The organism is Mycobacterium sp. 360MFTsu5.1, from assembly GCF_000383495.1.
Classification (GTDB): domain Bacteria; phylum Actinomycetota; class Actinomycetes; order Mycobacteriales; family Mycobacteriaceae; genus Mycobacterium; species Mycobacterium mucogenicum_B.
On the sequence record NZ_KB911472.1, the window covers coordinates 1 to 57,671 of the forward strand.

The 57,671-nt window shown below is 67.5% G+C and carries 54 protein-coding genes (1 of these 54 running past the window's edge); 35 read left to right on the plus strand and 19 right to left on the minus strand.

Annotated elements, in window-relative coordinates:
• Together H289_RS32610 and H289_RS0123835 are read right to left on the minus strand one after the other, a co-directional pair.
• Positions 1–221, minus strand: a 221-nt coding sequence (locus H289_RS32610) for a leucine zipper domain-containing protein (RefSeq protein WP_155944247.1), incomplete at its 3' end; no start/stop codon positions are given.
• Between the two features lie 116 nt (positions 222–337).
• A complete protein-coding gene (locus H289_RS0123835; RefSeq protein ID WP_020103354.1) occupies positions 338–1,036 on the minus strand; it encodes a GntR family transcriptional regulator in 699 nt (232 codons plus the stop codon).
• 136 nt (positions 1,037–1,172) lie between these two features.
• Here H289_RS0123835 and fadD5 point away from each other — a divergent pair, with 136 nt between their 5' ends.
• The 14 genes from fadD5 (at position 1,173) to H289_RS31200 (ending at position 18,820) form a co-directional block, all read left to right on the plus strand.
• The gene (fadD5, locus tag H289_RS31195; RefSeq protein ID WP_051128581.1) at positions 1,173–2,795 is read left to right on the plus strand and encodes a fatty-acid--CoA ligase FadD5; all 1,623 of its coding nucleotides are present in this window, start codon (positions 1,173–1,175) and stop codon (positions 2,793–2,795) included.
• Between the two features lie 262 nt (positions 2,796–3,057).
• Positions 3,058–3,861, plus strand: a complete 804-nt coding sequence (locus H289_RS0123845) for an MlaE family ABC transporter permease (RefSeq protein ID WP_020103356.1) — start codon at positions 3,058–3,060, stop codon at positions 3,859–3,861.
• 4 nt (positions 3,862–3,865) lie between these two features.
• Positions 3,866–4,735, plus strand: coding sequence for an MlaE family ABC transporter permease (locus tag H289_RS0123850; protein ID WP_020103357.1), 870 nt, complete (start codon positions 3,866–3,868; stop codon positions 4,733–4,735).
• 4 nt (positions 4,736–4,739) lie between these two features.
• The gene (locus H289_RS0123855; RefSeq protein WP_020103358.1) at positions 4,740–6,020 is read left to right on the plus strand and encodes an MCE family protein; all 1,281 of its coding nucleotides are present in this window, start codon (positions 4,740–4,742) and stop codon (positions 6,018–6,020) included.
• Complete coding sequence (locus H289_RS0123860; RefSeq protein WP_020103359.1) at positions 6,017–7,048, plus strand: virulence factor Mce family protein; 1,032 nt, start codon at positions 6,017–6,019, stop codon at positions 7,046–7,048. Before H289_RS0123855 ends, H289_RS0123860 begins: the two co-directional genes overlap by 4 nt.
• Positions 7,045–8,622 carry an MCE family protein gene (locus H289_RS0123865; protein WP_029105659.1) on the plus strand — a complete coding sequence of 526 codons (1,578 nt, stop codon included), beginning with the start codon at positions 7,045–7,047 and terminating at the stop codon, positions 8,620–8,622. The genes H289_RS0123860 and H289_RS0123865 overlap by 4 nt, the downstream gene beginning before the upstream one ends.
• Positions 8,623–8,632: 10 nt before the next feature.
• Positions 8,633–10,252 (plus strand): virulence factor Mce family protein, encoded by a 1,620-nt coding sequence (locus H289_RS0123870; RefSeq protein ID WP_020103361.1) that lies wholly within the window; start codon positions 8,633–8,635, stop codon positions 10,250–10,252.
• The gene (locus H289_RS0123875) at positions 10,252–11,439 is read left to right on the plus strand and encodes a virulence factor Mce family protein (RefSeq protein ID WP_502685712.1); all 1,188 of its coding nucleotides are present in this window, start codon (positions 10,252–10,254) and stop codon (positions 11,437–11,439) included. Before H289_RS0123870 ends, H289_RS0123875 begins: the two co-directional genes overlap by 1 nt.
• A 3-nt stretch (positions 11,440–11,442) precedes the next feature.
• Positions 11,443–13,002: a virulence factor Mce family protein gene (locus H289_RS0123880; protein ID WP_020103363.1), complete on the plus strand. Its 1,560-nt coding sequence runs from the start codon at positions 11,443–11,445 to the stop codon at positions 13,000–13,002.
• Positions 12,972–13,607: a hypothetical protein gene (locus tag H289_RS0123885; protein ID WP_020103364.1), complete on the plus strand. Its 636-nt coding sequence runs from the start codon at positions 12,972–12,974 to the stop codon at positions 13,605–13,607. The genes H289_RS0123880 and H289_RS0123885 overlap by 31 nt, the downstream gene beginning before the upstream one ends.
• 32 nt (positions 13,608–13,639) lie before the next feature.
• A complete protein-coding gene (locus tag H289_RS0123890) occupies positions 13,640–14,575 on the plus strand; it encodes an RDD family protein (RefSeq protein WP_029105660.1) in 936 nt (311 codons plus the stop codon).
• Positions 14,575–15,138 (plus strand): Rv1363c family protein, encoded by a 564-nt coding sequence (locus H289_RS0123895; RefSeq protein ID WP_020103366.1) that lies wholly within the window; start codon positions 14,575–14,577, stop codon positions 15,136–15,138. Before H289_RS0123890 ends, H289_RS0123895 begins: the two co-directional genes overlap by 1 nt.
• A 14-nt stretch (positions 15,139–15,152) precedes the next feature.
• Complete coding sequence (locus tag H289_RS0123900) at positions 15,153–15,956, plus strand: hypothetical protein (RefSeq protein ID WP_020103367.1); 804 nt, start codon at positions 15,153–15,155, stop codon at positions 15,954–15,956.
• Between the two features lie 491 nt (positions 15,957–16,447).
• Entirely contained in the window at positions 16,448–18,820 is a 2,373-nt protein-coding gene (locus H289_RS31200) for a hypothetical protein (protein WP_020103368.1), read from the plus strand.
• Between the two features lie 80 nt (positions 18,821–18,900).
• On the opposite strand, the gene H289_RS33175 is transcribed toward H289_RS31200, so the two are convergent.
• From H289_RS33175 to H289_RS0123920, 3 genes are all read right to left on the minus strand, one after another.
• A complete protein-coding gene (locus H289_RS33175) occupies positions 18,901–19,491 on the minus strand; it encodes a hypothetical protein (RefSeq protein ID WP_141772281.1) in 591 nt (196 codons plus the stop codon).
• Positions 19,491–20,597: a phosphodiester glycosidase family protein gene (locus H289_RS0123915; RefSeq protein ID WP_081633528.1), complete on the minus strand. Its 1,107-nt coding sequence runs from the start codon at positions 20,595–20,597 to the stop codon at positions 19,491–19,493. Before H289_RS0123915 ends, H289_RS33175 begins: the two co-directional genes overlap by 1 nt.
• Before the next feature lie 170 nt (positions 20,598–20,767).
• Complete coding sequence (locus H289_RS0123920) at positions 20,768–21,526, minus strand: pirin family protein (RefSeq protein WP_020103371.1); 759 nt, start codon at positions 21,524–21,526, stop codon at positions 20,768–20,770.
• A gap of 76 nt (positions 21,527–21,602) precedes the next feature.
• Here H289_RS0123920 and H289_RS0123925 point away from each other — a divergent pair, with 76 nt between their 5' ends.
• A complete protein-coding gene (locus H289_RS0123925) occupies positions 21,603–22,037 on the plus strand; it encodes a MarR family winged helix-turn-helix transcriptional regulator (protein WP_020103372.1) in 435 nt (144 codons plus the stop codon).
• 68 nt (positions 22,038–22,105) lie between these two features.
• The gene (locus H289_RS0123930; protein WP_020103373.1) at positions 22,106–22,486 is read left to right on the plus strand and encodes a hypothetical protein; all 381 of its coding nucleotides are present in this window, start codon (positions 22,106–22,108) and stop codon (positions 22,484–22,486) included.
• A gap of 20 nt (positions 22,487–22,506) precedes the next feature.
• Here the strand turns inward: H289_RS0123930 and H289_RS31205 are convergent, their stop codons facing one another.
• A complete protein-coding gene (locus H289_RS31205; protein WP_177127415.1) occupies positions 22,507–23,328 on the minus strand; it encodes a maleylpyruvate isomerase N-terminal domain-containing protein in 822 nt (273 codons plus the stop codon).
• Between the two features lie 154 nt (positions 23,329–23,482).
• Here H289_RS31205 and H289_RS0123940 point away from each other — a divergent pair, with 154 nt between their 5' ends.
• Both H289_RS0123940 and H289_RS0123945 read left to right on the plus strand, forming a co-directional pair.
• A complete protein-coding gene (locus tag H289_RS0123940; protein WP_029105664.1) occupies positions 23,483–24,259 on the plus strand; it encodes an SDR family NAD(P)-dependent oxidoreductase in 777 nt (258 codons plus the stop codon).
• 194 nt (positions 24,260–24,453) lie between these two features.
• Positions 24,454–25,362, plus strand: a complete 909-nt coding sequence (locus H289_RS0123945; RefSeq protein WP_020103376.1) for a DUF4349 domain-containing protein — start codon at positions 24,454–24,456, stop codon at positions 25,360–25,362.
• Positions 25,363–25,427: 65 nt separating this feature from the next.
• Here the strand turns inward: H289_RS0123945 and H289_RS0123950 are convergent, their stop codons facing one another.
• Positions 25,428–26,738 (minus strand): hypothetical protein, encoded by a 1,311-nt coding sequence (locus tag H289_RS0123950; RefSeq protein ID WP_141772283.1) that lies wholly within the window; start codon positions 26,736–26,738, stop codon positions 25,428–25,430.
• A 191-nt stretch (positions 26,739–26,929) separates the two neighbouring features.
• Here H289_RS0123950 and H289_RS0123955 point away from each other — a divergent pair, with 191 nt between their 5' ends.
• A complete protein-coding gene (locus H289_RS0123955) occupies positions 26,930–27,817 on the plus strand; it encodes a helix-turn-helix transcriptional regulator (protein WP_231388117.1) in 888 nt (295 codons plus the stop codon).
• 71 nt (positions 27,818–27,888) lie between these two features.
• Here the strand turns inward: H289_RS0123955 and H289_RS0123960 are convergent, their stop codons facing one another.
• The gene (locus H289_RS0123960) at positions 27,889–29,016 is read right to left on the minus strand and encodes an NDMA-dependent alcohol dehydrogenase (protein ID WP_029105665.1); all 1,128 of its coding nucleotides are present in this window, start codon (positions 29,014–29,016) and stop codon (positions 27,889–27,891) included.
• Between the two features lie 190 nt (positions 29,017–29,206).
• On the minus strand, positions 29,207–30,238 hold the full coding sequence (locus tag H289_RS0123965) for a sigma-70 family RNA polymerase sigma factor (protein WP_029105666.1): 1,032 nt from the start codon (positions 30,236–30,238) through the stop codon (positions 29,207–29,209).
• 60 nt (positions 30,239–30,298) lie between these two features.
• On the opposite strand from H289_RS0123965, the gene H289_RS0123970 reads away from it, so the two are divergent.
• The 4 genes from H289_RS0123970 to H289_RS0123985 all read left to right on the plus strand — a co-directional run bounded on the left by H289_RS0123970 (position 30,299) and on the right by H289_RS0123985 (position 33,503).
• On the plus strand, positions 30,299–31,138 hold the full coding sequence (locus H289_RS0123970) for an alpha/beta hydrolase (protein ID WP_020103381.1): 840 nt from the start codon (positions 30,299–30,301) through the stop codon (positions 31,136–31,138).
• Positions 31,139–31,151: 13 nt separating this feature from the next.
• On the plus strand, positions 31,152–32,189 hold the full coding sequence (locus H289_RS0123975; protein ID WP_020103382.1) for an alpha/beta hydrolase family protein: 1,038 nt from the start codon (positions 31,152–31,154) through the stop codon (positions 32,187–32,189).
• Between the two features lie 76 nt (positions 32,190–32,265).
• Entirely contained in the window at positions 32,266–33,015 is a 750-nt protein-coding gene (locus H289_RS0123980) for a DUF2786 domain-containing protein (RefSeq protein WP_020103383.1), read from the plus strand.
• Complete coding sequence (locus H289_RS0123985) at positions 33,012–33,503, plus strand: TIGR04338 family metallohydrolase (protein ID WP_020103384.1); 492 nt, start codon at positions 33,012–33,014, stop codon at positions 33,501–33,503. Before H289_RS0123980 ends, H289_RS0123985 begins: the two co-directional genes overlap by 4 nt.
• 99 nt (positions 33,504–33,602) lie before the next feature.
• Here the strand turns inward: H289_RS0123985 and H289_RS0123990 are convergent, their stop codons facing one another.
• A complete protein-coding gene (locus H289_RS0123990) occupies positions 33,603–34,607 on the minus strand; it encodes a DUF4331 family protein (protein WP_029105667.1) in 1,005 nt (334 codons plus the stop codon).
• Positions 34,608–34,691: 84 nt separating this feature from the next.
• Here H289_RS0123990 and H289_RS0123995 point away from each other — a divergent pair, with 84 nt between their 5' ends.
• From H289_RS0123995 to H289_RS0124025, 7 genes are all read left to right on the plus strand, one after another.
• The gene (locus tag H289_RS0123995) at positions 34,692–35,357 is read left to right on the plus strand and encodes an O-methyltransferase (protein ID WP_020103386.1); all 666 of its coding nucleotides are present in this window, start codon (positions 34,692–34,694) and stop codon (positions 35,355–35,357) included.
• Entirely contained in the window at positions 35,357–35,752 is a 396-nt protein-coding gene (locus H289_RS0124000; protein WP_020103387.1) for a hypothetical protein, read from the plus strand. The genes H289_RS0123995 and H289_RS0124000 overlap by 1 nt, the downstream gene beginning before the upstream one ends.
• A 78-nt stretch (positions 35,753–35,830) precedes the next feature.
• Positions 35,831–37,171: an FAD-binding oxidoreductase gene (locus H289_RS0124005; protein ID WP_020103388.1), complete on the plus strand. Its 1,341-nt coding sequence runs from the start codon at positions 35,831–35,833 to the stop codon at positions 37,169–37,171.
• Positions 37,168–37,914, plus strand: a complete 747-nt coding sequence (locus H289_RS0124010; protein ID WP_020103389.1) for a DAPG hydrolase family protein — start codon at positions 37,168–37,170, stop codon at positions 37,912–37,914. The genes H289_RS0124005 and H289_RS0124010 overlap by 4 nt, the downstream gene beginning before the upstream one ends.
• 77 nt (positions 37,915–37,991) lie before the next feature.
• Positions 37,992–39,062, plus strand: a complete 1,071-nt coding sequence (locus tag H289_RS0124015; RefSeq protein WP_051128582.1) for an alpha/beta hydrolase family protein — start codon at positions 37,992–37,994, stop codon at positions 39,060–39,062.
• Positions 39,059–40,270: a saccharopine dehydrogenase family protein gene (locus H289_RS0124020; protein WP_029105669.1), complete on the plus strand. Its 1,212-nt coding sequence runs from the start codon at positions 39,059–39,061 to the stop codon at positions 40,268–40,270. The genes H289_RS0124015 and H289_RS0124020 overlap by 4 nt, the downstream gene beginning before the upstream one ends.
• Before the next feature lie 91 nt (positions 40,271–40,361).
• Complete coding sequence (locus tag H289_RS0124025) at positions 40,362–41,192, plus strand: PaaX family transcriptional regulator C-terminal domain-containing protein (protein ID WP_051128583.1); 831 nt, start codon at positions 40,362–40,364, stop codon at positions 41,190–41,192.
• Here the strand turns inward: H289_RS0124025 and H289_RS0124030 are convergent.
• The gene (locus tag H289_RS0124030) at positions 41,129–42,295 is read right to left on the minus strand and encodes an ankyrin repeat domain-containing protein (protein ID WP_020103393.1); all 1,167 of its coding nucleotides are present in this window, start codon (positions 42,293–42,295) and stop codon (positions 41,129–41,131) included. The two genes, H289_RS0124025 and H289_RS0124030, sit on opposite strands and share 64 nt — an antisense overlap.
• A gap of 209 nt (positions 42,296–42,504) precedes the next feature.
• Positions 42,505–44,205 (minus strand): dihydroxy-acid dehydratase, encoded by a 1,701-nt coding sequence (ilvD, locus tag H289_RS0124035; RefSeq protein ID WP_020103394.1) that lies wholly within the window; start codon positions 44,203–44,205, stop codon positions 42,505–42,507.
• A 75-nt stretch (positions 44,206–44,280) separates the two neighbouring features.
• On the opposite strand from ilvD, the gene ricR reads away from it, so the two are divergent.
• On the plus strand, positions 44,281–44,634 hold the full coding sequence (gene ricR, locus H289_RS0124040; RefSeq protein ID WP_020103395.1) for a copper-sensing transcriptional repressor RicR: 354 nt from the start codon (positions 44,281–44,283) through the stop codon (positions 44,632–44,634).
• Between the two features lie 89 nt (positions 44,635–44,723).
• Here the strand turns inward: ricR and H289_RS0124045 are convergent, their stop codons facing one another.
• From H289_RS0124045 to H289_RS0124060, 4 genes are all read right to left on the minus strand, one after another.
• On the minus strand, positions 44,724–46,316 hold the full coding sequence (locus tag H289_RS0124045) for a SulP family inorganic anion transporter (protein ID WP_020103396.1): 1,593 nt from the start codon (positions 46,314–46,316) through the stop codon (positions 44,724–44,726).
• A gap of 13 nt (positions 46,317–46,329) precedes the next feature.
• Entirely contained in the window at positions 46,330–47,028 is a 699-nt protein-coding gene (locus H289_RS0124050) for a cysteine hydrolase family protein (RefSeq protein ID WP_020103397.1), read from the minus strand.
• Positions 47,025–48,434, minus strand: coding sequence for an allophanate hydrolase (locus H289_RS0124055; RefSeq protein WP_020103398.1), 1,410 nt, complete (start codon positions 48,432–48,434; stop codon positions 47,025–47,027). The genes H289_RS0124050 and H289_RS0124055 overlap by 4 nt, the downstream gene beginning before the upstream one ends.
• 82 nt (positions 48,435–48,516) lie before the next feature.
• Positions 48,517–48,816: an MTH1187 family thiamine-binding protein gene (locus H289_RS0124060; RefSeq protein WP_029105672.1), complete on the minus strand. Its 300-nt coding sequence runs from the start codon at positions 48,814–48,816 to the stop codon at positions 48,517–48,519.
• Between the two features lie 222 nt (positions 48,817–49,038).
• Here H289_RS0124060 and H289_RS31210 point away from each other — a divergent pair, with 222 nt between their 5' ends.
• Positions 49,039–50,121 (plus strand): L,D-transpeptidase, encoded by a 1,083-nt coding sequence (locus H289_RS31210; protein WP_020103400.1) that lies wholly within the window; start codon positions 49,039–49,041, stop codon positions 50,119–50,121.
• 57 nt (positions 50,122–50,178) lie between these two features.
• Here H289_RS31210 and H289_RS0124070 read toward each other — a convergent pair whose 3' ends face one another.
• Positions 50,179–52,152, minus strand: coding sequence for a M13 family metallopeptidase (locus H289_RS0124070; protein ID WP_020103401.1), 1,974 nt, complete (start codon positions 52,150–52,152; stop codon positions 50,179–50,181).
• Between the two features lie 59 nt (positions 52,153–52,211).
• On the opposite strand from H289_RS0124070, the gene H289_RS0124075 reads away from it, so the two are divergent.
• Together H289_RS0124075 and H289_RS0124080 are read left to right on the plus strand one after the other, a co-directional pair.
• A complete protein-coding gene (locus H289_RS0124075) occupies positions 52,212–52,880 on the plus strand; it encodes a hypothetical protein (protein ID WP_020103402.1) in 669 nt (222 codons plus the stop codon).
• Positions 52,877–53,566, plus strand: coding sequence for a hypothetical protein (locus H289_RS0124080; RefSeq protein WP_020103403.1), 690 nt, complete (start codon positions 52,877–52,879; stop codon positions 53,564–53,566). Before H289_RS0124075 ends, H289_RS0124080 begins: the two co-directional genes overlap by 4 nt.
• 79 nt (positions 53,567–53,645) lie before the next feature.
• Here the strand turns inward: H289_RS0124080 and H289_RS0124085 are convergent, their stop codons facing one another.
• Both H289_RS0124085 and H289_RS0124090 read right to left on the minus strand, forming a co-directional pair.
• On the minus strand, positions 53,646–54,185 hold the full coding sequence (locus H289_RS0124085; protein WP_020103404.1) for a helix-turn-helix domain-containing protein: 540 nt from the start codon (positions 54,183–54,185) through the stop codon (positions 53,646–53,648).
• Entirely contained in the window at positions 54,182–57,100 is a 2,919-nt protein-coding gene (locus tag H289_RS0124090) for an MMPL family transporter (RefSeq protein ID WP_029105673.1), read from the minus strand. Before H289_RS0124090 ends, H289_RS0124085 begins: the two co-directional genes overlap by 4 nt.
• Positions 57,101–57,510: 410 nt before the next feature.
• Between H289_RS0124090 and H289_RS31215 the strand changes: the two genes are divergently transcribed.
• Positions 57,511–57,671 carry the 5' portion of a hemophore gene (locus H289_RS31215; RefSeq protein ID WP_020103406.1) on the plus strand. It continues 373 nt past the right edge of the window, so only the first 161 of its 534 coding nucleotides appear in the window; its start codon is at positions 57,511–57,513; its stop codon lies beyond the right edge, outside the window.

The following is a 57,671-nucleotide window of genomic DNA, read 5'->3' on the forward strand; positions in this document are numbered from 1 at the left end:
GTTCGTGTGGGTGTTCTGTTGGGGCTGTGGTGCGGTCGTGAGCTGCGATCGCTCATGCCGGCAGCGCCGAGTTCGCGGTAGCGGCCGGCCCAGCGAGCCGCCGTGCTCACCGCGACCTGGAATCGCTCGGCAGCTCGCCGCAGCGGCCAACCGTCCTCCACGACGCAGCGAGCCAGGCGCAGACGCCCGGTATCGGACAAAGGAGCATTACGGTGGGACATGAAGACCTCCGAGATGAGTTGGTGCGTTCCTCGACAGCTCGCACTTCACTCGGAGGTCTTCTTCATGTCACCACGCCACGCCGTACCTAACGTCCGTGGTCAGTACAGCTAGCCCTCTAGTCCGAAGGCCACAACCCGAGTTCGTCGAGGCGGCCGGTCAACCGTGCGGCGGCGTCGTCGAACTGACGGCGGGTCTGTCGGACGACTTCATCGAAGTCCCTGTCCCGCAACGCCGCAACCAATTCGCGGTGATTCGCGACCGTCGCCGCGCCCCACTGCGGGTCGGTGGCGTAGATGCGGACCGGCAGGTACCGGGCGGCGTGCAGCAGGAACCACGCCAGCTTGGTCCGGCCCGCGGCGCGGTTGAACTCCTTGTGGAACAGGAACTCCGCCAACGCGATCGCGTCCACGTCTCCTGTGGCGACGGCGTCGGCGAGTTCGTCGGTGAGCCGGTCGAGTTCGGCGATGGCCGGTTCGGTGATCCGCCGGGCCGCGTTCGCGGCGATCTCGGTGGCGATGGTCGCCTGCAGCCAGAAGATGTCGGCGATGTCGTCGCGGGTGAACGCGGACACCACATGGCCGCGGTTGGGTTCGAGTTCGACCATGCCCTCACCGCGCAGGGTGCGCAGCGCCTCGCGGACCGGCGTGATGCTGACGCCGAGCGCAGCCGCGGTCTCGTCGAGCCGGACGAAGGTGCCCGGCCGCAGGGTGCCCGACATGATCGCCGCCCGGAGATGGGCCGCTACCTCGTCGGACAGCTGTTCGCGCCGACGGGCCCGCTCGAGGCCGGGTCGTGGTTTCGCCGAGACGTTCACGGCAGTCCTTCTTGTCGGCGGGGTAGGGGCACCCGGCGGTTGTCCGGATGGTGTGCGCGCCCTATTGTGACGGCGGCAACACTATATTTGATCAAATATCAGCATCGTGTGTCGCGATCACTTCGACTTCACCGCGATGCCGATCGAGGCACAGGAGCAGACCGTGTCATCCGCACCACTCGAGCAGCCGTACCTGGCCCGCCGGCAGAACTGGACCACCCACCTCGCCCGGCACGCCCTCATGCAGCCGGAGGGGACCGCGCTGCGTTTCGTCGGCCAGACGGTCACCTGGGGTGAGCTGCAGCGACGCGTCACCAAGCTCGCGGGCGCACTGAGCCGTCGAGGGGTCGGCTTCGGCGACCGCGTGCTGATCCTGATGCTGAACCGCACCGAATACGTCGAGGCGTTCCTGGCCGCCAACGTGCTCGGTGCCATCGCGGTGCCGGTCAACTTCCGGATGACGCCGCCCGAAATCGCCTACCTGGTGCGCGACTGCGACCCGAAGGCCGTGATCACCGAGCAGGTGCTGGCCCCGGTCGCCACCGCGGTGCGGGAGCTGGAACCGTCGCTGGCCACCGTGATCGTCGCCGGCGGCGCCACCGAGGGGAACGTCCTGGGCTACGAGGACGTCCTCGCCGAAGACGGCGCACCACCCGCGCCCGTCGACATCCCCGAGGACTCTCCGGCGCTGATCATGTACACCTCGGGCACCACGGGGTATCCGAAGGGCGCCGTGCTGACGCACGTCAACATCATGGGCCAGGCGATGACGAACCTCTTCACGATCGCGCCGGACATCAACAACGACGTCGGCTTCATCGGCGTCCCGTTCTTCCACATCGCCGGCATCGGCAACATGATCGGTGGCCTGCTCCTGGGTCTGCCGACGGTCATCTATCCACTGGGCGCGTTCGATCCCGGCGCCCTGCTCGACGTGCTCGAGGCCGAGGGCGTCTCGTCGATCTTCCTGGTTCCGGCGCAGTGGCAGGCCGTGTGCGCGGCCCAGCAGGCGCAGCCGCGCAAGGTGGCGTTGCGCGTTCTTTCGTGGGGCGCGGCGCCCGCGTCGGACACTCTTCTGAGGGAGATGGCGTCGACGTTCCCGGGAACGCAGATCTTTGCTGCGTTCGGTCAGACCGAGATGTCACCCGTCACGTGCATGCTTCTGAGCCAGGACGCGCTGCGCAAGCTCGGGTCGGTCGGCCGGGTCATTCCGACGGTGGCCGCCCGTGTCGTCGACGACAACATGAATGACGTTCCGGTGGGCGAGGTCGGGGAGATCGTCTACCGTGCCCCGACTCTCATGGCCGGGTATTGGAACAACCCGAAGGCGACGGCCGAGGCTTTCGCGGGTGGTTGGTTCCATTCCGGTGACTTGGTTCGCCAGGACGAAGAGGGTTACATCTGGGTCGTCGATCGTAAAAAAGACATGATTATTTCCGGCGGCGAAAATATTTACTGTGCAGAAGTAGAGAACATTTTGGCCGCACATCCCGCGATAACCGAAGTCGCGGTGATCGGACGACCGCACGAAAAGTGGGGTGAGGTCCCGGTGGCCGTCATCGCCATGGCGCCGAATGGGAACGCCGGGAGCGAAAGTGCCCTGACCCTGGCGGATCTCGACGATTTTCTGACCGAACGGCTGGCGCGATACAAGCACCCGAAAGCACTGGAAATCGTCGATGCGCTGCCGCGAAATCCTTCTGGCAAGGTCCTTAAAACGGAACTCCGCGAGCGGTTCGGTGATACAAGTGTGTCGTGAGCGCGGCAAGTGACGGAGCGCTGACGAATTCGACCACCTGAGTGGAGGGCGGATGGGCCTATGTCGCGTTTGCTGAAACCGAACGCAATTATCCCTCAGTTGGGTCACGGGGTACGCGCTGTATCGGGTACTCTCCTGTGGTCCGTCTTACTACTCGGGAGTAGCGAGACGGAAATCACTCAGTTTGTGCTAGTGGCTAAGGAGGGGACGTGCCACGCGTGACGCCGCGGAACGGCCGTTTTCCGGAAGGGATGGCTGATCTGTGACAGCCTCGGACAACTCCCTGGTCGGGTATCTCAAGGACCAGCTCGACAAGCCATTCACCAAGGTGGGCGGCTTCGTCAAGATGTGCATCCTCACCTTCAAGGCGCTGGTCTCGCGGCCGTTCCAGTGGAAGGAGTTCATCCTTCAGTGCTGGTTCCTGATCCGGGTGGCGTTCCTGCCCACCTTGGCCGTCTCCATTCCTCTGACGGTGCTGATCATCTTCACACTGAACATCCTGCTCGGTGAATTCGGCGCGGCCGACGTGTCCGGCGCCGGTGCCGCCCTCGGTGCCGTCACCCAGCTGGGACCGCTGGTGACGGTGCTCGTGGTGGCCGGTGCCGGTTCGACGGCCATCTGCGCCGACCTCGGCGCCCGCACGGTGCGTGAAGAGATCGACGCCATGGAGGTGCTCGGCATCGACCCGATCGAGCGCCTGGTCGTCCCGCGTGTGGTCGCCTCCACCTTCGTGGCCTTCATGCTCAACGGCGCGGTGATCATCATCGGTCTGGTCGGTGGCTACTTCTTCGGTGTGTACATCCAGAACGTCAACGCCGGCGCCTACGTGTCGACGCTGACGCTGCTGACGGGCTTCCCCGAAGTCGTGATCTCGGTCCTCAAGGCCACGGTCTTCGGCCTGATCGCCGGCTTGGTCGGCTGCTACCGCGGACTCACCGTGGCGGGCGGCTCGAAGGGTGTGGGTACCGCGGTGAACGAAACGCTGGTGCTCTGCGTCATCGCCCTGTTCGCGGTCAACGTCGTGCTCACCACCATCGGTATCAAGTTCGGAACGCAGGCCGGGTAGCGACATGAGCACATCGACAGTTCTGCAGGGCCGGTTCCCCCGGGTCTTCTCGCGCGTCAAGGAATTCGGTGGCGCGCCGGGCCGCCTGCTCGCCAGCCTCGGCCACGTCGGGGTCTTCGTCGTGACGGCCGTCGGGCACATCCCGCACGCTCTGCGCTTCTACCGCAAAGAGGTCTTGCGCCTGATCGCCGAGGTCGGCATGGGCACCGGCGCCATGGCCGTCATCGGCGGCACCGTCGCCATCATCGGCTTCGTCACCCTGGCGGCGGGCTCGCTGATCGCCATTCAGGGTTTCGCCTCCCTGGGCAACATCGGTGTCGCCGCGTTCACCGGCTTCTTCGCCGCACTGGCGAACATCCGCGTCGTCGCACCCGTCGTCACCGGTACGGCGCTGGCCGCGACCGTCGGCGCCGGCGCCACCGCCGAGCTCGGCGCCATGCGCATCAGTGAAGAGGTCGACGCCCTCGAGGTCATGGGCGTCAAGTCCCTGTCCTTCCTGGTGTCGACCCGCCTGATCGCCGGCATGGTCGTCATCATCCCGCTGTACGCGCTCGCGATCCTGCTGTCGTTCCTGTCGGCCCAGCTGGTCACGACGCTCTTCTACGGTCAGTCGGTCGGTACGTACGAGCACTACTTCCACACATTCCTGCGCGTCGACGACGTGATGTGGTCGTTCCTCGAGGTCATCATCATGTCGATGGTGGTGCTGCTCAACCACGCGTACTTCGGCTACTACGCCAGCGGCGGTGCCGTCGGCGTGGGCGAGGCCGTGGGCCGCTCGATGCGTACGTCGCTGATCTCCAATGTCGTTGTCGTCCTGCTCTTCTCGTTGGCGCTGTACGGCACCGACCCGAACTTCAACCTGACGGTGTGACGCGATGACGAATCCACAGCCGAAGCCGCCGGTCGCCGAGGGGCAGGTCCACGCCCCGCTCAACACCGACCGCACCCCGCCGTACAAGGTCGTCGGTGTCGTCCTTGCCGTGATCTCCGCCCTCGTCCTGGTCGTGGTCTGGTTCCAGTTCCGTGGCTACTTCGACACCAAGGCCAAGCTGTACGTGGTGTCGCCCCGGTCCGGGCTGTCCATGGACCCGGGCTCGAAGGTCACCTACAACGGCGTGCCCATCGGCCGTGTGAAGGTCATCGACGTCATCGGCAAGGAAGACGACACGAAGGCACGTCTGCAGCTCGACGTCGACCCGAAGTACCTCGCGCTGCTGCCCAAGAACGTCAACACCAAGCTGCTGGCCACCACGGTCTTCGGCAGCAAGTACGTCTCGTTCACCTCGCCGACGGATCCGGAGGCCGCCCGGCTCAAGACCGGCGACACCATCGACGTCTCCAAGTGCTCGCCGCCGACGCCGGCCACGGCCTGCGTCACCACCGAGCTCAACACCCTGTTCGAGACGATCACGGCGATCTCCGAGCAGGTCGACCCGATCAAGCTCAACGCCACCCTGACCGCCGCGGCGCAGGCGCTGGACGGCCTCGGTGACAAGTTCGGGCAGTCGCTGGTCAACGGCAACGTCATCCTGGCCGATCTGAACCAGCGGATGCCGACCATCCGGCACGACACCAAGGCCCTCGCCGATCTGTCCGAGGTGTACTCGAAGGCCTCGCCGGATCTGTGGGACGGTCTGAAGAACGCGGTGACCACCGAGCGCACCCTGAACGACCAGCGCGGCACCATCGACCAGGCCCTCATGTCGGCCGTCGGCCTCGGCAACACCGGTGGTGACATCCTCGAGCGGGGCGGCCCCTACCTGGTCCGCGGCGCCGAGGACCTGCTGCCGACGTCCCGGGTGCTCGACAAGTACGCCCCTGAGCTCGACTGCCTGTTCCGCGGATTCGCCGCCGGTGCGCCGGCCGCGGCCAAGGGCCTCGGCGGCAACGGCTACTCGCTGGTGACCCACACCGAGCTCGTCGGTGCGGCCAACCAGTACGTGTACCCGGACAACCTCCCACGGATCAACGCCTCCGGCGGTCCGATGGGACGCCCGGGCTGCTGGACGGTCACCAAGGACATCCTCCCGATGCCCTACATGGTGATGGACACCGGCGCGTCGATCGCGCCGTACAACCACTTCGGTCTCGGATCGCCGTTCGCATCGGAGTACGTCTGGGGTCGTCAAGACGGGGAGAACACGATCAACCCATGAGCATCAAGGGCACGGCGTTCAAACTCGCCATCTTCTCCGCGGTCCTGCTGGCCTTCACAGCAGGCATCTTCATCGTCTTCGGGCAGTTCCGGTTCAGCCGGACCAACGAGTTCTCGGCGATCTTCACCAACAGCAGCGGTTTGAAGGCCGACCAGTTCGTGCGCGCCAACGGCGTCGAGGTCGGCAAGGTCACCGGGGTCGAGCTCATCGACGGTGGCAGCAAATCGAAGGTGCACTTCACCGTCGACAAGTCCCTGTCGCTGTACCAGGGGACCACGGCACACATCCGCTACCTGGATCTGATCGGTAACCGGTTCCTGGACCTGCGCCGCGGTGACAGCAACCAGGTGCTGCCCCCGGGCGGCACCATCCCGGTCGACCGCACCGAGCCGGCCCTGGACCTGGATGCCCTGGTGGGCGGTTTCCGGCCCCTGTTCCGGTCGCTGGATCCGCAGAAGGTCAACACCATCGCCTCGTCGCTCATCACGATCTTCCAGGGCGAGGGCGGCACCATCAACAACATCCTCGATCAGACCGCGTCGTTCTCGTCGACCATCGGCGAGCAGGACCAGGCGATCGGTGAGGTGATCAAGAACCTCAACACGGTGCTCGACACCACGGTCAAGCACCAGCAGCAGTTCGACGACACCATCAAGAACTTCGAGTCCCTGGTCACCGGGCTGAAGAAGCGCTCCGATCCGATCGCGGACTCGGTGGCGAACATCAGCAACGCGGCCGGCTCGCTCGCCGACCTGCTGGGCGACAACCGCGAACTGCTGCACAGCACGCTCGGCTACCTCGAGACCACGCAGCAGTCGCTGGTCGATCAGAAGGAACAGCTCAACGACACGTTGCAGAAGGTGCCTCAGGCGCTGAAAATCCTGGGTCGTTCCGGTGGTGTCTATGGCGACTTCTTCAACTTCTACGTCTGCGACATCGAGTTGAAGATGAACGGTCTGCAGCCGGGTGGCCCCGTGCGCACAGTCAAGCTCACCAACCAGCCGTCGGGAAGGTGCACGCCGAAGTGAGGTCCATAGAAGGGTCCGATCGGGTCCGCAGAGGCATGATGGGTCTGGCGGCCGTCGTGCTCGTCACGGCCGTGGGTGCGTCCGTGACCCAGGTGCCCATGCTGTTTGCTTCGCCGACGTACTACGGCCAGTTCAGCGATTCCGGCGGCCTGGTGGTCGGCGACTACGTCCGCATCGACGGTGTCAACGTCGGCACGGTCAAGAGCATGGACATCGATCGCGACAAGGTGATCATCGGCTTCGACATCGGTACCAACACGATCGGTACCGACAGCCGCGCGCTGATCAAGACCGAGACCATCCTGGGTCGCAAGGCCATCGAGATCGAGGCCAAGGGCACCCACAAGCTGGCGCCGCGCGGCACCCTGCCGTTGGGCCAGACCTCGACGCCGTACCAGATCTACGACGCGATCTTCGACGTCACCCGGGCCTCGCAGGGCTGGGACACCAAGGTCGTCAAGGAATCGCTGAACGTCCTGTCCGAGACCGTCGATCAGACGTCGCCGCACCTCACTGCCGCGCTGGAGGGCGTGCAGAAGCTGTCCGAGACCATCGGCAAGCGTGACGAGCAGGTCCGCTCGCTGCTCGGCAACGCCAACAAGATCGCCACGATCCTCGGCGACCGCAGCGGCCAGGTGAACGCGCTGCTGGTCAACGCCCAGGCGCTGCTGCACTCGTTGAACCAGCGCGGTGAGGCCATCAGCCTGCTGCTGGAGCGCGTCTCCCGGGTGTCGCACCAGCTGAAGGCGACCATCGACGAGAACCCGAACATCAACCACGTCCTGGAACAGCTCAGGACCATCGGTGACATCCTGGTCGCCCGCAAGCAGGACCTGGCGGACACCCTGGTGTCGGCGGGCAAGTTCGTGGCCTCGCTGTCGGAGGCCATCGCCTCCGGCCCGTACTTCAAGGTCATGGTCGAGAACATCCTGCCGCCGCAGCTGATGCAGCCCTTCGTGGACGCCGCGTTCAAGAAGCGTGGACTGAACCCCGAGGACTTCTGGCGCAGCGCCGGTCTGCCGGAAGCGCAGTGGCCGGACCCCAACGGCAAGCGCTTCGCCAACGGTGCGCCGCCGCCGGCTCCGCCGAAGCTCGAAGGCACACCGGAGCATCCGGGGCCTGCGGTGCCTCCCGGCTCGCCGTGCTCGTACACACCCGGACCGGGTGCCGATCCGTCGCCGGCCGATCCGCTGCCGTGCTCGCACCTCACTGTCGGTCCGTTCGGGAACAACCCGTTCGGTGGCAATTACGGGCCGCCGGACGTCGTCCCGTCGGCGCCGAACCCGGCCGGGGTTCCCACCGGACCCGGTGTGCCGTCGGCCGCCTTCCCGGGACAACCGGCTGAGAACGTGCCCGGTACGCCGGTGCCGTTGCCGCCGGCACCCGTCGGTGCCCGGACGGTTCCGCTGACGCCGCAGCCCGGTGACAGCGACATCGCGCCTGGATTCGCTCCGATTCCCGGGCCGCTGATCGCGCCGCCGGCGCCGCCGGGACCTGGTCCCAACGCCGGTCCGGCCGGTACCGCGCCGTTGCCGGGTAACCCGCCGTTCCTCCCGCCAGGGTCGCAAGGATAGGGCCGCCACGATGTCGACTGTTTTCAGCATCCGGAACATCAAGAAGCCGAACCTGTCCAAGGGGACGGTCATCGGTGGTGCCATCGCGCTCGTGGCGATCGTGCTGCTCGGTTTCTTCGGTCTGCAGCTGTACCGCAAGATCACCACCACGACGATCACGGCGTACTTCCCCGAGGTCCTCGCGCTGTATCCGGGCGACAAGGTCCTGATCATGGGCGTCGAGGTCGGGGCCATCGACACCATCGAGGCGCACGGCGACCAGATGAAGGTCGTCATGCACTACTCGAATCACTTCAAGGTGCCGCAGAACGCGTCGGCGTCGGTGCTGAACCCCAGCCTCGTCGCATCGCGCGTGATCCAGCTGTCGCCGCCGTACACCGGCGGACCGACGATGGCCGAGGGCGCCGTGATCCCGAAGGAACGCACCCAGATCCCGATCGAGTACGACGAGCTGCGCAACCAGCTGACGCGCATCCTCGCCGAGCTGGGTCCGACCAAGGAGCAACCGAAGGGCCCGTTCGGCGACATCATCGAATCGTTCGCCGACGGCTTCGAGGGCAAGGGCGCTCAGTTCAACAAGACCCTGAAGGGTCTGTCGGATGCGGTGACCACCCTGAACACCGGCCGCGGTGACTTCTTCCAGGTGATCAAGAGCCTGGCGGTGTTCGTCGACGCGCTGCACAAGAGTGACCAGCAGTTCGTCTCGCTGAACAACGACCTGGCCTCGTTCACGAACAAGTTCACCAACACCGACCAGGAGCTGGCGTCGGCGCTCAAGGACCTCAACCAGGTCATGACGACGACCAGGAGCTTCCTGGACAAGAACGGCAGCGTGCTGGCCCACGACATCAACGATGTCTCGGAGGCGACGACGGCCATCCTGCAGCCGGAGCCGCGGGACGGTCTGGAACGGGCGTTGCACGCCTACCCGAACTTCCTGGCCAACCTCGAGAACATCTACTCGCCGGCCACCGGCGGTCTGATCGCCTCCGGTGTGCTGCCGGGCGTGACCAACTTCTCGAACCCGCTGCAGTTCATCTGCAGCTCGATCCAGGCCGGCAGCCGGTTGGGCTACCAGGACTCCGCCGAACTGTGCGCGCAGTACCTGGCGCCGGTCATGGACGCGATCAAGTTCAACTACCTGCCGTTCGGTATCAACATGGCGACCACCGCCATGACGCTGCCGAAGCTGGTCACCTACTCGGAGCCGCGCCTGCAGCCCCCGGGCGGGTACAAGGACACCACCGTGCCGGGCGTGTTCTCGCCCGATACCCCGTGGTCGCACGGCCAGCACGAGCCGGGCTGGATCACCGCGCCGGGCATGCAGGGACTCAAGGTCGGACAGTCGACGCAGGACCTGCTGACGCCGGAGTCGCTGGACGAGCTCATGGGTGGCCCGGACATCATTCCGCCGACCGGTGGCGTGAACATGTCGGGTCCGCCGAACGCCTACAACGAGAGCAGCCCGCTGCCCCCGCCGTGGTACCCGCAGCCGGGACCGGTCTCGCCGCCGCGACCGGGTAACGATCCGAGCCCGATGAGTGCCATGGCACCTGGGCCCGCACCAGGACCGGCTCCGGCGCCCGCGCCGGCCGGACCCGCACTTCCTGCCGAAGTTGGAGGCCAATGATGACCGGGTCCATGGGGCCGAAGTCACCCTCGGCATCGCCGCGCCGCAGCGGATGGGCGCGTAACGCCCGGCGGGCCGGCATGTTGTCGGCAGCGGCGCTGATCCTCAGCTCCTGCGGCTGGCGCGGTATCGCGAACGTGCCGCTGCCCGGTGGTCCGGGCACGGAGGCGGGCCACTCGACGATCTACATCCAGATGCCGGAAACGTTGGGCCTCAACGCCAACAGCCGGGTCCGGGTGGCCGACGTGTTCGTCGGCCGCGTGCGTGCGATCGAGCTGAAGAACTGGGTTCCCACGCTCACCGTGGATTTGAACCCCGGCATCAACCTGCCGCGCAACGTGCAGGCCAAGATCGGCCAGACCAGCTTGCTGGGTGCCCAGCACCTCGAGTTGGACCCGCCGGCCGACCCGTCGTCGCAGCCGCTGCGCAACGGCGACACCATCGAGCTGAAGAACTCGTCGGCGTACCCGACCATCGAGCGGACGCTGGCCGGTATCTCCGGAATCCTCAACGGCGGCGGTGTGCCGAACGTCGAGAAGATCCAGTCCGAGGTCTACAACATCCTCAACGGGCGCGCGGATCAGATCAAAGAGTTCCTGCACCGGCTGGACACCTTCACCGACGAGATCAATCAGCAGCGCGACGACATCACGCGGGCCATCCGCTCCAGCGACACGTTGCTGAAGGTGGTCGCGGATCGCAACGACACCCTGGACCGGGTGCTGACCGAGACGCCGCCGCTGATCGAGCACTTCAACAAGACCCAGGATCTGTTCTCGAACGCCCTGCTGGCGCTGGGCCGGTTGTCGAAGGCCTCGGACACCACGCTGTCGAAGAGCAACGCGAACCTCCACACCAACCTGGCGACGTTGCAGCGGGCGCTCAAGCAGATCGCCAAGACGTCACCGAACCTGGTGCCGGCCATGAAGCTGCTGTTCACGCTGCCCTTCCCGATCGACAACATCCCGAAGGTCATCCGCGGCGACTACATGAACATCTCGCTGCACCTCGACCTGACGCTGAGCGCCATCGACAACGGCATCCTGACCGGCACGGGACTCTCGGGCATGGCTCGGGCTCTGGAACAGTCGTGGGGCCGTGACCCGGCGACGATGATCCCGGATGTCCGGTTCACCCCGAACCCGGCCAATGCGCCTGGCGGTCCGCGAATTGAAAGGGGGGAGTGACCGATGCTCACCCGGTTTCTGAAGATTCAGCTGATCATCTTCAGCATCGTGACCGTCGCGGCGCTGGTCGGGCTGTCCCTGGTGTACCTGAAGTTGCCGACGTACCTCGGGGTGGGCATGTACCGCCTGTACGCCGAACTGCCCAACTCGGCCGGTCTGTACAAGACCGCCAACGTCACCTACCTCGGCAACACCGTCGGCAAGGTGCTGGCCGTCGAGCCGACCGCCAAGGGCGCCCGGGTGACCATGGACGTCGACAACGGGCTGAAGATCCCCGACAACGTCGTGGCGAACGTGCACTCGGTGTCGGCGGTCGGTGAGCAGTTCATCGACCTCGTACCGCCGGAGAACCCGTCCACGAAGTACCTCTCTTCGGGCCAGACGATCACGAAGGGGTCGGTGCCCAAGGAGGTCGGCCCGGCGCTCGACGCGACGCAGAACGCGCTCCAAGCTCTGCCGAAGGAGAAGATCGGGGCGCTGCTCGACTACACCGCCGAGGCGGTCGGCGGGCTCGGCCCGTCACTGCAGCACCTCGTCGACGGCACGCAGGCGCTGGCGGGGGACTTCAAGGACAACCTCGGTTCGGTCGACAACATCATCCAGAACTCGGCGCCGATCATCGACAGCCAGGTCAAGTCCGGTGACGCCATCTCGCGGTGGGCCCGGAACCTGAATGTGCTGGCCGGCCAGTCGGCCCAGCAGGACGCGGCGCTGCGGAGCGCCATCCAGCAGGGCGCGCCGACGGCTGATCAGCTCAACGCGGTGTTCGGCGAGGTCCGGGACGCGTTGCCGCAGTCGCTGGCCAACGTCGAGATCGTGCTCGACATGTTGAAGCGCTACAACAAGGGCCTCGAGCAGGTGCTGGTGGTGCTGCCGATGGCCGGCCCGATCGTCGACTCGCTGACCGCGGTCTACGAGAAGGAACTCCCGATCAACCTGGCACTGGGCATCAACCAGCCGCCGCCGTGCCTCACCGGCTTCCTGCCGGCGTCGCAGTGGCGGTCCCCGGCGGACACGTCGACCGCGCCGCTGGAGTCGGGCCTGTACTGCAAGATCCCGAAGGACGCCCAGAACACGGTCCGCGGTTCGCGCAACCTGCCCTGTGTGGATGCACCGGCGAAACGCGCGGCAAGCCCCATGGAGTGCCGCGACAACAAGCCGTACGAGCCGCTGGGCACCAACCCGTGGTACGGCACCCCGGACCAGATCGTGAACTGCCCGGCTCCCGCGGCGCGCTGTGATCAGCCGGTCGACCCGGGCAAGGTGATCCCGGCGCCGTCGATCAACAACGGGATGAACCCGCTGCCGGCCAACATGCTGCCGCCGCCGGAGCGGGCGTCGGCGCCGTCCAGTGACCCGATCAGCGCACCGGGGCAGGGCACGGTGGAGTGCAGCGGGCAGCAACCCAACAAGTGCCTCTACACTCCGGCAGCAGGACCAGAGGCCACCTACAACCCGCAAAGCGGTCAGGTGGTCGGACCGAATGGTGTGAAGTATTCGGTCAGTAACTCGAGCAACCCAGGAGACGACGGATGGAAGGAGATGCTGGCACCAGCCAGCTGAACCCCACCGATGAGCAGGACGTCACGTCCCAGGACGTGGTGACGACAGAGCCGTCTGCCGAGGAATCGATCGAGGCGCCGGGCGTAACCGGCGAATCAGAGCGCCCCGCCCGGATCGGGCGGGGCATCGCCCTGACGGTGTGTGTGGCGCTCGTGGTGCTGGCCGCCGCGGTCGGCGCGGGTGGCTGGTTCGCGCTCAAATCGCATCGGGAGAGCCAGGCACTCGCGGCGAACGAGACGGCCGCCATCGCGGCAGCCAAGGACTGCGTCACGGCCACCCAGGCACCCGACACGTCGGCCATGATCGCCGCGCAGACGAAGATCATCGAGTGCGCCACCGGCGCGTACCAGACGCAGGCGTCGTTCATGAGCGGCATCACGCTCGAGGCGTACAAGGCCGCCAACGTGCAGGTGCAGATCTCGCAGATGCGGGCGGCCGTCGAGAAACACAATGACGACGGTTCGATCGACGTCCTGGTGGCGGTGCGCGTGAAGATCAACAACAGCGCCGAGAAGGACAAGGAAGTCGGTTACCGGATGCGGGCGCAGATGGCACCGGTGGACGGCAAGTTCAAGGTGGCCAAGCTCGACCAGGTCACCTCGTGACGGTTGGTCAGGAGACGACGAGCGCCGAGTCAGTGAGCACGGGATCCGAGTTCGAAGCGGCACCGGTGCTGGCCTCGTGGCCGGCACGGGCCGGCGCCTTCGCACTGGACGTGCTGCTGGGCGTGGCGATCATCGCCGTCATGGCCCAGCTGGGCTACGCCGCCCGGGCCGACTGGACGCTGTGGGTGTACGCCGCCGTGGCGACACTGGCCGTGGCCGCGATCCTGGTGAACCGGTGGCTGCTGCCGTCGATCACCGGATGGAGCCTGGGCCGGTCGCTGTTCGCCATCCGGGTGGAGCGGGTGCCCGCCGGCGTTCCGGCCGGCATGGGCCGATTGGTCCTGCGTGACCTCGCGCATCTGTTGGACACCGTCGCGGTGCTGCTGGGCTGGCTGTGGCCGCTGTGGGATCCGCGGCACCGCACCTTCGCAGATCTGTTGCTGCACACCGAAGTTCGCGTCGTACCGGCTCCCGAGCGGGACCCGTCGCGGCGGGCCGGGCAGGTGCTGGCGGCCGGTGCCCTGGTCTGTATCGCGGCGGTGGGGCTGAGCTACGGCGTGCAGTTCCGGCACGACCGCGCGGTCGACGAGGCGCGGCAACAGATTTCCGAGCAGGGTCCCAAGATCGTCGAGCACGTCCTGAGCTACGGCATCGACACGTATCAGAACGACTTCAAGACCGCGCAGGCGTTGGTCACCGACGGCTACCGCGACCAGCTGATCAAGCAGCAGCAGGCGGTGAGCAAGAAGCCGACGACCAACCAGTACTACGCGGTGAGCAGCGCGATCCTCAGCGCGGGCACTGATCAGGCGACGATGCTGCTTGCGCTGCAGGGACAACGTGGCGTCGACGCCAACACGCTGCGCTTCATCACCGCCACCGTGCGGGTCGACTTCGTGAAGTCGTCTGACGGCAAGTGGCAGTTGTCGAATCTGACGGTGCTCAAGAGCCCGCGGGGAGGACGCTGATGAGCCCGCGTCGCAAGATCGATGCCGCCGAGCGCTTCGTCGCCGGTGACTACTTCAAAGCTATTGCGGCGGTGCCCCGGCGCGTCACGCTGATCGTGATCGCCTGCGTCACAACGGTTTTGGTGATGTCCGCCATCGCAGCCAGCACCTACCTGCTGGTCCAGCACGAGAAGGACGTGGCGAGTCAGGCCAAGTCCGCGGCGGTACTGGGCTACGTGAAAGAGTTCATGAGGGGCTTCACCGCGGTCGACCCGTTCCACGCCAATGCCTACGTCGAGAAGATCGCGGGCCAGTCCACCGGCGATTTCGCCAAACAGTTCAAGGACAAGCACGACCAGATCCTGATGCAGGTGGCGCGCGCGCAACCGGCGGAGGGGACCGTCGAAGACGCGGGCGTGCAACGGTGGAACGACGACGGCAGCGCGGACGTGCTGATCGCGATGAAGCTGACGACGACGACGCCGGACGGCAACGCGACCGTGGAAAGCGGCTCGCGTTGGGTGGTAACGGCTACGCAGGAAGGGCAGCAGTGGAAGATCAGCCGCATGAATCCGGTGATGTGACCCCCGGGGAGTCTGTGGCCGATGCTCCGGCCGACGCCCCGCAGGGCAAGGCCGCCCGGCGCAGGCACCGGCTGCCCCGGCAGAAGGCCGCCGACGCCGCGCCTGCTGCGGATGCCGCCGGCGCTGAGGACACCGCGCCGGCTGACGAGGCCGTTGACGACGCTGCTACCGCCCCGGCCGATGAGGCCGCAGCAGCCGATGAGCAGCCGGAAGAGGCTGCCGCGCAGGAAGATTCGGACGGCGACACGGTTGACGAGGTAGCCGCGGAAGAGGCGGCTCCGGTGACGCTGGTGCCGCATCGCCCCGCCGGACGCAAGCTGTTGATCGCCGGTGTCGTGGCGGCGGCGCTGTTCGTCGGTGCGTCGGCGTTCGCGGGTGCCGCGGCGCAGCCGTATCTGGCGGATCGCGCCCTGGTCCAGAACAAGTTCCAGGTCGCCAAGATCGCTGCCGCGGCGGTGACCACGCTGTGGTCGTACTCGCCCAACGACATGGACAAGTTGGCGGACCGGTCGCAGCAGTATCTGGCCGGTGGTTTCGCCGAGGAGTACCGCAAGTTCGTCGATTCGATCGTCGCCAGCAACAAGCAGGCTCAGGTCACCAACCAGACCAAGGTGATGGGCACAGCGGTGGAAAGTATCAGTGCAAATGAGGCCACCGCGATCGTCTACACCAACTCCGTCGCGACGAGTCCGTTGACCAAGGGCATCCCCTCGCTGCGGTACCTGTCGTACCGGCTGACCTTGAAGCGTTCCGGCGCTGATTGGAAGGTCAGTCAGATGAGCGCCCTGACCAAATTGGATCTGACTCCCCAGCTGTAACGGCAGCCCGCTTTGGGCGTGTTTGCCTGAATTGACGCGCGCTACCTGTCAGCACACTGTGAATCGCCTGTCGCGGGGCGGTTGCAAATGGCGGAGGGCGCGCGGCGTACAGGCCGGCTATGGCGTGAATCACGTCTGGACCTGCAGCGGTCGCACATCACAGTGACTGTCGGCGTCAATATTTGCCGGCGTCCGGCCCCGGGTGAGAACCGCCCCGCCTCTCGACCAGCAAACAATTTTCGCGACGCGAAAATTAGCTGACTTCGTGGCGTTCAACCGTTGGCGCGAGCTCCGTTCACCTGTTTGCCAAATCTGGGAAAGGGGCAGGTCAAAGTGCGTGTTGGAGCTGCGATGCATTAATGTTACCGTCCGGTTGATAACCGATTGTGGCGGCTGAGGGGACGGGGCAAATGGCTGTTACGCATCTCGCAGGGCGGGTTCAAGCAAAGCGGGCGGCATTGCTGGGGGTGACTGCTGCAACAGTTACCGCCATGACCGTGACGGCCTCGGTGCCGAACGCGCCGGCGCCGCGCGTGGTGCCGTCGTCGCACTCGGCCGTCAACCTGTCCGCATTCACCACGCCGTTCCCGAAACCGGGCGTGCTGCCCGACATCACCTTCGGCGTCGGCAACGCCGCCTACAACCTGGCCCAGGGCGGTGTCGAGGCGCTGCTTCCGCCGCTCGTCCAGGCGCTCAGCGGCATCGGCGGTCTCAGCGGGCTCAACCTCACCAACCTGATCAACCAGCTGCCGAAGAACCTGTTGAGCCAGATCCTCGATGCGCTGCCGATCAAGCTGACGCCGCTGCTGAACGCGGCGCTGGGCCCGCTCCTCACGGGTGCCCTGGTCCCGCTGCTGAAGGGGCTGGGCATCATGGACGCCCAGGGCAACGTGACGCTGAGCGGTCTGCTGGACATTCTGGGCATTCACCTTGACAACATCCTGGACCTGAGCGACCTGAACGTTCCCGGCGTCAACATCGTCACCGCCGGTCCGGTGTTCACGCTGCTGAAGATCGCGGGCCTGGACCTCGGCTGGACCCCGGGCACCGCCAACGCCATCGCCAACGCGATCAACAACACCGAGTACCTCGATGTCGGCGCCATGGGTCTGCTGGACACCGTGCTGAGCCGAGCTGGGCAACTTCCGGTGCTGGGGCCGCTGGTCACTGCCCTGCAGCTCGCGATCGACACCGTCGGCGGTGCCATCGGCCTGGACAAGCTGGACCTGATCGACGTGCGCGTACCGATCAGCGTCGGCTTCGGACTCGGGGCGTTCTCGATGGGACAGGCGTACTCGAAGGTGCTCGCGGACCTGGCGAACCAGCCGGGCGGTGCGAATCATGCGGGCCCGGTGCTCGGCAGCCTGACCGTCCTGCCCATGATCCTGCTGAACAACCTGGGCCGCGCCAACGGCGGCCTGCTGGCGCGCTTCTACCCGATCGGCGACCTCCTGGGCATCAACCTGATCACCCCGGACGTGCACGCCGCGAACAGCGGCGGCATCCCGCTGCTGAACACCGGACTGGGCATCGGCGGCGCCAACCTGCTGCCCATCAAGGTGGACGCCACCCTCGAATACCAGCCGTTCTCGGACCTGGCCGCCTGGCCCAACCCGTTCAGCCTGGCCAACAACCTGGTCGCCGGCACGCTGCCGACCTACCTGCTGCGCGGCATCTCGACCGCGACGCTGACGAGCCAGCTGACCACCCAGCTCGGCGCACTCACCGGTGGCCTGCTGACCGGAAACCCGTTGGCCGTCAACATCTATCTGACGATCCCGACCAACACGCTGCCGTTGATGGAACCGATGTACCTCACCGGCGACGTGCTGAACATGGTCAGCTTCGGCACGCTGGGCAGCCCCATCTACAAGTTGGCGAACGCCCTCGCGCCGGCCATGACGAGCCTGGTGAATCTGGGCTACACCGACGTGGTCCGCAACGCGGACGGCACCTACAGCCGTACGCTGAACGACCCCGGCACCCCGACGCCGTTCTTCTCGTTCCCGAATGTCAACTGGCAGAAGGTGCCGGCGGACATCATGAACTCGCTGGTGGCCGGATTCAAGAAGGAATTCTTCAGCGCCAACCCGACCGATGCGCCGGACAACGCTGTCGAAGCGCTGATCAAGCTGATCACCGGCGGCAAGCTTGGCGGCTTCAACCCGCTGGGTGGCCTGGCCGGCACGGTGCAGAACCTGCTCAAGAATGTGCTGGGCACGCTGGGCGGCCTCACACAGGGCGCGACGATCAACTCGCTGGCGGCCAAGGAGGGCGTCGTCAGCTCGGCGGCCGCGACGGACATCCCGTCGACCACGCCGAAGCTGGCGCCGCTGTCGGCCAACCTCACCGGCTTCACCGGCACGAGCAAGAAGGACGGCAAGCAGGCCACCGACCAGACGGCCGGCGAGAAGGACAAGACGGCCGAGGACAAGACCGGTACCACGCCGGCCGTCGAAGATCCCAAGACCGACCCGAAGGCCGAGCCCACGGCCGAGGACACCAAGACCGACCCGAAGACCGAGACCAAGACCGACCCGAAGTCCGACACCAAGACGGGCACCGAGGACTCCTCGGGCAAGCACGCCGCGCCCGAAGGCACCCCGTCCACGCCGGACAGCGGCCAGAAGCCCAAGCACGCCGCCGACGACGCGGACGGCACGTCGACCGTGAGCAAGGACAAGAAGGACAAGAAGGCCGACAAGCCCGCGAAGGCCGACAAGGACACCAAGGCCACCAAGGCCGGCACCGACAAGTCCGAGAAGGTCACCAAGGACGTCCCGAAGACCAAGAAGCAGAAGAAGGACGGCGCCGCGAAGTCCACCGCCGCGACCGGCGGGGGCTCAGCCGCCCACGCCGGCTGACACACGGCAACAGGAACGCCCGACGTGGATTCACGTCGGGCGTTCTTTTCGGTCGGGTCAGATGGGCTGGTCGCTCTCCGTCAGTGGTACGCGACGCGTCGTCGGGGCCGCGCTTCGCCACCAAACCGGTTGCTGCCCAATGACTTTCTGGGCACAGTGGTCGGTCTCGCGCAGGTCTGACGAGCAGCGTGCCGTCGCCGCACGCCGGCGCCGCCGGCCTGACGGCCGCCATCGTGCGTGCGTCTCTCAATTCCGCGCCGCTGTCGCGCAACCGGGCCGGTGTGACTGGCTCGCAGGTGAAGAACGCTGGCCAGTAGTCGGCGGGCGGCAACGACGATGCCGACGAGCAGCCGGCCCAACAGCCAGAGACACAGGCCGAGACAGACCCCGATGCCGAGCCCGAGGCAGAAGAGCCCGAGACCGATACGGAGGCCGATCTTCAGGCCGATCCGCAGGCACGCCGGGAAGCGTTCGATCTCGAGTCCGGTGACGGGAGGTCGGTGTCGGCGCGGGATGGCGAGAAGGGCGAGCCGCACCATGGCGCGGGCAGAAAACGGACGTCCCGGTCGGGCGGGTCCGAGGTCGAGAAGGAGCCGAAAAACGTTGGCGCCAAGGCTGATCCCGGTGCCGACAGCGGCACCGGTGGCGGAGCGGCCTGCCGCCTGACGCATCAGGCGAAGCCGAGCCAGCCGGGAAGGGCGCGTTCCCTGGAGTCGCACAGCACTGCCGGGGTGTCGCAGGAACCCCGCGGGGTACCGGAACCGGCCCAGCGGCCGCCGGTGTCGCGGCGCAGCACGATGGCGGACGAGCCGCCGCCGTCCAGCAGGATGGCGGTGTCGCTGCCGAGTCCCCGGAACAGGTCCTGAATCTGGTCGGGGGTGTGGCTGCCGCCCTGGAAGATGTACATCTCGTCGCGGCTTCGGACATACGCGAGCGCGGTGCGGGCGGCGCTGGGGCCGCCGTCGTTCAGCTGGCCGGTGTCGCCGGGCGCCAGCAGGCCGATGCCGCTGACGGCGACGAACCGGGCACCCTGGTTCACCAGGTTGTTGATCGGGCCCGTCGCAGCGTTGAAATCGCTTGTGCTGCTTGGGGTGATCATGTGGGGCGCGCCATCGGATGGGATGATCATGGTGCTCAGCGCCGTCCATACCTCGTTACCGCCGGACAGGCCCTGCTTGCCCGCGTAGGGGATGGTGCCGGTGACCGCGGCGTTGGCGCGGCCCTGGCCGCGGGTGTTGTCGACGTACGCGCCGAGCGGCGAGCTGCAGCCCGTCGACGTCCACGAGCCGCCCTGCTGGCCGCGGATGTCGAAGAAGTTGGCGTTCACCGCAATGGTGGGCCGGCCCAGTGCCTGCCAGGCCTCCAGTGGGGTGAAGACTTCGGAAGCCTGCAACAGACCTTCGGCGGTACGGGCCCGGGGATCGCGTTCGCAGCGGGATTGGATGCCACGGTGGGAGTCGACGAGCAGGCGGGGATTCATGCGCTGGGACGCTGCTTTGATGACGAGCAGGTGCCCGCCGTTGCCGGACTCGTACCAGTTGCCCGCGGCGTTGAGCATCGGCGCGGGGTGATCACCGCCGAAGTTGTAGACCAGGAAGCTGCCGCGGTAGTTGGTGATGGCGTTGACCAGTAGCGAGCGCCCGTCGGCGGCCTGGGCGGCCGGCACGCCAATGGTGCCGACCAGGCCGGCGCACAAGGCCAGAAGCGTTGTGCGCCTGACGATCTTTCGCGCGCGACGGATGGTGTCGCGTCGGGTAACCGGCCCGAGAAACGACATTGTGGCCCTTCCTCCGGTCCGATACAACGACCTTCAGCGTAGCCACAGCAAACACTCTGTCAACTTTGGTCACGTCCGCATCACGGCTCGGCGACGGATGAATCACCGTGGCGGACACGGTAATTGGCCCCGCCACCGACCGGAGTCGGGGCGGGGCCGTTGGTGCTGGGTTACGAGCCGAGCAGATCGGTGTGCATTTCCCACACCAGGATCTCGGCCGGTGTTGTGGCGGTGACGCGCTGCCCGCCCGACGCCGTCAGCCGGACGGCGTCACCTTCCTGCAGCGGCCCGGCACCCTCGAGCGCCACCTCGCCGCGGGCCACGAACAGGTGTAAGTACTTCGCCGACGGCAGTTGGACGCTGTCGCCGGGCTCCAGGCGGGCGCCGTGCAGTGCCGCGTTGCGCTGGCCGATGGTGATGGCGGTGTCATTGGAGTGGCCGGGCATGCCCGAGGCGATGGTGACCAGCTTGCCGCGCAGCAGTTCGTCGTCGATCTCGAGCTGCTGGTAGCCGGGCGTCTTGCCGGACTCGTCGGGCACGACCCACATCTGCACGAAATGCACCGGCTCGCTGTGTGATTCGGCCCCGGTCAGGCGCCAGGAGTCGTTCTTCTCCGAATGCAGGATGCCGCGTCCGGCCGACATCCGTTGCGCCAGTCCGGGATAGATGACGCCCGAGTTGCCGGTCGAGTCCTGGTGCACGAGCGACCCGCGCAGCACCCAGGTGACGATCTCCATGTCGCGGTGCGGATGCGTCTCGAATCCCGAACCCGGTGCGACGCGGTCGTCGTTGTTCACCAGCAGCAGGCCGTGGTGGGTGTTGGCCGGGTCGTAGTGACCGCCGAACGAGAACGAATGCTTGGAGTCCAGCCACGAGATGCGGGTGGCGTCGCGGTCGGCGGCGCGACGGATGTCGATGGTTTCGGTCATGGCGGCCCCTGTCGTTGTCGGTGAGCTTAGGTGTCCCTACTGGACGGCACAACATAAATGATGTGTCATATATTTCATGTGGCTGACCGACGACCAACAGGAACTCTGGCGCGCGTACCTGGCCATGAGCGGCCGCTTGCAGGCGGCACTCAACCGGCAGCTGCAGCGCGATCACGGCTTGTCGCTGGCGGACTACGACGTCCTGGTCGCACTCAGTGAGCTGCCCGACTGTCGGATGGGTGAACTCGGTGCCCATCTGGGGTGGGAGCAGAGTCGGGTGTCTCACCAGTTGGCGCGCATGCGGACGCGCGGTCTGATCGAGCGGTCCGGGGCCGCCGACGATCGGCGCGCCGCCGTCGTCACGGTCACCACGGGAGGGCGGGAGGCGCTCGAGGCCGCCGCCCCCGGGCATGCCGAGTTGGTGCGCGCGACGGTGTTCGAGGGCATGAGCCGGTCGCAGGCGGACGCGTTGCGGCGGTGGACCGCGACGGTGCTCGGGAGAGTGGACTGACGGAGCGGGGGAGCCGGAGCGAATTCGCGGCTACAGTAGGGACCGTCGGGTTTGCGGGGAGGATTCACGTGAAACATTCGGTCGCCACCGTTGCGACAGCGGGCGCGTTGATCGCCGGGCTGGCATGGCTGCCCGCCCCGCAAGCGCATGCCGAACGCTGTGTGCCGCTGGACGGCACCCCGATGGTGCTCAAGCGTGAGAAGAGCGTCGGCATCGGCAAGGACCTTCAGATCAACCGGACCTACACCTACGCCGATGGCATGGTCAATTGGACCATCGAGCAGTCCGGCGGCGTCAAATACAACACCGGCTTCGGTTTTGGCGCGCGGATCAACGCCGTCTACATCCCGGAACTGAATTCGAGCGGTTCGGTCCCCGGTGCGCCCGGTGAGTACGTGAACATCGACAGCTGGCATTTCCACGAGACCGTGCTGGTCTGCCCGCAGTAGTAGCCGTTCGCGGCGTCGCATCACACTTTCACGAACAGTTGGCCGAGTTTGGCGCCGAGCCAGGGCTTGCGGCCTGCCGACAGGATCTTGCCCTGCAGAATCGACGCCCACTGGCTGGTCCGGCCATAGCCCACCAACAGGTACGCGACGGGGTCGGCTGAAATCCAGCAGTCGACGGCCCCGCCGGCCGGGCCCACGGCGGCGGATCCGTCCTCGATCGTGACGCGATAGCGGGGACCATCCCGGAATCGCAGCTCATAAGCCAGGTGCAGTCCGGCGGCCTTCTGCCGGTCGACATAGTCGGGAATCATCGCCATTACACCGGCTATAACGTGCAACGCCTCGGCTCTCGAGATCGTCCAGTCGCCCCCGACAGCGCGGGCCATATCGAGGCCGTGGAGCAGCTGCTCGCCCAGCATGGCACTGGCCATGACCGGAACGGTCATGGCCAAACCGTTGAAGGCCGGTATCGGTTCGTCAGTTGGCCGCCGGTCGGATACCGCGATGAAGTTCTCCGCTGCGCTGATCAGCAGGTCGGCGAGCCGGCGCGGATCCCGTTCCGTGAACTCCTCGAGCATGCGAGCGTTTGCGATCACCCCTCGCTCGGTTGGCGTAGCACGCGGCGGCGCGAGCGCGAGGTACTCCTGAATGTCCGTCTCCCCTGTGACAAGCCCCGCGTAGTGCTGCAAGCCGGTGACCAGATGAGCAGCGGTCTCCGCCACGGTCCAGGAGAGATTCGGGACCGGAGCGGCGGGATCGCTCACGCTGCGTACGAGTGCGGATGTCCGGGACGCTGCGGCCCGCAAGGCCTCCCGGGTCCCTGCCAGATCGATGCCGGACACGCACAGATCCTCGCACCGGGCGGACCGACGACGAGGTGTTTCAGCCGACCTCCGATTCGGCCGATTCGCCGGGTTCGATCGGCATGATGTCGACGCCGGATGAGCTTTGCGAGGTCCGTCCCGGTGAGCGGACGGCCTCGCATACGCTGTCGGCGTGGATATCAATGGAGCTAGCGCGGTCGTCACCGGCGGCGCGTCAGGAATCGGTGCGGCTGTTGCCCGTCAGTTGGCCGCCAAGGGTGCCCGGGTCGTCATTGCCGACCTCCAGGCCGAGAAGGGCGAGGCCCTCGCCAAGGAGATCGGCGGCGTTTTCGTCACCGTCGACGTCACCAACACCGAGCAGATCATCGACGCGGTCAAGACCGCCGCTGACCTCGGCCCGCTGCGTGCGCTCGTGAACTCGGCCGGTGTCGGCTGGGCCCAGCGCACCATCGGCAAGGACGGCGAGTTCGAGTCGGCGCACAACCTGGACCTGTACAAGAAGGTCCTCGACATCAACCTGGTCGGCACCTTCGACTGCATCCGCATCGCCGCCACCCAGATGAGCAAGAACGACCTCGCCGAGTCCGGTGAGCGTGGCGCCATCGTCAACATGACCAGCGTCGCGGCGTTCGACGGCCAGATCGGCCAGGCCGCGTACTCGTCGTCCAAGGGCGGCGTCGTCGGCCTGACCCTGCCGGTCGCGCGCGACCTGTCGGCAGTCGGCATCCGCGTGAACACCGTGGCCCCCGGCCTGATCGACACCCCGATCTACGGAGAGGGCGAAGCCTCGGAGGCCTTCAAGGCCAAGCTCGGCGAGTCGGTGCTGTTCCCGCACCGCCTGGGCAAGCCCGAGGAGCTGGCCTCCATGGTCATCGAGCTGATCACCAACTCGTACATGAACGCCGAGGTCGTCCGCGTCGACGGCGGCATCCGGATGCCTCCGAAGTAGTTCTTTCGCGAACAGACACGAAACTGCCCCTCGTCTTCGGATGAGGGGCAGTTTTGTTGCGGGGTCGCCCCGCGGGACTGCGCGCGCCGACCCCGCACCGAATGTGCGCAGAGATTGCGGATCCAGCCGTCTTGGCGATCTGGCTGCACATTCGCCGCCGAATTCCTGTGAATCGCTCGGTACGCTCGGATGGCATGACGCGCACGCGGTTCCGGCCGGTCGTATTTCTCGCTCTGTTGATCGCATCGTTGTGGTTGGTGGCCGGGTGCAGCGGCGGCAACTCGACGCGGCATTCCGAGTCGGCCCCGGCGGCACCGGCGCCGCTCAAGAGTGGCGCGGATTTCAAAGGCGGTGCCCCCGAGGCGCCGGCGCCGCCCGTCGAACAACCGCGGGACATCGTCAAGACCGCGTCGCTGATCCTCGTCACCGCGGACCCGACGGCGGCCGCGGACAAGGCGACCACGATCGTCGACAAAGCGGGCGGCCGCGTCGACGAGCGCTCGGACGACGCGGGGTCGACGTCCGGCCGCGCGAGCGTCCACCTGGTGCTGAGAGTGCCGGCCAACGGGCTCGACCCTGCCCTGGCGGCGCTCAAGGGGCTCGGCACCGTCCAGACGCTCGAGGTCAAGACCGACGACGTCACCGCACGTCGTGTCGACCTCGATGCCCGGATCACCGCGCTGAAGACGTCGGTGGATCGGTTGCTCGGGATCATGCGTGACTCGAAGGACCCCGATGCGTTGATCAAGGCCGAGGAGGCGTTGTCGTCGCGGCAGGCCGAGCTACAGAGCCTGCAGGCGCAGCGCGACACCCTCCGCGACCAGATCACCTACAGCTCGGTCGACGTCCAGATCACCGCCGAGCGTCGCGGCGGCCCAGCCCCGGAGCGCTATCACGGCTTCTTCGGGCAGATCGAACATGGCTGGGACACGTTGTGGGCCTTCGGTTCTCACCTCGTACTGGCGTTCGGATTCCTGCTGCCGTGGCTGATTCCACTGGCGGTCCTCGGCGGGGCGCTTTACGTCTTCGTCAAGTGGTCGGGCTCGCGTCACAAGAGCGCACCAGCCGAGCCTGTGGCGCCCGCCTCCAAAACGGAGGAGTAGCTTCCGCACGTCGTGCGAAAGCCCCCGATCTCGAAAGGAATTGGGGGCGTTCGCGGGTGCGATCTCTACTTGGCTGCCCCCGAACTGGCCTTCTGGCCCGTGTTCGCGCCACTGCTGTCTGAGTCGGGCTTTGTCGGCTTGGTCGATGCATCCGTCTTGGCGGGCTTGCGGGGCTTCGTGAAAGTCTTCTTCAGATCCTCGCCGAACTTGTTGGTGGCAGATGTGATCTGCTTACCGGCAGTCGAGATCGCCTTCGCCGCAGCTTTTTCGACGTCCTTGACTGCTTGGGTCGGTGTGGGGCCGGCGACGGTCTTGGCGACTGGAACCGCAGCTTCCTGGCTGGTTGTTGTCGATGCGGCTGCGGTCGTGTCAATTGTTGTTGGCGTCGATTCGCTCTTCGTCGAATTCGCCGGCGCGGGAGCTGAACCGGGCTTCGTCGGGACCGCCGTCCCTGACGATGCGGTTGCAGGATTGGTGGACGGAGTGATCGCCGATGCGGCAGTCGAGTCTGAAATTGCCGAGTCAACATCTGATCGAGGTGCCACGGCTGCAGTTGATTTGGGCTTGAGAGCCTGTGCGACCCTTTCGCGCGTATATCTGATCAGTTGATTGATCACGCCGTCCTCGCCCAGGACCCCAGCGGTGTCGAAATAGGAATAGCCGTTCAGGACTGCGCCGGTTATCACTGCCGGTGCATTGATGAGAAAGCTCGCCGCGGTGACGAGATCGCGCGCCTTGAGCGCGTCGCCGAACCCTTGCAGGGTGTCACCAACTGCCATCTGGAATGTCTTGATGGCGGTGAAAGAGTACTGGAACGGCCCGATGGCGAGAGCGTACGGCAGTTCGGTGGCGATGGTGTACACGTCCTTTGCCACGCTCTGCCAGATGGCGAGCGTGCCCAGCAACGGCAGCCCTACTTTGAACTTGAACCCATTGACGATCCCGTTGTACAAGCTGTCGGTTGCTCCTCGAAGGTCGCCTGCGCGGGCTTGATCGGCCGCAACATGCGCGTAGTGGGCGATACCATCCGGGCTCCAGGGGCTGAGCCATCCCTGAAGCCCTGTCGCGACGGTCTGAAGAATTGTGCCCAACGTGTTGGCGTCCGTCATACGGTTTGCGATGAGTTGCTGGAGGACCGGCGCAGGGTGTGCCGCGAGGTAATGACCGATGTCCAGCAGATTGCCCACAGTCGCCTGCCCAACCGACGCCCAGGTCTCCAGCGGGTTGGTGAATGCCGTGAGTTCGACCGTTGCGGCAGAGCGCAGGGCCGGAACATGAACGGCCGCTGGGGAAGCCGTGACGGGGGTGAGGGCAATGACGCCGGCGCCGACGAGCGCGACGCCGGCGTTCATATACGGGCGTAGAGCGAGACTCAACTCGGTTTCCTTTGGTTCAGTCGAGGAGGTCAGCTGTCACTGACCGGCCCAAAAAGTACGGACTGAACGGCAGATGTGCATTCACATTCTGTAGGGCTTTTCAAATATTCAAACCAGGCGAAGTTACTAGAAGGTAGGTTTGCAAAACCAGCCACGGTTCATCTCGGAAGGCCTAGCATTCCGCCGACCGTGTGATCGAAAATGATGTGCCAGTGGGGTTTCCGATGGGGATGAAGCCGTGGGACGGCGACCGCCCGCTTACGCCGCGAATAGTGTTGGAGCGCGAGGATGTTGCGGCGCGCGGGTTGTCGTTCGCCTTCTCCACGGAGCGCATCTCGGCGCCAACGGATTGGTGCAGCTTCAGTGACACGCATCATCTGGTGTACGTATATCGCGGTGGCGCCATGCATTCCATCCAGACCGCGCTGGACTGGGGACCATCGGGCCAGGTGCCGCCGACGGCGGGAGACGTCTGGTGGAAGCCGGCGGGCGTTCAATGTGCGGCGCTGGTCCAAGGCGATGTCGCCGGCATTTGTGAGATTGCCGTCCCGCGCGGGGTGATCGACGACACGGCACTGTTGCCCCGAATCAAGTACCGGGACAGGCTCATTCACCATTTGGTCGAGGAAATTTACAGCGTTGCCGACCGTGACGACGCCATGGCGCGATTACTCACCCACTCGTTGGCTGAAACCACCCGCCTGCTGATCTGCGAGAAGTACACCGCGACGGCACCGAGGAAACCAGGGCATCGGCACCTCGACGCCCAGACTCGTTCCAGGCTCGTCGACTTCCTCAGCGACGGAATGGATTCCGAGATTCATCTGGATGCACTGGCGCAGTTGGCGGGAATGCCGGTGCACGCTTTCATCGGCGCGTTCCGCCGGGCCTTTCACACCACGCCGTACCAGTTCCTCCTGGACTTGAGGATCGACCGTGGCAAGATGCTGTTGATGTCCAGCGCGACGAGTATCGCCGAAATTGCATCATCAGTTGGCTTTTCGACGCCGAACCACTTCGCCACCGCGTTCCGGAAGCGCGTCGGCGTATCGCCCAGTGCGTATCGGAACGCCCGGTGATCGTGGCCAGGACACAAAACTGCCCCTTCTCCGCGGAAAAGGGGCAGCTTCGGCTGTTCGCGAAAGAACAGTTACCAGTCGGACTCGTCGAAGGTGACGACGCCACGAATGTTGTTGCCGTCCAACATGTCCTGGTAGCCCTGGTTGATGTCCTCGAGCTTGTAGGTCCGCGTGATCATGTCGTCGATGTTCAGCAGGCCGGACTTGTACAGCGCGGCCAGGCGCGGGGTCTCGATGTGCGAGCTGCCGCCACCGAAGATGTTGCCCTTCAACGTCTTCTGCAACATCGTGAACAGGAACAGGTTCAGCTTCACGTCGGCGTCCATCATCGAGCCCATGCCGGTCACGACGCAGGTGCCGGTCTTGGCCGTCAGGATCATGGCCTCTTCGATGTACTCGCCCTTCATCTCACCGACGGCGATGATGACCTTGTCGGCCATCAGGCCCCAGGTCAGGTCGATCATTGGCGCGATGGCTTCGGCCATCGAGGCGTAGACGTGCGTCGCGCCGAACTTCATCGCCTGCTCGCGCTTCCACGGGTTCGGGTCGATCGCGATGACGTGCTTGGCGCCCGAGATCACCGCGCCCTGCAGCGCGCTCATGCCGATGCCGCCGACGCCGACGATGGCGACCGTCTCACCGGGCTGGACCTGCGCGACGTTGGTGGCCGAGCCGAAGCCGGTCGGCACGGCGCAGCCCATGATGGCGGCCGACTCGAACGGGATGTCCTTGTCGATCTTGACGACGGAGTCCTTGTGGACCGTCATGTACGGCGCGAAGGTGCCCAGCAGGTTCATCGCCGCGACCTCTTTGCCGCCGGCGGTGTGAATGCGGTTGGTGCCGTCGGCGATCGACTTGCCACCCAGCAGGACGGCGCCGCGGTCGCACAGCGAGCGGAAGCCCTTCATGCACGGCGGGCAGGAGCCACAGGCCGGGATGAACGCGAGGATGACGTGGTCGCCCTCTTCGATGCCGGTGACGTTCTTGCCGACCTTGGTGACGACGCCCGCGCCCTCGTGCCCACCCAGACACGGCAGCGGCATCGGGGTCGCGCCGGTGGTCAGGTGGTAGTCGGAGTGGCACATGCCGGCGGCATGCATCTGGATCTGTACTTCGTCGGCGACGGGGTCACCGAGGTCGATCTCCTCGACCTGGAAGGGGGAGTTCACTTCCCACAGCAGAGCACCTTTGGTCTTCATGACGAAGATCATAGCCACAAAGTGAGAACACGTTCCAGAAAGATGCTATGGCAGGCCGTCTACCTGCATCAATATGGCGTCAGAACATGTTGTTGAGAATTATCAAAAACTAGCAGCAGTAGTGCGCAGGGTGCCGCAAACGGGCGCGTCGAGGCCGGCCGGGTTCGCGGCTGGAACGGTGGCGGAGGGCTCAGAGGTGGGCCGGCAGGTCGAACTTCTCGAACAGCGTCGGGTCCATGAACGCGACGACGTGCGAGATGCCGTCGGGCTTGATGTCCAGCACGTGCAGCTGGAACGCCTCGTGCCGGCCCGTCTCGGCATTGCGCATGTACATGCCCGCGGCGGACTGCCCGTTGGCGGTGGTGGCGACGAACCGCATGTCGCCCGGGTGCTCGGCGGGGCACTTGAAACGGGACAGTTCGACGATGTCCCGCGGGCCCGAGTACCAGGTGTCGAACGGGGGCATCTCCCACACCGAGTCGGCGGTGAACAGCTTCACGAGCGCGTCCATGTCGTAGGACTCGAAGGCGTTGACGTACTTGGCCAGCAGGTCCTTGGCTTCGTCGGACTCCGGGGCGACGAGGGCGTCGTCCTGGCTGGGGCCGACGGCATCGAGCTGGGCACGGGCCCGTTGCAACAGGCTGTTGACGGCGGCGGTGGAAGTGCCGACGGCCTCGCCGACCTCGGCGGCCTTCCACTGCAGCACGTCGCGCAGCACCAGCACCGCGCGCTGGCGGGGCGAAAGATGTTGCAGCGCAGCGATGAACGCCAGCCGCACCGACTCACGGGAGCCGACGATGGTCTGCGGATCACCCGGTGCGTCGTGCACGTCGGGCAGCGGCTCGAGCCAGGCGGTGTCGGTGCGCTCGGTGATCTCGGCCTGCGGGTCGGCCGCCGGCTGGCCCAGCCCCGACGGCAACGGCCGGCGCTGACGGCCTTCCAGTGAGGTCAGGCAGGTGTTGGTGGCGATGCGGTACAGCCAGGTCCGCACCGACGACTTGCCCTCGAAGTTGTCGTAGGCCTTCCAGGCGCGCAGGTAGGTCTCCTGCACCAGGTCCTCCGCGTCGTGCAGAGAACCGGTCATGCGGTAACAGTGGGCCAGCAGCTCACGCCGGTGCCGTTGGGCGTCGGCCAGGAACGCGTCCCTGGACTGTGCCGGTGTGGCTGCCGCGTCTTCTCTGAGGACACTCACGTGACCCAGGGTACGCAGGGGGTGTGACATCCGGCGGGCGTCACGGCGGCGACGGACGCGCTGGGGCCGGACCCCAGATATTGTCTCTCCATGGCCACGACCCGCAGCGAACGCAGCTTCGACGGCATCGGCGGCACCAAGATCGTCTACGACGTCTGGGTGCCCGATACCGACCCGACGGGCGTGGTGATCCTGTCGCACGGTTTCGGCGAGCATGCCCGTCGTTATGACCATGTCGCGCAACGGTTCGGTGAGGCCGGGCTGATCACCTTCGCGCTCGATCACCGGGGCCATGGCCGCTCGGGTGGCAAACGCGTGTTCGTCCGGGACATCTCCGAGTACACCGGGGACTTCCACCACCTGGTCGGCATTGCGACCGCCGAATACCCCGAGCTGAAGCGGGTCGTGCTCGGCCACAGCATGGGCGGCGGCATCGTGTTCGCGTACGGCGTCGAGCACCCTGACGACTATCACCTCATGGTGCTGTCCGGTCCTGCGGTCGACGCCCGGTCCCAGGTCGGCCTGCCGTTGGCGCTGGCGGCGAAGCTGCTGGGCTCCATCCTTCCCGGGCTGCCCGCGCAGAGCCTGCCGTTCGACGCGGTGTCGCGTGATCCCGAGGTGGTCGCGGCCTACAACGCCGACCCGCTCGTGTATCACGGCAAGGTGCCCGCCGGGGTGGGCAAGGTGCTGATCGGGGTCGGCGAGACCATGCCGCAGCGCGCCGCCGCCCTCACCGCGCCGCTGCTGGTGGTGCACGGCGAGGACGACAAGCTGGTCCCGGTGGCCGGCAGCCGCAAGCTGGTGGAGTGCGTCGGCTCGTCCGACGTGGCGCTGAAGGTCTACCCGAAGCTGTACCACGAGGTGTTCAACGAGCCCGAGAAGGCAGTGGTGCTCGACGACGTCGTGAGCTGGATCGAAGTGCGGCTGTGACTGGGGTGCTCGCGTGAAATGGGCTGTGCGCCTGTTGGTTTGGCTGGCGGTGCTGGCGGTGGCGGCGTGCGGTTCGGACAAGCCGGGCGGTGGCAGCGACTGGGTCGATGAGGACGTCAGCTTCGTCGCCGACGGCCTGACCATTCACGGCAGCTACCGCCATGTGCCCGGAGCCGCCGCGGCGCCGTCGGTGTTGCTGATCTCCGAGAGCGGCCAAACCGACCGCAACGGTGACAACGCCGTCGCCGGCAAGGTCGGCAACATGCGCCAGCTCGCCGAGTACCTGTCCGACAAGAAGGTCGACAGCCTGCGGTACGACAAGGTCGGCACCGGCAAGACCGGGCTCGGGCCGCACGCCCAGAACCTGCGTGACGTGGGCAGCGCGGTGTATACCGCCGGCGCCAAGGCGGCCGTGAAGTTCCTGGCTGCGCAGAAGGGCACCGACACCGCGCGCATCTCGGTCTACGGGTTGGGCGAGGGCACCGTCCACGCGCTGGCGCTCGCCACCGACACCGGCCCGGATGCCCCGAAGATCCATTCGCTCGCGCTGCTGCAGCCGCTGGCCGGCCGGTATCTCGATGTCATCACCAACCGCGTGCGGGCCTCGGTCGACGCCGACGTGAAAGCCGGCGCCAAGACCCGGCAACAGGCCGACCAGGTGCTGGCGGACTGGTCAGCGGCCGTCGCGTCGACGCGCGCCACCGGCACCCCGCCGGCCAAGCTGCCCGAAGGCCTGAGCGCGATCCTCAACCCCGCCAACGCCAAGGCGGTGCTGGAGGCGGACGCCATCGACCCGCTGGCGCTGGCCGCGAAGCTGCCGAACGGCATGCCGGTGCTGCTGACCTGCTCGGATTCGGACGTCCAGGCCTTCTGCGAGGCGGAGCAGCCGCTGATCGCCGCGCTGGCGCACACCGCGCTCACCGTGGTTCCGCTCAAGGGTGTCAGCCACGTGCTGCGCGACGATCCGACCGACAACGTCGCCAACTACGCCAACAAGGCGCCGCTGTCCCCGCAGCTGACGGGCGCGCTGGACGGATTTGTCGGAAGGTAGTCGTACACTGCCGCCATGGGGGATAGATCAAGCGCAATGTATCTGAAAGTTCTTGTCGGACAAGGTGGTTGGCGCCATGAGTGACGACAGGATGTTGGCTCGGATCGCGGCCTTGCTGCGGCAGGCCGAGAACACTGACAACCCGCACGAGGCCGAGGCGTTCATGGCGGCAGCGCAGCGGCTGGCCACCACGACGTCTATCGATCTGGCGGTGGCGCGGGCGCATTCGGCGACCCGGACCGCGGCCCAGGAGCCGGTGCAGCGCACGGTGACCATCGGGGAGGCGGGCACCCGGGGTCTGCGCACGTTCGTGCAGTTGTTCGTGCTGATCGCGCGGGCCAACGACGTGAAATGCGATATCGCGTCCAACTCGACGTTCGTCTACGCCTACGGGTTCGCCGAGGACATCGACGCCACCCACGCCCTGTACGCCAGCGTGGTGGTGCAGATGGTCAAGTCGTCGGATGCCTACATCTCCACGGGCGCGCACCGGCCGACGCCGACCATCACCGCCCGGCTCAACTTCCAGCTGGCGTTCGGCGCGCGCGTCGGGCAGCGGCTCGTCGACGCGCGCGAGGAGGCCCGGCAGGCGGCGACGGCCGAGCGCGCCGATCAGCCGGGGACCGCGCTTGCGTTGCGCAACAAGGACCTTGAGCTGGTGTCGTTCTACAAGAAGACGTCGCAGGCGCGGGGGAGCTGGCGGGCGACGAGTGCTTCGGCCGGCTACTCGTCGGCGGCGCGGCGGGCCGGCGACCGGGCCGGGCGCCGCGCGCGGCTCGGGCCGAGTCCTGAATTGTCCGGTGCGCGTACGGCTCTGGAGCGATGACCCGGGACGTTCAACGGTCCGCGGTGTACGCCGCTGAGCAGTTCGTGCGCACGTTGTTCGACCGCGCCGGGGAGCGCGGCAATCGGTCGGTCGAGTTCTTCGGGGCACAGTTGACGTTGCCGCCCGAGGCTCGCTTCGGGTCCGTCGACGCGGTGCGGCGCTATGTCGACCAGGTGTTGACGATGCCGGCGGTGGCGGCGCGGTGGCCCGACGCGGGTGCGGTGGCGGTACGGGCACGGCGGGGTGTGACGGCCGCCCACTACGAGGCGGGTGAGGGCGGCGCGGTCATCGCGGTACCTGAACGCCAATCAACCTGGGCGCTGAGGGAATTGGTGGTTCTGCACGAGCTGGCCCACCACCTGTCGGCCGCGGTGCCGCCGCACGGTCCGGCGTTCACCGCGGCGTTCTGCGAATTGGCGGAGCTGGTGATGGGCCCGGAGGTCGGGCACGTGCTGCGGGTGGTCTACGCGAAAGAGGGTGTCCGCTGACCCGTTTCCCGCGAGCGTGCGTGTTTGTACATGTACACGCCGCGTTCGGCGTGTACTCCGCGCACGCTCGCGGCCGGCGAGCGTCCCTCTGGTGATCGTCTAGTGCGGTGGCCCCAGATACGGGAAGACGTCCAAGGTGTCGGCGTGTGGGCTCAGACCTGACGGTGGGCAGTCGCCCTTGGTCAAAGACGCCAGTCGGTAGTCGATCACGTCGTCGGTGAACGTCCGCCCGTTCGGGTACTTGGCCGGTAGCGACGGGTTGAACGTCAGCATGTCGGGCAGGATGCCCTCGGCATCGACGGCGGCGACAGCCTCCTCGTCCGTGTAGCCGCCGGTGTGCCCCAGGAGGTGGACGAACATCGGCATCCACCGGTCCCGGTCGCGCTCCGGCTCGCTGGCGTTGTACTCCTCTTTGGTGTCGTCGGTGTTGAAGAAGCTGCTTACCGACGGATGCCCGGCCCGGTCGACATGCAACAGCGTGCCGTCGCGCCGGACGCTGCAGCGGCCCCAGATCCGGAAGTCGGGCGCGGTGCCCAGCAGTTGTGTGGTCGGCAGTTCCAGGACCATCGAGCACACGTTGGCCTTCGTATTGGAATCGACTCCGGTCCACGGGAACTCGCCGCTGAGGTGCAGGGCGGTGAAGTTGCGCCCGCCTCTGATGTCGAACAGGTTCTTGATGCCGTCGAAATCGAAGAAGAAGGCATCACTGCGGGCGCCGGCGAAGAATGTGTAGTCGCCGGACTGGGCGATCACGGGCTCCTTGCCGAACGATACCTCGACGCCCTCGAAGATCTTGGCGCCCATCGCCTCCGGTGATCTGGCGGCCTCGCCGGTTGCCAGGTACACGTCGACGGTCTGCCGGCCCGAATCCGGCTCGGAGAACACGTAACTGAACGCGATGTCGTTGCGCAGATCGCCGTCGTTGTCGATGGCCAACCGGTAGATGGCATCGGGGTGCAGGGCGTCGGCGTTGGGGTTGGCATTGAGGATGAGCACCGTCCGGGCCGGGTCGGCCGGCGATTGGAATGCGTACAGGTCGCAGAGGTCCAGGCGCTGGTCGCCCAGGGGTGGGCCGAGGCTGAGCCCCGTGAAGTGATTCGACATGAACGTCATCTAAGTGGTCGGCGGTTCGTGCCGAACCAGAATCGGTCAATCTCGGACCTGTGGCGCCCGCGCTAGCCTGGGGCCATGACGCAACCCGAGCCGCAGGCTGTCGACGAGATGTTCAACCGGGTGCTGCACACCGAGGACGAGGCGCTGGCCGCGGCGCGCCAGTCCGCCGTGACGGCGGGCATGCCGGCCATCGAGGTCTCGGCGCAGCACGGAAAGTTGTTGTCGCTGTTGGCGACCATCAGCGGCGCCACCCGGGTGCTGGAGATCGGCACCCTTGCGGGCTACAGCACCATCAACCTCGCCCGCGGCGTCGGCGCCGAGGGCCGCGTCACGACGCTGGAGTACTCCCCGGAACACGCCGCGGTCGCACAGACCAACTTCGAGCGGGCCGGCGTCGCGGACCGCGTCGAGGTGCTCGTCGGCGCAGCGCTCGACACGCTGCCGCAGCTGGCGGAGCGCGGCGCGCAGTTCGACTTCTTCTTCATCGACGCGGACAAGGAGAACAACAGCGCCTACGTCGACTGGGCGGTGCGACTGGCGGCGCCGGGCGCGGTGATCGTCGTCGACAACGTCACCCGCATGGGCCGCGTGCTCGAACCGGCGGCCGATGACCTGCAGGCGCACGGGGTACGCAACATGCTCGAGCTGGTGGGCAACCACCCGCGCCTGGAAGCCGCCGCCATCCAGACCGTCGGCGCCAAGGGCTGGGACGGTTTCGCCGTGGCACGGGTCGGGGCGTAGTGCTCAGGGTCGCCGCCGCGGGACTGGGGTTGGCCGTCGGCCTGGCGCCGACGGCCTCGGCGGACCCGGTGCCGCTTCCGGAGGCGCCGCTGTCGCCGGGAACGACGTTCGTCGACGATCCGGCGATCGTCGACCCCCATCCGCTGGCCGCGGAGTCATGGAGCCGGATGGACCCCGAACCTGCTGTGGCGCTGAATGTTTCGGTCGGATCGCCCGACTGCTACGGAGTGCACGCCACCGCGACGGAGACCGACCAGACCGTGGTGGTCACTCTGACGTCGGGCCGGCGGTCGGATCGCGAGCGGATGGTCTGCACCATGATGATCATGCCCGGCCAGATCATCGTGCCGCTGGCCAGTCCCGTCGGCGCTCGGGCGGTGCTGACGGCCGAGTAGGCCCGCAACTCAAATTTGACGCAGCCGCTGATTTCCGGTGTTACGTTTCGGTGGGGCGTCGAGGCGTGAGGAGTTGCGGTGACAGCTTTGGCCGAAGTCCGACATTTCCGCCGCGGTGACGCGGGCTATGAAGAGGCGCGCTGCGCGACCGTGTGGAATGCGCGTGTGCCGCAGCGTTTTCCGGACGTCATCGTGCAGGCGTCGTGTACTGCAGATGTGGTGGTGGCGGTCCGCTACGCCCGTGCGACCAGATTGGCGGTCGGCATCCGCTCCGGCGGGCACAGTTGGTCGGCCAATCACCTGCGCGACGGCGGCCTACTGCTCGACGTGAGCCGGCTCGACACGTGCCGGGTGGATCGCGACGCGATGACCGCCGTGGTCGGGCCCGGTAAGGGCGGCAGCGTGCTGACCGGCGAGCTGGAGCAGCAGGGCCTGTTCTTCCCGTCAGGTCATTGCCGGGGCGTGCGGCTCGGCGGCTACCTGCTGCAGGGTGGCTACGGGTGGAACAGCCGCGTGCTGGGGCCGGCGTGCGAAAGCGTGCTGGCGCTCGATGTGGTAACCGCCGACGGTGAGCAGATTCGGTGTGACGCCGAGCATCACCCCGACTTGTATTGGGCGGCAAGGGGATCCGGTCCGGGATTCTTCGGCGTCGTGACGGCGTTCCACCTGCGCCTCTATCCGAAGCCGCCGGTGTGCGGCAGCAGCCTGTACGTCTACCCTTTCGAAGCCGCCGACGACATCTATACGTGGGCCCGCGCGATCAGTGCCGACGTGGACCGCCGGGTGGAGCTGCAGATCGTCGCTTCCCGCGCCATGCCGAGCTCGGGGCTCGATACGCCGGGCATCGTGCTGGCTTCTCCGGTGTTCGCCGACAGCGACGATGACGCGAAAGCTGCAGTGGCACTGCTGGATACGTGCCCCGCACGTCCCCACGCCCTGATGGCCGTGCCGTTCGCGCCGACGAACCTGCCCACCTGGTACGACGCGGTGATGAGCAACTACCTGAACGATCACCGGTACGCCGCGGACAACATGTGGACGTCGGCGTCGACGGCCGAGCTGCTGCCGGGCGTGCGCAACATCCTCGAGACCATGCCGCCGCATCCGTCGCATTTCCTGTGGCTGAACTGGGGGCCGTCGCCCGCCCGTCAGGACATGGCCTACAGCCTGGAAGACGAGGTGTACCTGGCGCTCTACGCCGGCTGGCAGGACGCAGCCGATGACGAAAAATACGGCGACTGGGCCCGTTCCAACATGGCGGCGATGTCCCACCTGGCCACCGGGATACAGCTGGCCGACGAGAACCTCGGTGCCCGGCCGGCGCGGTTCGCCACCGACGCGGCCATGGCGCGACTGGATGCGGTGCGCGCACAATATGACCCGGAGGGTCGCTTCTACGCCTGGATGGGACGGACATGAGCTACCTGGGTTACCGCGGTGACGACGCGGACACACCGTTCGGCAGGTTCTTCAATCCGGAGATGGCGGCGCTCCCACGCCACGTGGTGGAGGCGCTCGAGCACGGGCCGCAGGCCGGTCCGGTGCTGCCCGATTTCGAGGAGCCGCTGGCCGCGGACGGTTATCAGCAGACCGAGAACGGCTACGGCACGCTGTCGGACGGCGGATACACCGTCGCCGTGCGCACCGACATGCCGGGCGTGACGCCGCAGATGTGGGACTGGTGGTTCGGCTGGCACGGCTGCGACGCGCGCCGCTACAAGCTGTGGCATCCGCGGGCGCACGTGTCGGCGCAGTGGCGCGACGGCCGCGACGACTTGGCCTATGTCGGCCGAACCTCACTGGTCGAGGAGTATCTCGGCTCGGCGCTCAGCTCGGTCGCGATCCAGTTCGTCGACCCGGAGTCGCAAGGGCACGCCGGGCTGGCGATCGTCGCCCGCCTCGGGTCGCCGGACATCCCGGTCGACATCGGCTGGCTGGTTCATCAGGTGCGGCCGACACCGGACGGTGCCGAGATGCGCTCCCGCTTCTGGATGGGTGGGCAGCACGTCAGCTTCCGTGCCGGTAAGTCCTTGGCGGACCATGCTTTTCGGGTGCTCGCTGCGCGTCAGCTGCCGCAGCCGCGGGATCTGCTGGTGCACTGCGCGCAGGAGATGAACCACCTCGCCGGCTTCCTGCCGGAGCTCCACGCGCAGTTCGGTTAGTCCGCGCGTGAGGTGGCCGGCGGCGGGTGTGGCTGACGCCACTCACCATGAACTATCAAACGCGTTACGATCGTTTCATGAGTGATAGTTCTACGACGGGTCGCCGCTTGCCTGCTTGGGTACGCCGCGCGCTGATCGCACTGGGCTGTGTTGTCGCGGTCGTGCTGTCGGCGGGCGGCTGGGTGCTGTACGCCAACGACTTCGCGATCCGCGAGCAGCGCGTCACCATCCCGGCGCCGGTGCAGCCCCTTGACGGTGTGCTGGCCCTGCCCAAGACGGGGAAGGGACCGTTCGGCCTGGTGGTGTTCGTCCACGGCGACGGCCCCGCCGACGCCACCCGCGACGCGTTCTACCGGCCCATCTGGGAGTCCTTCGCGAAAGCCGGCTACGCGTCGTTGTCGTGGAACAAGCCCGGTGTCGGCGGTGCACCCGGTAACTGGCTGAACCAGAGCATGGCCGACCGGGCCGCCGAGACGAGCGCCGCGATCGACTGGGCCCGCACCCGGCCGGACATCGATCCGCACCGCGTCGGCATCTGGGGTATCAGCCAGGGCGGCTGGGTGGCGCCCGAGGTAGCGGTGCGCAAACCCGACCTGCAGTTCGTGATTCTCGTTGGCCCAGCGATCAATTGGATGCGGCAGGGTGAGTACAACCTGCGGGCCGAGCTGAAGGCGCGCGCGGCGCCGCAGTCGGAACTGGCCGCTGCGCTGGCCCGGCGGGAGCGGACGAATCAGCTGCTGCGCACCGGCGCGACCTACCACGAGTACCGCACGGCCGGCATCGACGCGTCGCCGATGTCCGCAGACCGCTGGGGATTCGTCGCGCGAAACTACCGTGCGGACGTCAGTGCCACGCTGCCGCACCTCACAGTCCCGGTGCTGTTGGAGCTCGGCGAGGGCGACCGGAACGTCGACGTGGCCGAGACCGAGCGCGTATACCGAGAACTGGTGCGTCGCGATCTGCTGACGGTCCAGACCTACCCGCACGCCTCGCACAGCCTCGCCAAGGAGGATCTGGAGAACAATCCCAACAGCGTAAAGGCCTATGTGATGGGAACTTTCGCGCCGCGGCAGATCTATGCGCCCAGCTACCTCGACAATCTCCGGCGCTACGTCCAGGAACTGCCGGCCGCCAAGGAGGCCCGATGAGGATTCTCGCGTTGGGTGGCCCCGGGGCCATGGGCGCGGTCGCGGTCCGGCTCGCCGCGCGGCTGCCGGGGGTCGACGAGATCGTCGTTGCGGACCGGGACGGCGCCGCCGCGCACCGGTTGTGCGGACAACTCGCCGAGGCGCCGGTGCGGGTACGTGCGGCCCAGGTCGACGTCACGGATGAGGCGGCCCTGTGCCGGCTCCTGGACCAGGCGGACCTCGTCGTCAACACCGTCGGGCCGTACTACCGCTTCGGAGTTCCGGTGCTACGCGCCGCAATCGCAACGGGCACGCAGTACGTCGACATCTGCGACGACTGGGAACCGACGGTGCAGATGCTCGAACTCGACGAAACCGCCCGTGCCGCAGGCGTTTGCGCGGTCATCGGGATGGGCGCCAGCCCGGGTGTGAGCAACCTGCTCGCCGCAACGGCGGCCGCCGAACTCGACACGGTGCACGACGCCTACACCGCATGGCCGGTCGACGTGTCCGGGACGGGCGGTGATGGCGGCGAGGTGCTGTTGGGCCCAGACGGTCGGCCATCTGCGGCGGCCGTGCACTGGATGCTGCAGAGCAGCGGCAAAATCTGCACCGTCCGGGGTGGACAGCTGACGTTCGAGCGTCCGCTGCGCCCGGTCGGGCTGACCCTGCCGGGTGGCCGCCGCGGCACCGCGTACACGGTCGGTCACCCCGAGCCCATCACGTTGCGGCGCACGCTCGGGCTCACCGGCGAGGCCGTCAACCTCATGGTGATGCGGCCGCAGACGCTGGCGTATCTCGACGTGCTGCGCCGCGATACCGACCGGCGCCGACTGACACACGAGACGGCGGCCCTGCAGTTCGCGAAGCCGAACCTGTTGCGCTACTTGCGATCTCTCCCACTGTCGGTCCGCAGCGAGGGACCGGGTACGCTGCCGCCGTTCTTCGCCGCGGTATCCGGCACCCGCGCCGGACGCGACCGCACGGTGCTGACCCACCTCGACCTGTCCGGGACCGCGGCGGGACTGTTCGGGGACATGGCCCGGGCCACCGGCATCCCGCTGGCGTTGGGGCTGGCGCAGATCGTCGACGGCACCGCGCGGCGCCCGGGAGTGCACCCGCCCGACGCCGTCATCGACGCGCCGCGATTTTTCGCCGACCTGGCCCGCCAACTCGATCGGCCCGCCGGCCGGCCGCTCGTCATCGTCGAACAGGACGAGCGTGCCTAGACTTGGGAGCCCCGCCCGTCGTATCGCGGGCACAAGGAGCTGACCGTTGGACGCACCCATCGAAGTGCCGACCCGCACCCTGGTCGAGAGCATGTTGCGGGACGACGCGACCATCGACGCCGGTGCGCTGTACGACGTCGCGGGCGAACTCGGGATGACGGACCAGCAGGTGCGGTTGTGCATCAAGCGACTGGTCGCCGACGGGCAGTTCGTCCAGGACGGGCGCGGCCGGAAAGCGGTGCTGCGGGCGACCGACGAGCTGCGCAGCAGCATCACCCCGGACCTCGACTATCTGCGGCTCATGTACGCCCAGGACCGGGGCGACGCGCCGTGGGACGGCCGCTGGCACGTCGTGGCGTTCGCGGTTCCGGAGTCGGTGCGGTCGGCGCGTGACGCGATGCGTGACGCGATCGTGCGCCTCGGTGGCGCCGCGATTCAAGGTGGTCTGTACGTCTCCCCGAACGACTGGGACCGTGAGATCGCCGACGCGGCAGAACAATTGGCGATCACCGACCACGTCACCACGCTGACGACCACCGACTTGGCTGTCGGTGGCCGCGCCGAGCCGCGTGCCGTCGCCGCCCACCTCTGGCCGCTGGACGACATCGCCGAACGTCACCGGCGCCTGCTCGCTGTCGCCGAACGCGCACTGTCCGCCTTGCCGGACGCCACCCCGACCGCGCAGCTCACCACGGCCATCGAACTGGCCGCCGAATTCACCCGCGCGCTCGAGCCCGACCCGCTGCTGCCACCAGAGTTGTTGCCGCAGCCGTGGATCGGCGTCGCCGCCCGCGCGAAGGTCTCGGAATGCTGGGCGGAGTTACTCAAAAGCGAAGCCCCGCACCGCATCAGGCTGTTTCAGTGGTATTCGGAGGTGGTGGCCGAAGTCGCGGCGCGCAGCAGTTCCGCCGCCTCGGTCTGATAGGCGTGCTCGGCCCACTGCAACGGCGTCGACTCGAACCGTCCGTCGGTCAGGGACGGGTCCGCACCCGCCGCGAGCAGCCGCCGGATCAGCGGCAGGTCGCCCTCCCACGCGGCCTGGTGCAGTGGCGTTGCGCCCTCATCGTCACGGGCGTTGGGATCACCGGGAAAGGTCTGCGTGACGAGTTCGACGCCGGACACGTCGATGCCGTGCCGGGCGAGCAGGTCGAGTCGATCGCGGAACCCGTGCTGGGCGGCCCAGTGAATCTGGCGCTGCCACAGTTGTTCTCGGGTCTCCATCGCCTCGCCGAGCCGGCGTTCCCAAGGGCTGGGTCCGGCGTCGGCGAGACCATGGGCGAACAGCAGCTCCAGGTGCGAATCGTCCGCGCGGAACATGCGGTTGTAGAGCGTCTGCTGGTCAACCGGATGGGCCCCGCGGCGCAGGAGCAGCGTCGCGAGCTCGGTGGCATACGGGTGCCGGGGCTGCCGCCGCGGCCCTTGCTCGCCTTCTCCGAACACGCCGGTCAACAGTGTGAACGGCGTCGACATGCCGCACCACAGGTAACCGTCGTTCGGGTCGGCGCCGGCGTCGAGCAGGAGCGTCGCGACCGCCAGGACGTCATTTGCACTGCGGCCCAGGGGAACCCGCGAATAGCAGAGATACATCATGGGCACCCAGCCGAACGGCCCGCCGCCGGCACCGGCCAGCGTCGGGCGATGGGCGAGATGGTCTGCCAGCGCGACCGGGTCCGAGGCGGCGGCCGCGGCCCAGATGCTGCGGTCGACCAGCCCGGGATCAGCGGCCAGCAGCTCAGCGGCGGACTGCCACCGGGGCGGGGCGTCGGATTCGTTGTAGCGCAACGACGCCCACGAGCAGAACCGGTCGGCCGGGTCGAGGGCGTCCTCGTCGACCGCGCCCGGGTCGACGCTCAGATCAGCGGCCAGTCGCAGGTAGTGCACCAGCGCGGGCCAGCCGGTGAAGCCATAGCGACGGGCGACGGCGAACTGCGCGGCGTGCAGTGCGATGCCGTCCGCCCGCTGCAGTTGGCGGGCTTCGACGCGCAGTTTGTCCAGGGACGGATTGGTGGGCAGTGTGCTGGCCATGACGGCCTCCTCTCATGCGCCCGCGTCCGCGAATCGGGCCGAGAAGAGGTCGGTCACAAGGTAAAGCAATCAGCAGGGAGGCTGAGCCCCTTCGAGCGGACGTCGGGCGGTCCTGCGCGCCCGACATCACGCTATCACCGAGCCCACCCACCGGGTGTTTTGTGCACGATTTTCCGCGCCTACCGCGGAAAATCGTGCACAAATCCCGGCTAGGTGCAGACGGCGCCGACGGCGGCGGACTGGACCAGCTTGGTGTACTTGGCCAGCACGCCGGTCTTGTAGCGCGGCGGCAGCGGCTCGAAACCTTCACGGCGCGAAGCCAATTCGGCCTCGTCGACCAATAGGTCGAGCTTGCCGTTGGCGACGTCGAGGCGGATGCGGTCACCGTCGCGCACGAACGCGATGGGGCCGCCGTCGACGGCCTCCGGCGCGATGTGCCCGACGCACAGTCCCGTCGTTCCGCCCGAGAAGCGGCCGTCGGTCATCAGCAGCACGTCCTTGCCCAGGCCGGCGCCCTTGATGGCGCCGGTGATCGCGAGCATCTCGCGCATGCCCGGGCCGCCCTTGGGGCCCTCATAGCGGATGACGACGACGTCGCCGTGCGTGATGGTGCCGTCCTCCAGTGCGTCGAGGGCGGCTCGCTCGCGCTCGAAAACCCTTGCGGTGCCTTCGAACACGTCGGAGTCGAAGCCGGCCGACTTCACGACGGCGCCCTCGGGGGCCAGCGAGCCGTGCAGGATGGTGATGCCGCCTGTCGGGTGGATCGGGTTGTTCATGGCGCGCAGCACCTTGCCATCCGGGTCGGGCGGCGCGATGTGGGCGAGGTTCTCGGCCATGGTCTTGCCGGTGACGGTGAGGCAATCACCGTGCAGCAGACCGGCATCCAGCAGCGCGCGCATGACGACGGGCACGCCGCCGATCTCGTCGACGTCCTTCATCACGTGGCGGCCGAAGGGCTTCACGTCGGCCAGGTGCGGCACCTTGTTGCCGATGCGGGTGAAGTCGGCGAGCGTCAGCTCGACCTCGGCCTCGCGGGCGATGGCCAGCAGGTGCAGCACCGCGTTGGTGGAGCCACCGAAGGCCATGACGACGGCGATGGCGTTCTCGAACGCCTCCTTGGTCAGGATGTCGCGGGCGGTGATGCCGCGGCGCAGCATCTCGACGACGGCCTCGCCGGACTTGCGGGCGAACTCGTCGCGGCGCTTGTCGATGGCGACGGGAGAAGCGCTGCCCGGCAACGACATACCGAGGGCCTCGGCTGCCGACGCCATGGTGTTGGCGGTGTACATGCCGCCACAGGCGCCTTCGCCCGGACAGATGGCGCGCTCGATGATGTCGACGTCCTCGCGGGACATCAGCCCGCGGGCGCACGCACCGACGGCCTCGAAGGCGTCGATGATGGTGACTTCCTTCTCGGTGCCGTCGGTCAGCTTCGCGACGCCCGGCATGATCGAGCCGTTGTAGAAGAAGACGCTGGCCAGGTTCAGCCGGGCGGCCGCCATGAGCATGCCGGGGATCGACTTGTCGCAGCCGGCGAGCAGCACCGAGCCGTCCAGGCGCTCGGCCTGCATGACGGTCTCGACGCTGTCGGCGATGACCTCGCGCGACACCAGCGAGAAGTGCATGCCCTCGTGGCCCATCGAGATGCCGTCGGAGACGGAGATGGTGCCGAACTCCAGCGGGTAACCGCCGGCGGCGTGCACGCCCTCCTTGACCGACTGCGCCAGCCGCTGCAGCGACATGTTGCAGGGGGTGATCTCGTTCCACGACGACCCGACGCCGATCTGCGGCTTGACCCAGTCGTCGTCACCCATCCCTACCGCGCGCAGCATGCCGCGGGCTGCGGTTTTCTCGAGACCGTCGGTGACGTCGCGGCTGCGGGGCTTGATATCGGGCTGATCTGCAGACATGCAGGTAAGTATGCCGGTCGCTACCAAGCCGACTTGCATTGGATACCCCTAAGGGGTATGCGGTACGCTGGGCTTATGACGGCAGACGAGTCGGGGGCACCAGGGGGCCACCCTGAGGCCTCACGCGGCGATGCGCCGAAGGAAGCCCAACACGGCTATTCGCCGAACAAAGACAACTACGCCAAGCGGCTGCGGCGCGTCGAGGGACAGGTCCGCGGCATCGCCAAGATGATCGACGAGGACAAGTACTGCATCGACGTGTTGACGCAGATCAGCGCGGTCAACAGCGCCCTGCAGTCGGTCGCGCTGGCGCTGCTCGACGAGCACCTCGGGCACTGCGTGAGCCACGCGGTGGCCGTCGGCGGCGACGAGGCCGAGCAGAAGCTGGCCGAGGCCTCCGCGGCGATTGCGCGGCTCGTCCGGTCCTGACGCCGATCACAACGTTCGGCTGAGAGCGGCGATAACCGTATATACGTTCAACGACGCTCTCAGCCGGACGTTGTGATCGTGCCGCGACGCTAATGCCCGGCGACGACGTCCGACTCGTCGACCGTGACGGGTTCGTCGGCTCCCGGTAGCCGGGAGTACGCGGCGCACACCAGACCGAAGAACAGGTAGCCCAGGGCGACCTGCGGATTGGCCGCCCACGACACCTCGGGTGCGTGGATGAGGCCGATGAAGGACAACGCCGCACCGACGGCCGATGCGATCGCCGCGTAGAGGAACTTCTTCTCCAGGATGAAGGCCACCATGGTGCCCAGGATCAGGCCGACGAGTACCGCGCCCTCGCCGAGCGTCTGCAGCCCCTGGTAGACCACGCCGGCGCCGTTGAGCTTGTCCAGGCCCACAGCTGAGGCCGAGGTGCCCGCGGCGTTCAGCGCGTTGTCGACCAGGCCGCCGGCCCATTGCGCGAGGTTGGGCAGCAGCGCCGCGACGACGGCGACGGCATGCAGGCGCGGCACCGCCTGGAAGGCCTGCGCGCCGATCAGTAGACCGATGTAGAGCAGGATCGGCACGATCGCGGGCACCGGCAACAGCGCGTCGAGTACGCCGAACAGGCCCAGGAAGCAGAAGGCCCCGATCAGCACGCCGCTGGCCAGTGAATACCCGGCCCGGCCGCCGGCGTCCTTCCAGCCGGGGTGGCCGATGTAGACGGCCGGCGGGAACGGCGAGCCGAAGGCCGACCCGATCACCGCACCCGCGCCGTCGGCCAGCAGCACGCTGCGCAGGTTGTAGTTGTCGCCGGCGGCGGCCGCGCTCTCGACGTTGCTCATCGCCTCGGTGAAGTTGTAGACGCCGAGGGGTATCGCCGTCCCCAGCAGCGGGGCCAGATGCGACAGGCCCGACAGCAGCATGCCGACCCGCAGATCGGGGAGCCCGATCGCGATGTCGGACACCGCCTTGGCGACATCGGGCGCCGACATGAACCCGCCGATCCAGCCGATGGCGGTACCGACGAGCAGCGCGGCCAGTCCGGTCGGGATGCCGAATGGCAGCTTCACGTCGGTGAAGAAGCCGATCAGGATGATCGCCAGCACCGGCAGTCCGATCCAGGCCGCCTCCCACATCTGCGCTGCCGGCCGCATCGAGATGAAGGTGATGGAGATGCCGGCCAGCGTCCCGAGCATGGCCGCCCGCGGTGTCAGCTTGCGGATGTAGGGGCCGACGAACGCGCCGATCATGACGATGATGCCGATCATGAAGGCCCACGCCAGCCCCGCCTGCCAGGCCTGCATCGCATCCTTGGTGTGCAAGTAGACCGGCAGCATCACCACGAACACCACGATGAACATGTGCGGCACGCTCGGGCCGTAGGGCAAAGCTGTTACGTCCGTGCGGTTTTCGCGCCGGGCGAGGCGACGGGCCAGGAACGTGTAGTAGAGGTTGCCGAGGATCAGGGCCACGCCGAGCGCGGGCAGGATGGTGCCGAGCACGTCGCCGGCGGGGACCTTGACGACGCCGATCATGAGACCCGTCAGCGTCAGGACATTGACTAGGATGTTGAAGCCCAGCCCGAAGAACGCGTTGGTGTCGCCGCGCGTCCACCACGGAATGGACAGGGCCGGCTTGGGGGTTCCGGCGGCCGGGGGATCGGAGACGTCGGTGGACATGGGCAGGTCCTCTCTAAACCGCGGAAGGTGATGGGGCGGCGAGTTGTTGCAGTGCCGGAATGACGGCCGCGGTGTCCGCGACCCAGCCGAAGATGCCGCCCTGCGCGGCGATCATTTCCAGGCCCACGCGCTGGAACTCCGGGAAATATGAACCGACGCAATCGGATACGACGAGGCACTCGTAGCCGCGGTCGTTGGCTTCGCGGGTGGTGGTGTGCACGCACACCTCGGTGGTGACACCGGTGACGAGCAGCTGCGTGATGCCCGCGCCGGTCAGCGCGTCCTGCAGCCCGGTGGCGTAGAAGGCGCCTTTGCCGGGCTTGTCGATCACCAACTCGCCGTCGATAGGGGCCAGCTCGTCAACGATGTCGTGACCGTATTCGCCGCGGATCAGGATGCGCCCGTACTTGCCGGGGTCCCCGATGCGCTTCGACGGCGCACCGCGATTCAGCTTGGCGGGCGGGCAGTCCGACAGGTCGGGTTCGTGGCCCTCGCGGGTGTGGATGACCATGACCCCGGCCGCGCGGGCCGCGGCGAGCAGCGCCGCCAGCGGTGGCACCACCTTGAGCAGCTGGTCGACGTCGTTGCCGAGGCTCTCGCCGAAGCCGCCGGGCAGCAGGAAATCACGCTGCATGTCGATGACGATCAGCGCGGTCTGACCGGCGGTCAGCGTGAACGGTGTCGGTGCGGCCGGTACCGCGACGGACGTCATGCGAGCTCCGTGACCGCCGCCGCGGCGACCTCGGTCGTCGCGCGGGGCTCGTCGAGGATGCGCGCGGCCAGCGTCAGCGCGGTGTCGTCCGACAGGGCGTTGCCCAGCAGCATCGCGCTGTAGGGCCGGCCGTCACTGGTCGTGCCGAGCGGGACCGCGACGCCCAGCAGATCGAGCAGATTGCCGAAGTGCGTGTAGTGGCCCAGCATCGTGTTGCAGTTGATCGGGTTCTCCAACACCTGCTCGACGGTGAAGGTGGTTCCGATGGTCGGCACCACGAGGACGTCCATGGTCTGCCAGAGGCGGCCCACCTCGGCTTTGAGCTCCTGCAGTTTCTGCAGGGCGGCGAACGCGTCCACCGCGGTGTAGTTCAGCCCGCTGCGGAAGATGTCCCGCACCACGGGGTGGATCGAATCGGGTTGCGCAGCAAGGAAATCACCGAACTCGACGAGCCGCTCGGCGACCCACGGGCCCTGGTAGAGCAACGCGCCCGCGGCGAGAAACGGCGCCAGTGACACCTCGACGATGTCGGCCAGGCGCTCGAGGTGTTCACGGAAACTCAGATGCGCCGCGCGCATGGCCTCGTCGCCGAAGAACTCCAGCTCGGCGATCGGCGGCAGGCCGACCCGGATCGGACCGCCGTCGTGACGCGGTCCCCGGTCGCGCGACCAGGCGTCGGCGTCGTCGCGGGCCGCCAGCACGTCGAACACCCGGTCCACGTCGTCGATGCAGCCCGCCATCACGCTGAGGCAGTCCAGCGACTTGCACGCCGGTACCAGTCCGACGGTGCTGATCAGTCCGCGGGACGGTTTGAAACCCACCACGCCGTTGAGGGCGGCGGGGACCCGCCCGGACCCGGCGGTGTCGGTGGCCACCGCGAACGGCACCTGGCCCAGGGCGACGGCCAGCGCGGAGCCCGAACTGGACCCGCCCGAGATGAGGCCACCGCCGTAGACGCTGCGCGGCACCGTGTAGGGCGTCCGGGTGCCGTTGAGGCCGGTGGCGAACTGGTCGAGGTTCGTCTTGCCGACGTAGAGCCCGCCCGCGTCGAGCAGGCGTTGCACCGCCGGCGCGGTCCGCTCGGCGACGTACGCGTAGTCCGGGCAGGACAGCGTCGTGGGCACCCCGGCGACGTCGATGCTGTCTTTTACGCCGAACGGCACGCCGTACAGCGGCAGCGTACGTGCGCCGGGCCGGTTCTCGATCTCGGCTGCGGCCGCCAGCAGCTCCTCGCGCGGCACGACGGACAACCAGGTGCCGTCGTCCCCGCGGGCGGCTACCGCATCGGCCACGCGGGCCGCGGTCTTGACCGGGGAGCCGGTGCCGCCGGCGTGCGAAGCCAGGATTTCGGCCACCGACGGGCCGATCGTCGGACCGGTGGCGAACCCGTGCACATCAGAACCCATGCCTGACCATTGTCAGCAGCATGATGGCGCCGGCAGTACGGGCGTGTGTCGATCGTGTTAGGGGTCGTCGGCCGAGTGCCGGCTAGGCGCCGAGTTCGTCCTCGATGCGCTGGACCTTCGCGGTCAGCTGGCCGGTGTAGCCGGGCCGGATGTCGGCCTTGAGGACCAGGCTGACGCGTGGGGACACCGCCGCCACGGCCTCCACGGCTCGTTTGACCACGGCCATCACCTCGTCCCACTCACCTTCGATGTTCGTGAACATCGCGTTGGTCTCGTTGGGCAGGCCGGACTCGCGCACCACCCGCACGGCTGCGGCGACGGCCGCGGCGACACCGCCGGACTCGTCGCCACCCATCGGGCTGACGCTGAAGGCAACAATCACAGGTCCGATTGTGCGCGGATCCCCGGGCTTCGACAGCCGTCCGCGGCGTTTCGGGGGTGTCGAGCGCGGGCCGGGACAGTAACGCCCGACATATCTGAGGCGATCAACTGTGCAGTTCAGCGGCCTTCGATGGGGCCGGAAGCGGGGTATGACGGCCTTTCGCGGGAGGGGCCGGTCAGCGCGCTATGAGAGACTGGGGACGTTGTGAACTGGAGGTGGCGGATGCCGCAGTGGAACAAGAGCAAGCTACTGACCGCGGTCGTGGCGGCCGGACTGGTCGCCGGAATGACCGTCGCAACCCCGTCGGCGGTGGCCGACCCGGATGCGCCGGACCCCGGTGTGGCAGCAGCGCCGATCGACCCCGGCCTTCCCACTGAGGCCCCTTTGCCGCCGCCGATCCCGCCGGTCGGTGACCCGCTCGCCCCCGGCGCGCCCGTCGCGCCGGCTCCGGTCATCCCGGGCGCCCCGATCCCCGGCGAGCCGCAGCCGATCCCGGCAGGTACCCCGGCCGGCCAGAACCCGACGCCGTTCGTCGGCCAGCCGCCGTTCAACCCGCCGACCTTCAACCCGGTGAACGGGTCCATGGTGGGTGTCGCCAAGCCGATCTACATCAACTTCGCGCGACCCATCGCCAACAAGCAGATGGCGCAGGACGCCGTGCACATCTCGTCGAACCCGCCGGTGCCCGGCATGTTCTATTGGGTGACCGACACCCAGCTGCGCTGGCGGCCCATCGCCTTCTGGCCGGCGAACACCGTCGTCAACATCGACGCCGCGGGCACCAAGTCCAGCTTCCGCACCGGTGACTCACTGGTCGCCACCGCCGACAACGCGACGCACCAGATGACCATCAGCCGCAACGGCGTGGTCGAGAAGACCTTCCCGATGTCCATGGGCAAGACCGGCGACGAGACCAAGAACGGCACCTACTACGTGCTGGAGAAGTTCCCGGACGTGATCATGGACTCGTCCACCTACGGCGTCCCGGTCGACTCACCGCAGGGCTACAAGCTCAAGGTGCAGTGGGCGGTCCGCATCGACAACAGCGGCGCGTTCGTGCACAGCGCGCCGTGGTCGGTGTCCGACCAGGGCAAGCGCAACGTCAGCCACGGTTGCATCAACCTCGCGCCCGACAACGCCAAGTGGTTCTACGACCAGTTCGGCAGCGGTGACCCGATCGTCGTGAAGAACTCGGTCGGTCTGTACAACTACTCCGACGGTGCTGGCGACTGGCAGTGGGGCATGCAGACCCCCGCCGCTCCGTCCACCGGTTCGGGCTCTGGTTCGGGCGCCGGCACGCGCTGACCCGGCAACGCGAAAACCCCCTATTTCCAACGAAATAGGGGGTTTCGCTTTGTTCGGCTAATTCCAGATGCGCACGCGCTCGGCGGGATCCAGGTACAGCTCGTCGGTCGTGTTGACGTCGAACGCCTCGTAGAACGAGTCGATGTTCCGGATCACGCCGTTGCACCGGAACTCCGGCGGCGAGTGCGGGTCGACGGCGAGGCGCCGAATGGCTTCGGCATCACGGGATTTGGTGCGCCACACCTGCGCCCAGCCGAAGTAGACGCGCTGGACACCGGTCAGGCCGTCGATGACGGGCGCCTCCTCGCCGCCCAGTGACAGCTCGTAGGCCAGCAACGCGATCGACAGTCCGCCCAGGTCGCCGATGTTCTCGCCGACGGTGAACGCGCCGTTCACGTGGTGGCCCGCCTCCAGTGCCCGCGGCGTGAAGGCCTCGTACTGCTCGATGAGAGCCTTTGTGCGCAAACCGAATTCGGCACGGTCGGCGTCGGTCCACCAGTCGACCAGGTTGCCGTCGCCGTCGTACTTGGCGCCCTGGTCGTCGAAGCCGTGCCCGATCTCGTGCCCGATCACCGCGCCGATACCGCCGTAGTTGGCGGCGTCGTCGGCCTCGGCGTCGAAGAACGGCGGCTGCAGAATGGCTGCGGGGAAGACGATCTCGTTCATGCCCGGGTTGTAGTAGGCGTTCACCGTCTGCGGCGTCATGAACCACTCGTCGCGGTCCACTTCGCTGCCCAGCTTGGCCAGCTCCCGGTCGTGCTCGACGGCCTGGCCGCGCAGGTAGTTGCCGTACAGGTCGCCGGCGTCGATCACCAGGTTCGAGTAGTCACGCCAGCGCGCCGGGTAACCGATCTTCGGGGTGAACTTGTCCAGCTTGGCCAGCGCGCGCTGCCGCGTCTCGGGCGTCATCCACTCCAGGTTGGTGATGCTGACGCGGTAGGCCTCGCGCAGATTGGCCACCAGCTCGTCCATCCGCGCCTTGTGCGACGGCGGGAAGTGCCGGTCCACATAGAGCTTTCCGACGGCGTCGCCCATCAGGCTCTCGACCAGGCCGACGCCGCGCTTCCAGCGGTCCCGGATCGCCTCGGTGCCGGACAGGGTGCGGCCGTAGAAGTCGAAGTTCTCCGCCACCAGGTCGTCGGTCAGGATCGGGGCACGGCCGCTGATCACGCGCCAGCTCAGCCACGCCTTCCAGTCCTCGAGCGGCTCGGACGCCCACAGCGCCGCGAACGCGACCAGGAAATCCGGTTGCCGCACAACGACTTCGGCGACCACGTCGGCCGGCGCGCCCACCGCCGCCAGCCAGCCGTCCCAGTCGAAACCGGGCGCCTCGTCGGCCAGATCGGCGAACCGCCGCAGGTTGTAGCTCAGGTCCGCGTCGCGGCGCTTGACCACATCCCAGTGCGCCGCGGCCAGTTTGGTCTCCAGCGCGACGATGCGGGCGGCCGTCTCGGCCTGATCGCCGCCGAAGACCAGGCTCAGCATGCGGGCGATGTGCTGCGGGTAGGCCGCGAGCACCGCCGCGTGCGCCGGCTCGCGGTAGTACGACTCGTCGGGCAGGCCCAGGCCGGACTGCGTGAAGTGCAGCAGGTACCGCGTCGAGTCCTTGGAATCGGTGTCGACGTACGCGGCGGCACCACCGCCGACGCCGGCGCGCTGCAGCCCGCCCAGCACGGCGGCCAGCGCTTGCGGCGTCGAAGCGTCGGCAACGAGATCCAACTCAGCCCGCAGCGGCGCGAGGCCGACGGCGGCCACCCGCTCGGTGTCCATGAAGCTCGCGTAGAGGTCGCCGATGCGCTGCGCGTCCGAGCCGACCGGGCCCGAGGCCGTCGTGATGAGATCGCGCACCTGCTCCTCGGCGCGGTCGGCCAGCAGGCGGAAGGCGCCGTCGGTGGCACGGTCGGCCGGGATGTCGTAGTCGGTGAGCCAGCGGCCGTTGACGTGACCGAACAGGTCGTCCTGCGGACGGGCGTCGGGGTCGAGGTAGCTCAGGTCGATACCGGATCGGGGAGAGGTAGCTTCGAGAGTCACCTCGCCATCCTGCCATCGCCGCTGCAGTGCCGGTGGGCGCTGCGGGTAGCCTCACGCCCATGCCCGACGAGCGCAGCGAAGACTCCGCCGAAAAAGACGCTGCGAAAGACACAGCATCAGCCGGCGCGGCCAGTGACACCAAGCCCGCCGCCAAAGCCGCACCGCCGAGCGATCAGGCTGAGGGAATCTTCAGCCGCTACGGCATCGCCTCCGCGGTACTGGGTGTCGTGGCGGCCGTCGCCGTCGTCGTCGCGACCTGGGTCTACCTGGGGCACCGGGCCGACGACAAGGACCGCGTGCACGAGGCGCAGGCGATGAAGGCCGCCGCCGACTGGGCCGGCCTGCTGATCAACATGACGAAGGACAACGTCGCCGTCAACGTGCCGAAGCTGCACGAGGGCACCGTCGGCCAGCTCAACGCCGATTTCGACGCCACCGTCGCGCCGTTCACCCAGCTGGTGCAGAAGCTGCAGAGCCAGACCACGGGGCAGATCGAGTCCGTCGCGCTGGAGACGCTGCATCACGCGCCGCCGGGGGAGCAGGGCAAACCGGCGGTCCAGCCGGAGCTGGCGGCCATCTCCTCGGATACGACGACGGTGCTGGTGATCGCGACGTCCGTGAGCCAGAACGCCGGTGCCAAGCCGCAGACCGTGCGCTGGCGGCTGCGCCTCGGGGTGTCCGATGTCGGCGGCAAGTTGCTGATCTCGCGATTGGAGACGCTGCGATGAGGAACGCGTGGCGCGTACTGGTCTTCGACATCCTGGCGCCGCTCGCGGTGCTGGCGAGCCTCGTCTACATCGGGCTGGCGCTGGAGCGGCCGCTGTGGTGGGTCGTGGTGGGCACCATCGTCGGGCTGCTGGTGCTGCAGGCGTCGATCGTCAACTTCGTGCTGTTCCGCCGTGACGGCGTCACCATGGGCACCGATGACGACGCGCCCAGGTTGCGGCTCGCGGTCGTCGGGCTGACGGCGGTTGCCGTGGTCGCGGCCGCCATCGTCGGCTACACCAAGTGGACGGTGCCGGATCGCACCACGAGCGCTGACATGTCCATGGTGGTCGGCATCGCCAGCAGCGTCGCGGAGGCGTCGGCGACCTTCACCCCCGGCGCGCCGAACGTGTCGATCGACCGGGCCACGTCGTTGATGGCGCCGCAGCGCGCGGAGGCTTACCGCAACGAGTTCAACGCGGTCGCCAAGGATCTGACCAGCCGTGGGGTGGCCGGGCAGGCCAGCACCATCTCGGCCGGTATCGAGACCATCGGCCCGAATTTCGCCAGTGTCGCGGTGGTCATGCGGGCTTCGCAGAACGCGCCGAACAAACCCGCGCAGGCGACGGTGCTGGGGCTGCGGGTCACGCTGACGAAGCAGGACGGGCGCTGGCTCGTCATGGACGTGACCCCGATCGCGTCGCGCTAGGGGGGAAGGCCGCTCGAGAGGGACCAAATGGTCGTCTCGGCGCGCGAGAAGCGACCATTTGGTCCTTCTCGGCGGGTGGCTACGAGCGGGCGGAACGCATCCGGGCGAACCGGTCCGAGAGCCGGCGCATGCGTACCAGCAGCGCGGCCGACGGGCTGGTGGTGCCGGAGGTGTAGGCCGAAAGTTCTTGTGTGCCAACACCGATGCGCGACGCGAACTCGGTCTCGCTGAGACCGGAGCGCTCCATCAGCAACCGGATCTGGCGCGCCACCTCGGCGCATTCGTTGGCCTCGAGCTGGGTGCGGGCGCGGGCCAGTACCTCGGCCAGCGCCTTGGAGATGCCGTACGGGTTGGTGGTCGCCAGGATCTCCTCGACCTGACGAGCGGTACGGCCGAAGGGGTCGCGCTTGATGGCGACGACGATGCGCTGCCACACCGCGAGGTCGTCGTTCTCCAGCGCGGCGCGGATGGCGGACGTCGACCAGAACTCGACGGGCTTCTCTCCGGGGGCCTGCGCCGGGAATGCGACGGTGGGTGCCCCGTTGGTGCCGGATGCGGTGGGCTCACGGGGATCGTCGGCACCAGAAGGGGTGTCCCTCACCTCGGATGTCAACGTCACCTCGCCTCCTCCAACATGGCCACTGCCACCGCCAGACAACGCTGTTTGACGTCGGGCCAATCTGCCGATTCGTGGTCGTCGAACGGGTGCGGGTCGGCCAACCTGCGGACCAACTGGGTGGCCACCCACTGGTTCTTCGACCGTTCTCCACAGTAATACCCGTCAATTCCGGCAAGAACCGCGGCTGCGGTCCGGATGTCCATGCACGACACCAGATCGACGAAGTCGGTGTAGTCCTGAACGCTGTTGCGGGACATGATCAGGTAGCCCTTGAGCCGCAGCGTCTCGGCGCCCGTCGGGATCTCGAGCCGGTCGCCCGTGGGCAGCAGCACCGTCGTCGTCTCCACGGGGCTGCGGCGTTCGATGGCGGGGCCGTCGGTCTCGTCGAGCGACAGGGCGTCGAGCGCGACCGACAGCCGTCCGCCCCACATGGTGACGGGGTGCACGTCGGGGTTGTCCGACGCGGACCGGGACTGGCCGTGCGCGCGCCGCCGCAGCAGCGCCAGCCCGGTGCGGGAGCGGTCCTTGCGCGGGGGCGCCGCGGCGATCCGGCGGGGGACGGCGCGCGGCACGTACTGCTGCTCGCCCGGCTCGCAGCCGCTGAACGCCAGCGGGTCGGCGACCGTAACCGTCTGTGCGGCAAGGGTTTGCAGCTTCGCCGCGGACTTGACGACGCTGCGCAGTTCGGAGCCGGAGGGGCCCAGTGCCGAGATGTCGTCGGGGATGATGACGAGGCTGCCGGTATCGGTGGCGGGCAGCGGCTTCTCGAAGTCCACCGACGGCAGCAGGCGGTCCAGCCACTTGGGCAGCCACCAGTTCCACTGGTCGAACATCGCCATCAGCGCCGGTACCAGGACCAGCCGCACCACCGTCGCGTCGACCGCGATGGCCACGGCGCAGGCCACACCCATCTGGGCCACCAGCGGCATACCGGCAAACGCGAAACCGATGAAGACGGCGATCATGATCAGCGCGGCGCTGGTGATGGTGCGGGCGCTGGTGCTGACGCCGTACGCGACGGCGTCGCGGGTGTTGCCGGTCTGCAGGAAGCGTTCCCGGATGCGCGTCAGCAGGAAGATCTCGTAGTCCATGGACAGGCCGAACGTCATCGCCAGCACCAGCGGCGGAATGGTGGTGTCCAGCGACTCCAGGGGTTTGAACCCGAGCGCCTTGAACCAGCCCCACTCGAAGACGATCACCAGGCTGCCGTAGGCCGCGGCCACCGACAGCACCGTCATCAGGACGCCCTTGAGCGCCAGTACGACCGAGCGGATCGAGATCAGCAGCATCACGAACGCGATGAGCGAGACGAAGACGAACACCAGGACCTCGGTGTTCGCGACGCGGTGGTCGAAGTCCATGATCAGCGCCGTCGGTCCGCCCACCGCGACGGCGACATTCGGGCCGGCGACGCCCGGCAGGTGTTGTCGCAGCCACGTGATGGAGTCGCGCGCGACGAGGTCTTCGGGGTCGACCGACAACACGACCGTGAACAGGGCGCTGCGATTGTCGTTGCTGAACACCGGCGGGGCCACCTGGGCCACGTCCGGCGCCTGCGTCATGGTCTGGTGCAGCGCGTCGAGCGTCGCGGTGTTCTGCGGGTCGGAGGCCGTCGCGTCGGGGAACGTCGCGAGCACCCGGAGGGGGCCGAGGGCACCCGGGCCCAGCGCTTCCGCTGCTGCGGCCACGCCGCTGCGGATCTCATGGGTCGGGGAGAACTGGCGCAGCATGCTGTTGCCCAGTTGCATGCCGAACGACGGTGCCGCCAGCAGAACCAGGAAGACGGTGGCGAGCAGTGCCGACAGCCACGGACAGCGCATGGTGCGTTCGGTCCACTGGGTCCAGAACGGCGACTGCGTGGCGTCGGAGCGGCGCGAGACGTGCAGCCACGACGAGCGCTTGGCGACCCGCTTGCCGAACGTGGCCAGCACCGCCGGGATCAGGGTCGTCGAGGTCAGCACCGCGATGGCGACGGCCAGGATGGCGCCGGTCGCCATCGATGACAGCACCGGCGTGCCGATGAGGTAGATGCCGGTGATCGAGGCGATCACGGTGAGCCCGGACAGCACCACCGCCAGGCCCGAGGTCGCCATCGACGCGTCGACGGCCTGTTCCGGATCGCGGCCGGCCCGCAGCTCCTCGCGGAAGCGCATGAGGATGAACAACGAATAGTCCACGGCCAGCGCGATGCCGAACATCGACAGCGTCGTCGTCGCGAAGACGCTCATGGTGACCCAGATGGACAGGAGGTAGACCACTCCCATCGTCACGATCACCGTGCACGCGCCGAGCAGCATCGGCATGGCCGCGGCGGCCAGGGAACCGAACACCGCCAGCAGCACGATCAGCACGATCGGCAGGTTCCACTTCTCGGCCTCGGCCACGTCGTGCTTGGTGGTCTCGCTGGCGGCCGCGCCGAGTGCGCCCTGCCCGATGACGTACAGCCGGACCTTGCCGTCGGCGGTCTGGCCGGGTTTACCGTCCTTGATGCCGACCGCGGTACGGAGCTTCTTGGCGATGTCGACGGCGCCGCTGTTGTTGAAGTCGAGGCGCAACGTCACGACATAGGGTTTGCCGGCCTGTGGCTCGGCCTGATTGGGGTCGGGGACGACCTTGACGCTGGAGACGCCGGCCGCGATGCGTTTGAGCTCGTCGACGGCGGCCGCCATGTCTTCCTGTGTGGCGTTGGCGTTGGGAGCCGCGACCAGGGCCAGCGGTGAGGCGCCCTCGTCGGGGAAGTGGTCCTCGAGTTCGCGCTGGACGTGCAGCGATTGGGAGCCGGCGACCTCGAACCCGCCGCCGCTGAGGTTGCTGGACTGGGTCGCCGCGAGATACAGAGACGGCACCATGAGCAGCAGCCAGGTGGCGAAAACCACCCAGCGCCAGCGCCGCAGCAGACCGCTCAGCCGCATCATCAACTGCTGGATGGCGAACCCTCTTCCTGCGGTCGTCCCGGTTGCCACCGGAGTGTCTTGATCGGCGTTTCGTGCCGCCGACCCTACCCCAGTATGGGGTAGGGTGACCGGCTCGCGAGCGGCGATGAGGCGCCTGACGGGAACCTTGATCCAACTGCAACCGGGCCACTGCCGGCCCCGCCGGCAACGTTGTCGGAGGCCGTCGGCGGGCTTCGGCGCCAGGTTTGAACACCGCAGTGACCTGGATGTTTGCTGTGTGGATTGGGCACCGCCCTCGCCGCGATGGCAAGATGGCGGGAGCCGAATCCCGGATGAGGCCGGCGCCGCCATCGGCGCTACCCCGGGAAACCAGTGTTTGCCGAGTGTTTACATGGCCGTCTCTGGCTCGTAAACCGGTGAGGAGATTTGCCATGAAGACCACCAGTGTCGCGGTTCGCCGCGGGCTTGCCGGGACGTTCGCTGTAACCGCACTCGGCGGTGTGATGGTGACGTCGTTCGGGGCGCCGTCGGCCGGTGCGGGCCAGGATCCGTGCGCGGCCAGCCAGGTCGCCAAGACCATCGGCATGGTGGC

Bases quoted from the DNA above. Each gene is read 5' to 3' on its own strand.
- fadD5 (WP_051128581.1), top strand. From the start codon at position 1,173: ATGCCGATCGAGGCACAGGAGCAGACCGTGTCATCCGCACCACTCGAG.
- H289_RS0123850 (WP_020103357.1), top strand. From the start codon at position 3,866: ATGAGCACATCGACAGTTCTGCAGGGCCGGTTCCCCCGGGTCTTCTCG.
- H289_RS0123855 (WP_020103358.1), top strand. From the start codon at position 4,740: ATGACGAATCCACAGCCGAAGCCGCCGGTCGCCGAGGGGCAGGTCCAC.
- H289_RS0123860 (WP_020103359.1), top strand. From the start codon at position 6,017: ATGAGCATCAAGGGCACGGCGTTCAAACTCGCCATCTTCTCCGCGGTC.
- H289_RS0123870 (WP_020103361.1), top strand. From the start codon at position 8,633: ATGTCGACTGTTTTCAGCATCCGGAACATCAAGAAGCCGAACCTGTCC.
- H289_RS0123875 (WP_502685712.1), top strand. From the start codon at position 10,252: ATGACCGGGTCCATGGGGCCGAAGTCACCCTCGGCATCGCCGCGCCGC.
- H289_RS0123880 (WP_020103363.1), top strand. From the start codon at position 11,443: ATGCTCACCCGGTTTCTGAAGATTCAGCTGATCATCTTCAGCATCGTG.
- H289_RS0123885 (WP_020103364.1), top strand. From the start codon at position 12,972: ATGGAAGGAGATGCTGGCACCAGCCAGCTGAACCCCACCGATGAGCAG.
- H289_RS0123895 (WP_020103366.1), top strand. From the start codon at position 14,575: ATGAGCCCGCGTCGCAAGATCGATGCCGCCGAGCGCTTCGTCGCCGGT.
- H289_RS31200 (WP_020103368.1), top strand. From the start codon at position 16,448: ATGACCGTGACGGCCTCGGTGCCGAACGCGCCGGCGCCGCGCGTGGTG.
- H289_RS33175 (WP_141772281.1), bottom strand. From the start codon at position 19,491: ATGCGTCAGGCGGCAGGCCGCTCCGCCACCGGTGCCGCTGTCGGCACC.
- H289_RS0123915 (WP_081633528.1), bottom strand. From the start codon at position 20,597: ATGTCGTTTCTCGGGCCGGTTACCCGACGCGACACCATCCGTCGCGCG.
- H289_RS0123920 (WP_020103371.1), bottom strand. From the start codon at position 21,526: ATGACCGAAACCATCGACATCCGTCGCGCCGCCGACCGCGACGCCACC.
- H289_RS0123925 (WP_020103372.1), top strand. From the start codon at position 21,603: ATGTGGCTGACCGACGACCAACAGGAACTCTGGCGCGCGTACCTGGCC.
- H289_RS0123945 (WP_020103376.1), top strand. From the start codon at position 24,454: ATGACGCGCACGCGGTTCCGGCCGGTCGTATTTCTCGCTCTGTTGATC.
- H289_RS0123960 (WP_029105665.1), bottom strand. From the start codon at position 29,016: ATGAAGACCAAAGGTGCTCTGCTGTGGGAAGTGAACTCCCCCTTCCAG.
- H289_RS0123965 (WP_029105666.1), bottom strand. From the start codon at position 30,238: ATGTCACACCCCCTGCGTACCCTGGGTCACGTGAGTGTCCTCAGAGAA.
- H289_RS0123970 (WP_020103381.1), top strand. From the start codon at position 30,299: ATGGCCACGACCCGCAGCGAACGCAGCTTCGACGGCATCGGCGGCACC.
- H289_RS0123980 (WP_020103383.1), top strand. From the start codon at position 32,266: ATGAGTGACGACAGGATGTTGGCTCGGATCGCGGCCTTGCTGCGGCAG.
- H289_RS0123985 (WP_020103384.1), top strand. From the start codon at position 33,012: ATGACCCGGGACGTTCAACGGTCCGCGGTGTACGCCGCTGAGCAGTTC.
- H289_RS0123990 (WP_029105667.1), bottom strand. From the start codon at position 34,607: ATGTCGAATCACTTCACGGGGCTCAGCCTCGGCCCACCCCTGGGCGAC.
- H289_RS0123995 (WP_020103386.1), top strand. From the start codon at position 34,692: ATGACGCAACCCGAGCCGCAGGCTGTCGACGAGATGTTCAACCGGGTG.
- H289_RS0124010 (WP_020103389.1), top strand. From the start codon at position 37,168: ATGAGCTACCTGGGTTACCGCGGTGACGACGCGGACACACCGTTCGGC.
- H289_RS0124015 (WP_051128582.1), top strand. From the start codon at position 37,992: ATGAGTGATAGTTCTACGACGGGTCGCCGCTTGCCTGCTTGGGTACGC.
- H289_RS0124020 (WP_029105669.1), top strand. From the start codon at position 39,059: ATGAGGATTCTCGCGTTGGGTGGCCCCGGGGCCATGGGCGCGGTCGCG.
- H289_RS0124025 (WP_051128583.1), top strand. From the start codon at position 40,362: ATGTTGCGGGACGACGCGACCATCGACGCCGGTGCGCTGTACGACGTC.
- H289_RS0124030 (WP_020103393.1), bottom strand. From the start codon at position 42,295: ATGGCCAGCACACTGCCCACCAATCCGTCCCTGGACAAACTGCGCGTC.
- ilvD (WP_020103394.1), bottom strand. From the start codon at position 44,205: ATGTCTGCAGATCAGCCCGATATCAAGCCCCGCAGCCGCGACGTCACC.
- ricR (WP_020103395.1), top strand. From the start codon at position 44,281: ATGACGGCAGACGAGTCGGGGGCACCAGGGGGCCACCCTGAGGCCTCA.
- H289_RS0124045 (WP_020103396.1), bottom strand. From the start codon at position 46,316: ATGTCCACCGACGTCTCCGATCCCCCGGCCGCCGGAACCCCCAAGCCG.
- H289_RS0124050 (WP_020103397.1), bottom strand. From the start codon at position 47,028: ATGACGTCCGTCGCGGTACCGGCCGCACCGACACCGTTCACGCTGACC.
- H289_RS0124055 (WP_020103398.1), bottom strand. From the start codon at position 48,434: ATGGGTTCTGATGTGCACGGGTTCGCCACCGGTCCGACGATCGGCCCG.
- H289_RS31210 (WP_020103400.1), top strand. From the start codon at position 49,039: ATGCCGCAGTGGAACAAGAGCAAGCTACTGACCGCGGTCGTGGCGGCC.
- H289_RS0124075 (WP_020103402.1), top strand. From the start codon at position 52,212: ATGCCCGACGAGCGCAGCGAAGACTCCGCCGAAAAAGACGCTGCGAAA.
- H289_RS0124080 (WP_020103403.1), top strand. From the start codon at position 52,877: ATGAGGAACGCGTGGCGCGTACTGGTCTTCGACATCCTGGCGCCGCTC.
- H289_RS0124090 (WP_029105673.1), bottom strand. From the start codon at position 57,100: ATGATGCGGCTGAGCGGTCTGCTGCGGCGCTGGCGCTGGGTGGTTTTC.